Source organism: Mucilaginibacter sp. (genome assembly GCF_025362475.1).
GTDB lineage: Bacteria > Bacteroidota > Bacteroidia > Sphingobacteriales > Sphingobacteriaceae > Mucilaginibacter.
The window spans coordinates 57,672-100,297 of the sequence record NZ_JANYGH010000037.1; the positions used below are offsets into that span (position 1 = coordinate 57,672).

38 protein-coding genes (1 of these 38 only partly in view) are annotated in these 42,626 nt (G+C 42.4%); 24 read left to right on the forward strand and 14 right to left on the reverse strand.

The window, feature by feature from the left end:
• The 8 genes from Q0R88_RS13080 to glf form a co-directional block, all read left to right on the forward strand.
• A protein-coding gene (locus Q0R88_RS13080) for a TonB-dependent receptor plug domain-containing protein (protein ID WP_295716726.1) crosses the window boundary here: on the forward strand, window positions 1-1,650 show its 3' portion. The gene continues 816 nt to the left of window position 1, outside the view; only the last 1,650 of its 2,466 coding nucleotides appear in the window; its start codon lies beyond the left edge, outside the window; the stop codon is at window positions 1,648-1,650.
• A gap of 23 nt (window positions 1,651-1,673) precedes the next feature.
• Complete coding sequence (locus Q0R88_RS13085; protein WP_295716728.1) at window positions 1,674-2,963, forward strand: carboxypeptidase-like regulatory domain-containing protein; 1,290 nt, start codon at window positions 1,674-1,676, stop codon at window positions 2,961-2,963.
• Between the two features lie 122 nt (window positions 2,964-3,085).
• Complete coding sequence (locus Q0R88_RS13090) at window positions 3,086-3,349, forward strand: hypothetical protein (RefSeq protein WP_295716729.1); 264 nt, start codon at window positions 3,086-3,088, stop codon at window positions 3,347-3,349.
• An 83-nt stretch (window positions 3,350-3,432) separates the two neighbouring features.
• Window positions 3,433-5,292 carry a glycosyltransferase family A protein gene (locus Q0R88_RS13095; protein WP_295716731.1) on the forward strand — a complete coding sequence of 620 codons (1,860 nt, stop codon included), beginning with the start codon at window positions 3,433-3,435 and terminating at the stop codon, window positions 5,290-5,292.
• A gap of 4 nt (window positions 5,293-5,296) precedes the next feature.
• Window positions 5,297-6,712 carry a DUF6734 family protein gene (locus tag Q0R88_RS13100; protein WP_295716733.1) on the forward strand — a complete coding sequence of 472 codons (1,416 nt, stop codon included), beginning with the start codon at window positions 5,297-5,299 and terminating at the stop codon, window positions 6,710-6,712.
• Between the two features lie 5 nt (window positions 6,713-6,717).
• The gene (locus tag Q0R88_RS13105) at window positions 6,718-8,895 is read left to right on the forward strand and encodes a peptidase domain-containing ABC transporter (protein ID WP_295716735.1); all 2,178 of its coding nucleotides are present in this window, start codon (window positions 6,718-6,720) and stop codon (window positions 8,893-8,895) included.
• Between the two features lie 18 nt (window positions 8,896-8,913).
• Complete coding sequence (locus Q0R88_RS13110) at window positions 8,914-10,203, forward strand: HlyD family efflux transporter periplasmic adaptor subunit (protein WP_295716737.1); 1,290 nt, start codon at window positions 8,914-8,916, stop codon at window positions 10,201-10,203.
• 28 nt (window positions 10,204-10,231) lie between these two features.
• A complete protein-coding gene (gene glf / locus Q0R88_RS13115) occupies window positions 10,232-11,368 on the forward strand; it encodes a UDP-galactopyranose mutase (protein ID WP_295716739.1) in 1,137 nt (378 codons plus the stop codon).
• Window positions 11,369-11,664: 296 nt separating this feature from the next.
• Here glf and Q0R88_RS13120 read toward each other — a convergent pair whose 3' ends face one another.
• A complete protein-coding gene (locus Q0R88_RS13120) occupies window positions 11,665-13,002 on the reverse strand; it encodes an IS5 family transposase (protein ID WP_295716741.1) in 1,338 nt (445 codons plus the stop codon).
• A 277-nt stretch (window positions 13,003-13,279) separates the two neighbouring features.
• Between Q0R88_RS13120 and Q0R88_RS13125 the strand changes: the two genes are divergently transcribed.
• Window positions 13,280-13,792 (forward strand): transposase, encoded by a 513-nt coding sequence (locus Q0R88_RS13125; RefSeq protein WP_295716743.1) that lies wholly within the window; start codon window positions 13,280-13,282, stop codon window positions 13,790-13,792.
• A 118-nt stretch (window positions 13,793-13,910) separates the two neighbouring features.
• Entirely contained in the window at window positions 13,911-14,288 is a 378-nt protein-coding gene (locus tag Q0R88_RS13130) for an IS110 family transposase (RefSeq protein ID WP_295716786.1), read from the forward strand.
• 272 nt (window positions 14,289-14,560) lie between these two features.
• Here Q0R88_RS13130 and Q0R88_RS13135 read toward each other — a convergent pair whose 3' ends face one another.
• The 9 genes from Q0R88_RS13135 to Q0R88_RS13175 all read right to left on the reverse strand — a co-directional run bounded on the left by Q0R88_RS13135 (window position 14,561) and on the right by Q0R88_RS13175 (window position 23,059).
• Entirely contained in the window at window positions 14,561-15,163 is a 603-nt protein-coding gene (locus tag Q0R88_RS13135) for a hypothetical protein (protein WP_295716745.1), read from the reverse strand.
• 38 nt (window positions 15,164-15,201) lie between these two features.
• Window positions 15,202-16,182, reverse strand: coding sequence for a relaxase/mobilization nuclease domain-containing protein (locus Q0R88_RS13140; RefSeq protein WP_295716748.1), 981 nt, complete (start codon window positions 16,180-16,182; stop codon window positions 15,202-15,204).
• A complete protein-coding gene (gene mobC / locus Q0R88_RS13145) occupies window positions 16,172-16,549 on the reverse strand; it encodes a plasmid mobilization relaxosome protein MobC (protein ID WP_295716750.1) in 378 nt (125 codons plus the stop codon). The genes Q0R88_RS13140 and mobC overlap by 11 nt, the downstream gene beginning before the upstream one ends.
• A gap of 205 nt (window positions 16,550-16,754) precedes the next feature.
• A complete protein-coding gene (locus Q0R88_RS13150; protein ID WP_295716751.1) occupies window positions 16,755-17,672 on the reverse strand; it encodes a toprim domain-containing protein in 918 nt (305 codons plus the stop codon).
• 253 nt (window positions 17,673-17,925) lie between these two features.
• The gene (locus tag Q0R88_RS13155; RefSeq protein ID WP_295716752.1) at window positions 17,926-19,152 is read right to left on the reverse strand and encodes a primase-helicase family protein; all 1,227 of its coding nucleotides are present in this window, start codon (window positions 19,150-19,152) and stop codon (window positions 17,926-17,928) included.
• Window positions 19,153-19,160: 8 nt separating this feature from the next.
• Window positions 19,161-19,448, reverse strand: coding sequence for a helix-turn-helix domain-containing protein (locus tag Q0R88_RS13160; RefSeq protein ID WP_295716753.1), 288 nt, complete (start codon window positions 19,446-19,448; stop codon window positions 19,161-19,163).
• Window positions 19,449-19,519: 71 nt separating this feature from the next.
• Window positions 19,520-20,674 carry a hypothetical protein gene (locus Q0R88_RS13165; protein WP_295716754.1) on the reverse strand — a complete coding sequence of 385 codons (1,155 nt, stop codon included), beginning with the start codon at window positions 20,672-20,674 and terminating at the stop codon, window positions 19,520-19,522.
• Window positions 20,675-20,739: 65 nt separating this feature from the next.
• The gene (locus Q0R88_RS13170) at window positions 20,740-21,765 is read right to left on the reverse strand and encodes a PDDEXK nuclease domain-containing protein (RefSeq protein ID WP_295716756.1); all 1,026 of its coding nucleotides are present in this window, start codon (window positions 21,763-21,765) and stop codon (window positions 20,740-20,742) included.
• A gap of 55 nt (window positions 21,766-21,820) precedes the next feature.
• Window positions 21,821-23,059 (reverse strand): site-specific integrase, encoded by a 1,239-nt coding sequence (locus Q0R88_RS13175; protein WP_295716758.1) that lies wholly within the window; start codon window positions 23,057-23,059, stop codon window positions 21,821-21,823.
• A 506-nt stretch (window positions 23,060-23,565) separates the two neighbouring features.
• Here Q0R88_RS13175 and Q0R88_RS13180 point away from each other — a divergent pair.
• The 7 genes from Q0R88_RS13180 to Q0R88_RS13210 all read left to right on the forward strand — a co-directional run bounded on the left by Q0R88_RS13180 (window position 23,566) and on the right by Q0R88_RS13210 (window position 31,827).
• Window positions 23,566-23,934 (forward strand): hypothetical protein, encoded by a 369-nt coding sequence (locus Q0R88_RS13180; RefSeq protein ID WP_295716759.1) that lies wholly within the window; start codon window positions 23,566-23,568, stop codon window positions 23,932-23,934.
• 42 nt (window positions 23,935-23,976) lie between these two features.
• Window positions 23,977-24,810 (forward strand): sulfite exporter TauE/SafE family protein, encoded by an 834-nt coding sequence (locus tag Q0R88_RS13185; protein ID WP_295716761.1) that lies wholly within the window; start codon window positions 23,977-23,979, stop codon window positions 24,808-24,810.
• Between the two features lie 21 nt (window positions 24,811-24,831).
• Window positions 24,832-25,233, forward strand: coding sequence for a DUF1634 domain-containing protein (locus tag Q0R88_RS13190; protein WP_295716763.1), 402 nt, complete (start codon window positions 24,832-24,834; stop codon window positions 25,231-25,233).
• A 525-nt stretch (window positions 25,234-25,758) separates the two neighbouring features.
• Window positions 25,759-27,180, forward strand: a complete 1,422-nt coding sequence (locus tag Q0R88_RS13195; RefSeq protein WP_295716765.1) for a TolC family protein — start codon at window positions 25,759-25,761, stop codon at window positions 27,178-27,180.
• A 10-nt stretch (window positions 27,181-27,190) separates the two neighbouring features.
• Complete coding sequence (locus Q0R88_RS13200; protein ID WP_295716766.1) at window positions 27,191-30,370, forward strand: efflux RND transporter permease subunit; 3,180 nt, start codon at window positions 27,191-27,193, stop codon at window positions 30,368-30,370.
• Between the two features lie 13 nt (window positions 30,371-30,383).
• Entirely contained in the window at window positions 30,384-31,472 is a 1,089-nt protein-coding gene (locus Q0R88_RS13205) for an efflux RND transporter periplasmic adaptor subunit (RefSeq protein WP_295716768.1), read from the forward strand.
• A gap of 49 nt (window positions 31,473-31,521) precedes the next feature.
• Window positions 31,522-31,827: a hypothetical protein gene (locus Q0R88_RS13210; protein WP_295716770.1), complete on the forward strand. Its 306-nt coding sequence runs from the start codon at window positions 31,522-31,524 to the stop codon at window positions 31,825-31,827.
• Between the two features lie 85 nt (window positions 31,828-31,912).
• Here Q0R88_RS13210 and Q0R88_RS13215 read toward each other — a convergent pair whose 3' ends face one another.
• Both Q0R88_RS13215 and Q0R88_RS13220 read right to left on the reverse strand, forming a co-directional pair.
• Window positions 31,913-32,563, reverse strand: a complete 651-nt coding sequence (locus Q0R88_RS13215; RefSeq protein WP_295716772.1) for an HD domain-containing protein — start codon at window positions 32,561-32,563, stop codon at window positions 31,913-31,915.
• 68 nt (window positions 32,564-32,631) lie between these two features.
• The gene (locus tag Q0R88_RS13220) at window positions 32,632-33,489 is read right to left on the reverse strand and encodes an AraC family transcriptional regulator (protein WP_295716773.1); all 858 of its coding nucleotides are present in this window, start codon (window positions 33,487-33,489) and stop codon (window positions 32,632-32,634) included.
• 202 nt (window positions 33,490-33,691) lie between these two features.
• Between Q0R88_RS13220 and Q0R88_RS13225 the strand changes: the two genes are divergently transcribed.
• From Q0R88_RS13225 to Q0R88_RS13250, 6 genes are all read left to right on the forward strand, one after another.
• On the forward strand, window positions 33,692-34,387 hold the full coding sequence (locus tag Q0R88_RS13225) for a LytTR family DNA-binding domain-containing protein (protein WP_295716774.1): 696 nt from the start codon (window positions 33,692-33,694) through the stop codon (window positions 34,385-34,387).
• A 208-nt stretch (window positions 34,388-34,595) separates the two neighbouring features.
• On the forward strand, window positions 34,596-36,689 hold the full coding sequence (locus tag Q0R88_RS13230; protein WP_295716775.1) for an ATP-binding protein: 2,094 nt from the start codon (window positions 34,596-34,598) through the stop codon (window positions 36,687-36,689).
• Window positions 36,690-37,025: 336 nt separating this feature from the next.
• Window positions 37,026-37,790: an alpha/beta hydrolase gene (locus tag Q0R88_RS13235; RefSeq protein ID WP_295716778.1), complete on the forward strand. Its 765-nt coding sequence runs from the start codon at window positions 37,026-37,028 to the stop codon at window positions 37,788-37,790.
• Between the two features lie 51 nt (window positions 37,791-37,841).
• The gene (locus Q0R88_RS13240) at window positions 37,842-38,258 is read left to right on the forward strand and encodes an organic hydroperoxide resistance protein (RefSeq protein WP_295716780.1); all 417 of its coding nucleotides are present in this window, start codon (window positions 37,842-37,844) and stop codon (window positions 38,256-38,258) included.
• 22 nt (window positions 38,259-38,280) lie between these two features.
• Window positions 38,281-38,775, forward strand: a complete 495-nt coding sequence (locus tag Q0R88_RS13245) for a hypothetical protein (protein ID WP_295716782.1) — start codon at window positions 38,281-38,283, stop codon at window positions 38,773-38,775.
• Between the two features lie 386 nt (window positions 38,776-39,161).
• Window positions 39,162-41,102, forward strand: a complete 1,941-nt coding sequence (locus tag Q0R88_RS13250) for a M1 family metallopeptidase (protein ID WP_295716783.1) — start codon at window positions 39,162-39,164, stop codon at window positions 41,100-41,102.
• 72 nt (window positions 41,103-41,174) lie between these two features.
• Here the strand turns inward: Q0R88_RS13250 and Q0R88_RS13255 are convergent, their stop codons facing one another.
• Complete coding sequence (locus Q0R88_RS13255; RefSeq protein ID WP_295716787.1) at window positions 41,175-41,393, reverse strand: DHCW motif cupin fold protein; 219 nt, start codon at window positions 41,391-41,393, stop codon at window positions 41,175-41,177.
• Entirely contained in the window at window positions 41,291-41,518 is a 228-nt protein-coding gene (locus Q0R88_RS13260) for a hypothetical protein (protein WP_295716789.1), read from the reverse strand. The genes Q0R88_RS13255 and Q0R88_RS13260 overlap by 103 nt, the downstream gene beginning before the upstream one ends.
• Before the next feature lie 173 nt (window positions 41,519-41,691).
• Here Q0R88_RS13260 and Q0R88_RS13265 point away from each other — a divergent pair.
• Window positions 41,692-42,626 (forward strand): two-component regulator propeller domain-containing protein (locus Q0R88_RS13265; RefSeq protein ID WP_295716785.1); only part of this gene is annotated, 935 nt, incomplete at its 3' end.

Sequence of the window (42,626 nt, forward strand, 5' to 3'; positions counted from 1 at the left end):
GCGAGCTACCGCGGAAAAACTGCCGGGCATTCCGCTTTACTAATTGCACAGGCTAATCATCAGGTGATCAATATCACTAATGTAAGTTTCGTAAACAATACGGCTTCGATAGCGCTTAAGCGGCGCGATTTTCCGACGGGAATAACTCAACTTACGTTGTTTGACGCGGCAGGAGAACCCACGGCTGAACGTTTGATATTTGTTAACCGGCAGGATCAGCTCAGGCTGCAGCTTACAGGGCTTAAAGCTGCAACAGCCGGCACAAGCCAGAAAGTGACACTCCGGGTGACCGATGCATTAGCTAATCCCGTCAATGGGGAATTTTCCGTGGCCGTATTAGATCAAAGCGTGGTTGGCGATAGTTTAAAGATACCGTCTATCATGGCTGATCTTTTGTTAACATCGGATTTGAAAGGAACTGTTGAAAATCCCGATGATTATTTCAATAACAAGGCTCCCGAAATGGCCATGATGCTCGACAACCTGATGATCACCCAGGGCTGGAGGCGGTTTAAATGGAAAGATCTTTTAACGGGAAAAGATCCGCTGCTGCTTTACCCTGCCGAGAAGGAACAATCGTTGCGGGGTACACTCCGCTCGAAAAAGAATCAGCCGATACCAAATGGGAAGATATTGCTTGTCTCTAAAGCAGCCTCTGCCTTCACCTTAACTTCTTTTACCGATAGCCAGGGGCGTTTTATTTTTAATCTCCCCGGGGAATTTGAACAGCAGCAATTTAACCTGATCGCTTCTGACGCTTCGGGGAACAGTGATGTGAAAATTACCATAGATAGCCAGGGGCCGGTTTTGCCACAAGCAACGGCAGGGCCGGCTTTTCTCCCGGCCAACGCAGAGAACCACTTAAAGAGCTACCTAAAGGTTAAAGACGAGTTTTTTAATGCCGGAAGCCCGCAACCCAGGCAATTAAAGGAAGTACTGATCAAATCAAAGCAGGTTACTTTAACCGAAAAGGCACTTGCGGCATCTGCCAATTTAAATGGCGCAGGCAATGCGGATCAGGTATTAACTTACAAAGACCTGAATAATTGCAGCGATCTGGAAATGTGCCTGCAGGGTAAACTAACCGGAGTATATTTCAAAACGGTAAAAGATCCCAATAGCAATGCCTATAAAAAGGTGCCATATTCTGCTGGTGGCATGGATAAGCCGATGCTGGTTGTATTAGACGGGGTTCCCGTTCCCGCTGGAATGTCTACATTGAATAATATACCTGCTGTAAACGTGCAGTCGATAGAGGTATTACGGACAGGTTCAAAGTTAGTCGTCTACGGCATGGAAGCAAGCGGAGGGGCGTTAATCATCACTACCAAAAAAGGAGGTATCGACTATAATGCGATCAATGAGCCCCGCACAAACAGCAAAGAGCCGGTATCTGGTTTTATGACCCTTAGCTACAACGGTTACCATAAAAGCCGGGAATTTTATAATCCGCCGGCCAGCGCACAAGGCGGGCGGAATAGCAGATCGCCGGAGACGGTATTTTGGAAGGCCCACCTCAGGAGTAATGACGACGGACAGGCCACTTTTGAATTTGTGGGCGGAAGTAACCTGAAAAAGGCAGTTATTATCATAGAGGGTCTCTCGGCCGACGGAAAAATAGGCTATTTATACCAGCAACAAACCTTTTAATACGATATATACCTGATTATCAAATGAAAACCACCATCATAGCATTTGTTTTTCTGACCTGCTGCTTCCGGGTTTCCGGCCAGCAGAGGTTATCCGGCCGAGTATCCGATCCTGATGGCGCGCCGCTTTCGGGGGCAACCGTGTTTGTTTCTGAATCAAAGATTGGAACGACTACAGATGTCAAAGGGAATTTCGCCCTTTCCGCTCCTGTAAACGGTAGTGTGAAACTGGTAGTGTCTTATATCGGCTATGAAACACAGGTAAAAACCATAGCGCCTGGTATGGGGGCAGAAATGAATTTTACAATGAACCCAGTCAGCAATCAACTTAAAGACGTGATTGTTACCTCGCGTTCAAATGATAACTGGAAACACTGGGGTGCCGCTTTCATTTCCGCTTTTATAGGGAATTCTGCATTCTCAGCCCATTGCACAATTGTTAATCCCCAGGAAATCGGGTTTGAGTATGACCCGCCAAGCCAGGTATTGCATGCTTATGCGTCAGTACCTGTATTAGTCAGGAATGAAGACCTGGGCTACCTTTTAACAATCACCCTTGTTGACTTTACGCTGTACTCATCAAATAACGATGTGGATTACCTGGCCTATTACCTTTTTGAAGAAATGAAAGGAAATGCCGGTCAGCAGGCACAATGGGAAGATAACCGGCGAAAAGCCTATGCTTTATCGCTGATGCATTTCACCAGAGCGCTGTACGCCGGAAAACTCAGGGAAGAAGGGTTTGAGGTACGTCAGTTCATGATTAACGATGGGAAGGAAAAAGAACGGGTTAAAAAGCTATACAGACAGCTTGCATTACACACTGATTCACTGAAAAACTCACGCGGTAATGCGGAGGATGTCGATAAACTTATTGAAAGCCGCTTTGGCAAGGATTCACTACGGTATTATAAAAAGATACTCGCCCAAAAAGATAACGAGGTGAAAATGAGTGAACCACTCAGGGCCGGTGATATCTCTGTAAAAAAAGAAAAGAACCTGTCTTTAAATTTTAAGACCCAGCTGCAGGTTGTTTATAAAAAAAATAAAGAACCTGAAGAATATTATAACTACAGGAATCATATCGCGCTCAACACCGAAAGCATTAGTGTGACAAGTACCGGCATCAGTACCAGCCAACTGGTGATGCCCCCTAAAATCAATCCCTATACTGAGCTCTGGCTGACCAAAGGCATTCCTGCAGATATAAAGGAAAACGGAGCGATAGAGAACAACGATTTGTACCTGCACGGTTTCTGGGGCTGGTGGGAGAAGATTGCAACCAAGTTACCTTACGAATATTATCCCGATTAAATAACCTATAAAGTTTATAAAAACATTACAGATAAGTAAGAAAGGTGCGCAACTTTCAATACCGAACTGTAACGCAAATGCTCTTTTGCTTAATTAAGAGTTAATCAACTACAATTCATTAAATGAAATCTTTGAAGTTAAAATCTTTAGGCGTAGGCATCAATGACATGCTTTCGAGGGAACAAATGAAAAAGGTATTGGGCGGATGTGGTACAGGTTGCGGAAACGGTTGCAATACGCAATATAATTCCGTTACCTGCCGAGATGCATCGGGACACGTATTAGGCTCCATTGCGGAGGATTCTCATTGCGGGTCAGGCTGGTTCGGAAGATGCAGTATTTATCCGGGTTCAAGCCAAAGCACGTCAACCTGTAACTGCTCTTAAGCTGTTGCTTATTTCAATTACCCCGGCCGTAACTGTGCCGGGGTAGTTTTATTCCGGGGTTCATATATTCCAATAAACAGCTTATGATTGAAAATGCTCAAACGGCTTGCCTGATCACTGTGATCATGCCTACTTTTAACCAGGTTTCTTTTATATCAAGAGCCATTTCCAGCTTGATAAACCAAACGTTTGAGGCATGGGAGCTGATTATTATCAACGATGGCTCTACCGACCAGACTCTACATGTGATCGGCCTGTTCCTGGAAGATCCCCGGATTTCCTGTATCAGCAATACGCGGAATTTAGGTATGGGACGGTGTTTAAATATAGGACTTCAGCACGCTAAAACACAAAACATCGCTTACCTGCCGTCGGATGATATCTATTTTAAAGATCATTTAAGTTTACTTTACAAGGTTCTCCATAACGGTACCACGTTCCGTTTTGCTTATTCGGGTATGCGAAAAAGGAACAGCGAAGTCATGATGACGGATGTTTCAGAAACTGTGTTTACGCCTGTTAACTATTTTCAACTGGTGCAGGTACTCCATGTTAAAACTGATCATCAGTGGGTGGAGCGAAGTGAACTTGTGACTGATGACCTCAATAAAATGTTTTGGAATCAGATTTATGCACCTGAAAATTCAGTTTGTACCGGCAGTATAACCTGCGAGTGGGTGATACATGCGGCGCAAACGCATAAACTGATCATGGAAACCTTAGGCGGGGGTATTTACGCTTATAAAAAACATTTTGATGTGCGTGAGCCCATCCGGTTCAAGTCAAGTACGGGCAATTACATCGATGAAGAATATCTGTACCGGGACTTCCGTAGCCTGCCGCCGGTTAACTCAAAACCGGGTCTGAAAATTTTACTTGTCGGGGAGCTCGCTTACAACCCGGAAAGGATCGTCGCTTTAGAAAGCGCAGGCCACCAGTTGTTCGGATTATGGATCAACAGTCCTGAATCGTATAACGCTGTTGGGCCGCTACCTTTTGGCAACATTACCGATATTCCCCTTAATGACTGGCAAAGCACCGTTTTAGCAATTAAGCCGGATATCATTTATGCCCTGCTAAATACACAAGCCGTACCGCTTGCCCACCATGTGCTGAAGGCCGGGCTTGACATTCCGTTTGTATGGCATTTCAAAGAAGGCCCGTTTTTTGCAATGCAGGCTGATGTCTGGGATGAACTGGTTTATTTATACCGGTATGCAGATGGCCTGATTTTTATCAATGAGGAATCCAGGAACTGGGTATGTGAGTTTCAGGAACTGACACAACCTGTCCTTATAATGGATGGAGACCTCCCCCCAAGGAAATGGTTTAATGTTGAAAAGAACGGGGCGCTATCCGATATCGATGGGGAAGTTCATACCGTTATTCCGGGCAGGCCCATGGGAATTAATTATCCCGAGCTTCAGTTATTAAAAGCGCAAAGAATTCATTTACACTTTTACGGCGAATACTATCATGCAACCTGGAAGGACTGGGTTGAAATGGCACTTAAAGTGGCACCAGGCTATATTCATCTGCATGCACACTGCTATCCGGAAAACTGGGTTAAGGAGTTGTCGCAATATGACGCTGGCTGGCTACACACATTCACCAGCGATAATTACGGAGAACTGAGCCGGGCGTCGTGGAATGACCTGAATTATCCTGCCAGAATGAATACACTGGCGGCAGCCGGATTGCCGATGATCCAGAAATGCAACAGCGAGCACCTCGTGGCAACTCAAAGTCTCACCCGCAAACTTAATACAGGCATTTTTTATAAAGATTTCGAGGGCCTTTCAGAGACATTGCATCATCATGATCGGTTGAGTACCCTCAAAGGCAATACATGGGACCACCGTGCCCAATTTAGTTTTGATGAACATGTTGAAACGCTGGTCACCTTTTTTTATCAGGTGATCACGCTGCACCACAAGAAATAAGATCATGAGAATTATTCAAACTTTTTGGTCGGCCGGGAAGAACTTACTTGATGATCCGTTTGGCTGGTATTCCGCGCAACACCATCTCATGGGCTGGGCGTTAAGCTGTTTGTTATTAGAAAAACATTTTGGCGGTGTAGAACTATACACCGATGAGGCAGGATATGAAATCTTAATTAAACAATTAAGATTACCATACCGTCACGTTCACCTTATTTTTAATCAGGATGAATTTCCTGCAGATCTCTGGGCGCTCGCGAAAATAAAAACATATGCTTGCCAGGAAACACCGTTTATACATGTTGACGGCGACGTGTTTATTTTTGAATCATTTGATTCATCCCTGCTTTCTGCTGGGTTGATAGCTCAGAACAACGAAAAAGCAACGCGTTATTATCATTACAATTATACACGAATAATGCGATGTCTCGATTACATTCCAGATGCCTTACGTTTTGACATTGACCAGTTCCCAGTGTGCGCCTGCAACACTGGCATTATCGGCGGAAATGACCTGGACTTTTTTAAGCATTACACGGGCCGGGTATTTGAGTTTGTCAATAAAAATCAAACGGAAAAAATTCCGCCGGAGATTTTACCCAATTATAATATCATTTTTGAGCAGATGCTTTTCGCCAGATTAAGTATCCTCGCTGGCAAAGAGGTAAACTGTTTTTTTAAAGATACTTTTGATGATTTCGGGTATCATTACGAATCCATCGCTGATTTTACCGCTGTTCCGCATGCTGCTCAATACCTGCACCTTTTAGGGCCATTTAAAGGGCAATTTATCGCTTGCGACCTTATGAGTCGAACTTTGCTCCGCGATTATCCTGCACATTTTTCTCTGGTTACCAACTTGTTTAATGGCGTCGCGCAAGATAATGAGCCGGCAGATACAAACAACCTTCCGCCGAAAGAACGGCTTAGATTTAACAGGAAACTTGCTGCAGCAAAAAGACACTTCAATACACTTTCTGTAAGTGAATTATCCGCACGGAACAACCGCTCTATGGGCTTTTTGACTTTTCTCAACTATCCGGTCGGTATACAGTCTCGGCAAGTACTTGTTATTGACCAATACATCAGAATTATAGCTACCAATCAGAATTGGGGGGCTGGTGGCAGCGGTGAAAGTGAAAATGTCCAACCCATCATAGCCATAGCCTATATACCTGAATTTTTTCTTATACCGTATAGTAAAGTGTTGTTGGATGCCATGGATTATAATATTCTGCAGTCATTAAGCCAGCCGGTTACCTTCACGGGGGTGCTTCAAAAACTGGAAGCTTGCTTTGATCCAATTGATATTGAGCTTAATTATGAAGGTTTTCGCAGCTTGATCTTGAGCAGAATAAAAGAACTGATTATCCGCAAATGCGTGTGCACACTGAACACTGATCTATTAGAGCTTAATTAAGGGCAATGAATTTTACTTTCTATCAACAACCCGATCAAATGGACTGCGGCCCGGCCTGCTTACGGATGATCTCAAAATACTATGGACGAATATACTCTTTGCAAAAATTGAGAGATCTTTGCCAGATCAACCGCGATGGTGTGTCTTTGCTGGGAATCAGTGAAGCTGCAGAAAATTTAGGATTCAGGGCGCTCGGTGCCCGCCTGAATGTTGATCAGGTAAGGGGCGTTACTTTGCCCTGTATCTTGCACTGGCAACAAAATCATTTTGTTGTTTTATATAAAATAAAGAAAGGGCGCTATTATATCGCCGACCCGGCCAGGGGGCTGTTGGTATATTCTGCTCCTGAATTTACGCGGCATTGGTTAAGTGGCGGGGAGCGTCAAAACGGAATTTCACTGATCATAAGCCCAAGTCCCTCGTTTTACGACCATGATGGAGAAAAAACAGATCAAGGAAGCAGGTCGTTCATGTTGCGCTACCTGCGGGGTTATCGCCAGCTTATTATGCAACTTATTTTTGGGCTGGGGATGGGTGCGGTACTACAGCTGATTGCACCATTCTTAACCCAGGCCCTTGTTGATACAGGTATAAATACGCGCAACCTCGGATTTGTGTACGTGATCCTGATTGCGCAGCTGATGTTGTTTTTGGGAGCGACCAGTGTTGATTTTATTCGTTCATGGATTTTATTACATATCAGCACCAGGATCAATGTATCAATCCTTACCGATTTCCTGATTAAGCTAATGCGGCTGCCCATGCGTTATTTTGACACAAAAACCACTGGCGATATTATGCAGCGCATGACTGATCAGGGCCGGATACAGAGTTTTTTAACGGGCTCGGCGTTGAGCATGATCTTTTCGTTATTCAATTTTGTGGTTTTTGCCTTGGTGTTGGCCTATTACAGCCTGAGTGTGTTTTCGGTATTTATGACAGGAAGTACCATATATACCATCTGGATATTTGTTTTTCTTAAAAGCAGGAGACAACTCGACTTTAAAAAGTTTGAGTTATCCTCAAAAAACCAAAGTAACATCGTTCAACTCATCGGCGGTATGCAGGAGATTAAATTGAACAACTGCGAACAGCAAAAGCGCTGGGACTGGGAACACATTCAGGCCAGCCTGTTCAGATTCAGTGTAAAAAGCCTGGCACTGGGTCAATACCAGCAGGCCGGCGCATCATTTATAAATCAGGGTAAAAATATCATTATAACTTTTTTAAGCGCTAAGGCGGTAATTGATGGAAGCATTACACTGGGTGGTATGCTGGCTATTCAATATATCGTTGGGCAGCTTAACAGCCCCGTTGAACAGTTTCTGGGATTTATACAGGGATTTCAGGATGCGAGAATCAGCCTTGAACGCTTAAATGAAATTCAGGGGATGGATGATGAAGACCCGCTGGACCGGCATTGCCTGCATGAATTACCTGAAGACCGGAGTTTGAGAATACGTGGGCTGTCTTTCCGTTACCCCGGCGCCGGGAATGAGCCTGTTTTGGAAAATATTGATTTAGATATCGCGCAGGGAAAAACGACCGCAATAGTTGGGATGAGCGGTAGCGGCAAAACAACAATCTTGAAATTACTGCTGCGGTTTTATCCATGGGAAAAAGGGGGTATTGATGTCGGTGACAAAAAACTCAACCAAATAAACATTAAATTATGGCGAAAGAGTTGCGGAACAGTAATGCAGGATGGTTTTATTTTCTCCGACACGATTGCCGGCAATATTGTGGTGGGAGATGAAAATCCAGATAAAAAACGTTTACAATACGCAGTCCACGTAGCCAATATCCAGGAGTTTATCAATAGCCTGCCCAGTGGACTGGACACCATGATTGGGGACCAGGGAAATGGAATAAGCCAGGGCCAGCGCCAGCGAATACTTATTGCACGGGCGGTTTACAAGGATCCCGATTATATTTTTTTTGATGAAGCTACCAATGCACTCGATGCCAACAATGAAAGGGTGATTATGAGCAATCTCCATGAGTTTTTCCGCGGGCGGACTGTGGTCGTTATAGCGCACAGGCTAAGCACAGTGAGCAATGCAGACCATATTGTGATGTTGCACCAGGGTTGTGTTATTGAGCAGGGAGATCACCACGGGTTGACCGCAAAAAAAGGAGCCTATTACAACTTAGTAAAAAATCAATTGGAACTGGGTATTTAAATAATAATTTTTCAATTTATGCCACTTCATGCCCCGCCGGCAATCGCCGGTCATACCGAAGAAATTCATGATATCGTTACCTCGCCGCCATCCTGGCTGTTAAAGTGGGGGATTACCTTATTCTTCATGATATTTTGCTGTATTATTCTGATGGCCTCGCTGATCCGTTTTCCTGATCTGGTCAGGGCGCAGCTCACCGTTTATTCGCTGGATGGTCCTAAACCTGTGGTTGCTAAAATTTCGGGCCGGCTGACAAAAATCCTGGTATCTGATAACACCGTTGTTGAGCAGGGACAACCAATTGCTTACCTGGAAAGTACGGCCGCACACGCAGATGTGGTTACTTTACTTGGCAAGCTGGAGGAGCTTCAGCAACACTTACAACCGGGGTCACTTGATGCGATGAAATGGATCAATTCACCTGCGTCCCTTCAGCTTGGAGAACTGCAGTCTGCCTATGCGAATTTTTACCAGTCCTATTTGCTTTACCGTGCGTCGGCAACAGAAGGGCTTAATCTCAAAAAAAAGAAGTTTCTTACGGTAGATCTACAGGCTATTGAAGCCCAGCGAAAAGAACTTATAATTCAAAAATCATTACAGGACAAAGATTACCAATTATCTGGCGATGAGTTTAAGATGCATGAAAAGCTCTACCTGCAAAAGGTCGAAACAGCTGCGGAACTCGGCAGGGAAAAAAGTAAGGTTATTTCCAAAGCTTATCCGGTAACACAAACTGAAATCGCTTTGCTGGTCAACTCACGGGCTTACCAGGACAGAAAAAAAGACCTGCTTGAGCTGGAAAATACAGTTCACGACCAGGAGCTCAATTTCATTCAGTCGCTCAACAGTATCATTAGTGCCGCGCTGGAGTGGAAAGCTAAATACGTGCTTTACGCTCCACAACCCGGAAAAATCGTTTCTTCCGGGGTTGTCCAGGAAAATCAGTTTGTGAACAGTGGGCAGGTACTGTTCTACGTCAAATCCGGGAAAAGCCCTTTTTTTGGAGAAATAACTATTCCCCAGTACAACATGGGCAAAATCAAAGTCGGGCAAGATGTTCTGGTCAAATTAAAAAGTTATCCTTTTGAAGAATATGGGGCTTTGAATGGCCAAATCACTATGATTGCCGATATACCCACCAAAGACAGTGTTTTTGTGGCAAGGGTGAAATTTATGGATAGCATGAACCCGGAAGAAAACCACTTAATCATGCTGAAAAATGGGATGGCCGCAAACGCGGAAATTATTACCAATGAGGCTTCATTAACTCACCGGTTATTCAGATCGCTGACGAGGATGGTTCGTTAATATTAAACAAGTAAATAAATGATGATCAATGACAGTTAGGAAAAAGTTTGATTATTTGATAGTCGGTTCGGGGTTATTCGGGGCCGTATTTGCTTACGAAGCTAGGAAAGCTGGCAAACACTGTCTTGTTATTGACAAGCGAAAACAGGCAGGAGGAAATGTATATTGTAAAAAAGTGGAAGGGATAAATGTCCACGCATACGGCGCGCATATTTTCCACACCAACAACAAGCCTGTCTGGGATTATGTGAATCAGTTTGCTGAGTTTAATAATTACATCAACGCGCCGCTGGCAAATTGTAATGGCGAATTGTATAACCTTCCATTTAATATGAATACTTTTTACCAGCTTTGGAAGACGCATACCCCAGAGCAGGCTCTGAAAAAAATTGCCGAACAGGTGGCCGGTTTGAATATTAAAAATCCGGCCAACTTTGAGGAGCAGGCATTGTTGTCATTGGGGCCGGAGATATACGAAAAACTTATTAAACACTACACGGAAAAACAATGGGGCAGAAAGGCGACCGATTTGCCGCTGTTTATTATCAAGAGACTTCCGCTGAGGTTTACGTTCAATAATAACTATTTTGACGACAAATACCAAGGCGTACCTGTAGGTGGTTATAATTGTATTATTGAGGGATTGCTAAAGGAAACCGAAGTTAGATTAAACGTCGATTTTATGACAAACAGAGGCGAATTATCTTCGATGGCTGAAAAAGTTGTTTTCACTGGTAAAATTGATGCTTTTTTTGAATACCGTTTCGGCGAGCTCGAATACCGGGGATTGCGTTTCGAAGAAGAAGTATTGAATACGAACAACTATCAGGGCAATGCAGTTATCAATTATTGTGACGCCTCTGTTCCTTTTACCCGAATTATCGAACACAAACATTTTGAGTTTGGCCAGCAAAGCAAAACGGTTATTACCAGAGAATACCCCATTAGTATAGCAAAAGATGGTGAACCTTTTTATCCTGTGAACGACGAAGTAAATTCTACCCGCTACAAATTGTATAAGACTGCTGCATTAGCGACAACCAATGTGATTTTCGGAGGAAGGTTAGCTGAATATAAATATTATGATATGCACCAGGTAATTGCCTCGGCTATTGCTAAAGCTAACCAAGAATTATTCAGGGAGCCGGAATTTCATATTCTCTGAACTTTTTCTATTTATGCTACCGGCAAGCTCTATTTTTATTCAAAATATTATTTGGATTAGTCTTATGTGTTTTTTTGCACATACCTACCACATTACCGCTTAAACAACCTTTAGTTTAGCGGGTATGAAATCATTAATAAAAAAAGAATTATTGTTATTGTGGGGTGTGGGAATGTGGTAAACTCGTCAGAGTTTTCCATATTTCCACACCCTTTTCTTTTTGCTTCTTTTTCTTTTATTACAATGATTTTTGTTAATAAGTTAACATTGGCAGAGGCACATTAATTAGTCGTCCCTCAAAAAGTCGTTTTTAAATTTTGAGGCAAAATGATTCTGAGAACAAACGAATATAAGATTTCGATGAGTTTCGGACTGCCATTTTCCCCTGTACGCCAGAGGTTCATGACTCGTTTAAAGTTCATGGCCGCAGCAGCCATGATCACATTCATCAGGTCACCTAATATCCCTTTGAGGAAATTACGGCATAAACGGTAATCTGCTTTTAAATGCCCGATGACGGGTTCAATCGCCGCTCTTTTACTATGCTTTTTGCGCTTGCTTCTGCTAATGTTTTTATCAGGCTTTGGCACATGTATCTGCGAGGTCTTGTATTGTTGTAGGCCTTTGTAGCCCCTGTCCACAAATACCTGAGCGGCCTGTTTTCCCGTAAGCCGTTCGTATTGTTCGAGCGCCTCGGGAATGGTTTTGGAGTCGTGCAGCGTTTCCGTAAAGTTAATAGCCCCCATAATGATGGCGGTACTTTGATCCACCAGGATAGATGCTTTACTCCCGAATTCAAACTTTTTGTGTTCTTTTCCCTTTGCATAACATTTGACATCAAGTTCATGAAGACTGTAGACTTTGTCCTTATCATCCCGCTTTTGGGAAAGTACCCGCTGATACAGTTTTAGGTTCGGCAGATAAATACCCAAGCGATCCAATGGCAGCTTGCGCGCCAGTTCCCTTACCAACCTGCCGGCAATGATCTTTATTTTTTTATTTGCTTTGCGGGCATCCCTAGCCCCGGTCTTTGTGTTTTTGAAACGCTGCTGATAGCCCAACTTTTTAACTACACGGCGGTAGGACTGCCGGAGATCGATCCCTTCTTCGTCGGCAAGCTTCCAGCATTTCTTTATGATCTTCTTGTACAGTTTGTCATCTGTAGGATAAGTGATGTTCTTCTCTTGTACCGTCGTATCCACGCTCACCACTGTGCCCGCCCCGTTATCTGGCGGTTCATTCACCCGGATGCTTTCTTTCAGGATCAGCTCAACGCCTGCTTCTCCGATCCGCTGCCGGAAAGCGACCAGTTCTGTTGGAACACACGGAATTGCAGGCCTGAAATGGTGTTCCCCACTGAAATATTGGTAGTAAATGTTTTCCGACCATTGTTCTATGAGGTTTTCATCGCTTAGGTTGCGTACATATTTGAGTATTAGCAGGGCTACCATCAGCCGGATAGGTTTGGATGGCTTACCCATTGTTTCACTGTAGTAGATCTTAAATGCGTTCTCAAAAACTGACCAGTCTATTTTATGTGACAACTGGTACAACGGGTGCTTTTGGTTAAGTTGGTCTGCCAGGCCCGTAAACAGGCCAAGCTGCGGGATATACTTTTTAGATGGCGTTAGCATCCTCTAATTTGCAAGATTTTTATCCCCTTTTCAAATACCTTGCAAACTAATATCCCTCATTTTTATTCAAATCCTTCTTTAAACTATCTTAATGCCCCCTTTTTGCCTTTTTGAGGGACAACTATTTAAACAACAAGGTTTGAAAGCCTAACTCCGGATTAAATCCTCTGCCGGTTGTTTAAACAAGCATCAAATAGAAATTAGAGTTGTCAGGCTCATTAATAAGGTATTGATTGTGTTTAAACAGGTTGACTATCAATTTATCAAAATATTAGTTATGGAATTCACTTATTTCATTGGTGCAGACGTATCAAAAAACGAATTGGACTTTTCAGTGATGCAAGGTAAAAGGTTCTTGTTCCACAAAGAAGTATCTAACAGCCCTACAGCGATAAAGGCCTTTATTAAGGAACTAACTAAGTTGCCTGATTTTGATCCCAAACAGGCCGTTTTCTGTATGGAGCATACCGGCATTTACACGAATTTTTTGTTGACAATACTGCATGAAAAAAAGATTGCAATTTGCCTAGAGGCCGCTACTCAAATAAAAAATTCGTTGGGTAATCTAAGAGGTAAAAGCGATAAGGTAGACTCTTTAAGAATTGCCGAATATGCATACAAAAACAGAAGCGAGCTTCGTTTATGGCAACCAAAACGAGAAATTTTGCAACAGTTAGCTTATCATTCAGCCATTCGATCACGATTGATCCAGGTTCAGAAAACTATAAAAACTCCATTAAAAGAAACCGGATTATTTTTAAGCAAGGCACAACAAAAAGCGCATAATTAAGCTATGCAATAAAACAGTAACAGGTCTTCAGTCAGATTTAAAAACTGTAGAAAAAGAGATTGATGAAATAATCAAAAATGACCCTGAATTAAAGCGCTTATTTACTTTGGTTACATCCGTGATTGGAGTTGGTAAAATTACAGCAACAATGATACTGATAACCACCAATGAATTCAAAGCTATAAGAGATCCTAAAAAGTTTGCATGTTACGCCGGAGTAGTACCCTTTGTTAATGAATCGGGTCTATTTAAAGGAAAAGGGCGAGTATCGCATATCGCGAATAAAAAACTCAAGATGCTTCTACACCTTGGAGCTTTAAATGCAATCAATAGCAATCAACAAATGAAAGCATATTATGAAAGAAAAGTTAACCAAGAACAAAAGAATAAAATGAGCACAATAAACGCTGTTCGAAATAAGCTGATCCTGGCTGTCTTTGCATGTGTAAATCAGAATCGGATGTATGAAAAAAATTATTCTAGAATAGTTGCATAGCTCATAGAAATCCGAAGCTAAAACAGGAAATTGTCAAGGGCCGCGGCGATAGGCGCGGTTCATTATACCCTTGACTATTTCCCTGTGTCGCTAACTTTGTGCCTGCGGTGTTGTGGTTTTTTTTAGGTTCGGCTGGAAGACAGGCGTGTATAAGGAACGAATACTTGCCTGTGCGCGTAGGCAAGGCTGGCTGCGCAATGGAACCCGGCGCGTAGCGCGTGGTGCAATGCAGCAACCTGCCGTCCCTGCCCGGCCGGTCTATCACAAACACATCACTTATTTGCCTTTACCTTTTCCAGCTTACGCTTAGCCCTCTCTTGCTCTTTTTCGGCCTGCGCGGCTACCGCTTCTGCAGCAATGATCGCCTGCTGTTTGGCCATTGCTTTTTCAGCCTTTTCAATAAAGCCCTTGGGATCATCCACCAACTTTGTGTTGATAGTCTTAGCTACGTCAGGATAAAGCGCCCTAACCAGCCAGAAATTATAGGCTTCACGATTCAGGCGATCATTTTGATGATAGAAATATAACGCCGTGCCGACTGATCCGGCAGTTATGATAAAACAAACCACTAGGCCAATGATCAAATTCTTTGACCAGGCACCTAAGTGGTGACTGTTTTTCACGGGAATGACTTTCGGCACTGTCGCTACAACATCTTTTAATTCATCGATCTGCTGTTGAATCTTTTGATCGTTGTATCGTTTGTTAGCCGTTTCAATCCGTGACGCGATCGTTTCCAGTGTGCCCCGGTATTGTTCCAGAAAGCTTTTTAGGAACTCGGCCATACTGGTTTCCATCACGCTGATCCTACTGGCAAAACCCTGGATCAATTCTTCCATAATATTTACTTTCTCTTCTAATTCTTCGCTTTGCATAACAAATCGTTTTAAGGTTAATCCTAAATTTTATTTAATTACCTGCTTATGCCCTGTGATTGGGAATGTTCCGCTTCATGCTTCTTCCGTTTTATACGTGCAATATCTGCGTCACCCATTGGGTCAGGTGGCCCGGCTACAAATTGTGGTTCCAGCAATACTTCTAATATGCCTTTACCTGCGCTGGGATTTTTGCTGTATTCCGCCTGAACGCTCTTCCGGATTGATTCACGCAACTGGTTAGCTACAAATGGTTGGTTTGCTTCCCTTGCCGCATGATACTGCTGCACCTGCTTGTTCCGGTTTAAAGTCGCGTCTATTCTGGCAAAGCTCAAACTCCGATCAACATTGGAACCTTTCATTTTGATATTGTCTTTTTCAAAGGATATGCCCTGTACTTCATTGGTGCCGCTGCGGAATTTATAAGCAATGGTAATTCCCTTGCTCGAAAGCTGAGCTTCCAACTGTTTCCAAGTGGTGGCTGTTTTTATACTTGCTTTTATAGCATCATACAATTCGTACCGTATCTTCTCCTTACCTTTTAACGCCTCGCGATTAACCAGATCTTTACCGTCGCCCAAATGATAGCCATACTTCAGGGTGATCTCCTTACAGGCCTTGACATTCTTCGCGAAGTTGTTTTTGTCGCTAATCGTTTTGCCGTTATTATCCACCCGGTTGTAGATCAAGTGGAGGTGCGGATGGGCGCGGTCGCTGTGACGAACGATCACATATTGTGTATCACGGATACCCACTTTTTCCATATACTCTTTCGCCCGCTCCACCATAATTTCATCGCTTAATTTGAGCAAGTCTTCTTTGCTCCAGCTGAGTACCAGGTGTCCCACTGCTTTGCCCAGTTCGGGCCGCATTTTACGCCCGAGGTTAAAGTCCTGAATGATAGCGTTAGCATTCTGCATACGCACGCCTTCGGCGGACAATATCTTAGCCCCTGGTTTATTCACCACATAGCGAACACATCCGCCAAAGCTTCTCCCGGTGATCGGCTTACCCATCATGGTTGCTAAGTTTTGTAATTAATTCTTCTACCTGTTTTAGTATTGTCTGGCATTTCATAGCAAGTGTAAACAAGCCTGCCACATGTGCCAGGTGGGTAAGCTGGTTGAGGTTGTTCGCTACCCCAGCCAGCATCCTGAACCAGCCTGTTTGTTCTGGGGTAAAGCGCGGAAAAACCTTGGCGCTTTTAGCAGATCTGCGGAACCACTCACTGGGTTTTAGTCCGGCATTTTTTGCTCTACCCTCGATCAAAATCCTTTCTGTTGGGGTTAGGCGTACCATTAAAAAGTCACTCCGTTTTATCGTCTTTTTTGGCCTGCCGGGTGTCCGCAATTTTGTTCTTGTTTTATTTTCAGTACTTGCTGTCATGTGTTCATATCGTTTTTTGATGCTTTAAAAATCGACCAACGGGAGCGAGTTCCGAATCACCCCGGCGGGGTGGAATCGGGTTTTTGTGTAGCAAAAACATTAACTCGCTCCTTACTATTCGTAAAATGGACCGGTGGTATATACAGTTATCTAACTATATGCCGGATAGCGAAAATCGATATCCGTGAGCCCGTGGAGAATTGGCTTAGCGCCCAATTCCCCGGCTCCTTTCTTCCGGCACCTTGTGCCGGATCTGCGGTTGCAAAGGTGTCTGCCCCTGAGTAGTCAGATAGTCATTAATATCGTTAAAGCCTTTGTAAAAACCGGATGCATCGGTGACGCTTATACCAGATGTCTGAAACTTTTCCACGGCTGCAATACCGGCTTTGTCATGATTTAACATCAGGAAAACATCCTGGTAGTTTTCCAAAATAGGCACCGCCTTTTCGGCTAGGGCAACGGAATTCAGGATGATAAAATCTGACTGAGATTGACCGCCTTTTAGTTGCAGAAGCGAAAGGAAATCTATAAAACCTTCCAGCACAATCGCGGCTTTATGTCCGCCGTCAATGATGGTAATATCCTTGGGAGACGATGCGCCTTTGAACCAGTTATTCCTTAGCTCGTAGCCTCCTGAACGATTGGCGAAACCAATGGCGAAATAAGGCTTGCCACCGACGGTAAAATAGATCTCTTTGCAATAGGCAGTGGCAATGGCCGGATCAACTCCGCGCGTTTTCAGGTAGGCAATCAAAGCCGGATGTTCAAGCGCTTTCACGCCGGTTATGACCACCGGGTTCTCCGGCTGGAGATTTACGTTTTGTGGTTTTTGCTGGTGAAAAGAAAAATCATGATTGCCAACGTTTAAACGTTCCAGGAATTCCTCTACGGAACAATGATGTATCCGTATGCCCAGGTCAATTAAATTGCCACCAGTACCTTCGCCAAAATCCATCCAGGCATTTAGCCTGGTATTTACTTTGAATGAAGCAGTCTGTTCTTCCCGCAGTGGTGATAAGTACCAGTAATTATGAGCTTTGATCCTTTGCGGCTGAATGCCGCATTGCTCCAGGTAATCTACAATAGAAAGTTCTTTTGCTGTTTTACAGTTATATCGTGTCATGTTGTAAAATCTAAAGGTTTGTATTTGAATGATGCAGGTGCCAAACCATACGGTAGGGCTACCCTTGCTTTTATGATGAATGATGAGCAATACACGTAACTATTTATAAATAAATTATTTATATCCTCATCAGTGCCTCATCATGGTTGTCAGCTTTGATGAGTTTGCTCATCGTGCTCATCATTGCTCATCGTACCTCATCAAACCATGATGAATATGCAATGCGCTGAAAAGCAGTTTGATAAATACGATTTTAGCCCGACTCATCAAACTTTTGCCGAAGCCATTCTTCCGTAACGGTATAATATCTCCCCGTTTTAGCTACCGATACCAATTCGTTGAGAGTATTATAACAGTAGGTTGAATAGCTTAAACTGTTCGGCACCGGGACAAGGCCCCATTCCTGCTGCATCAGCTGCGACACATCCTGCCTTGTCAGACGAGGCATGCTCTTTTTAAGCAAGTCCAGGATATCCTTATTGGCGAAGCACATTTTTTGCATTGGGTCGTGTTCCTGGATTTCTTTAAACAGTAATAACAGTTCCGTTTCCAGCCGGTTGCGGTTATTGCTCATCACGCGCAATAAAGCATCTGTACGGATTTGCTGCTCGGAAAACCACATCCGGGTATTGCCAACCGGAACTGATAAAGGCCGCTCTAACAAATGGAACAGGAAAGCAGGAATCTCCCCGGTCATTTGTTCCAATAGCCGAACATTTTCCTTCTCGAACACAGGTACTTTTCTTACCCAATACCGGGTTTCCGTCGGTTCAATAACAATAAAATTGTATTCGTTATTGGAACAAAGGATGAACTTACCAAAGAATTCGGTTTCGCGCTTATCCTTACTTTTGGCTTCTACCTTGGAAACTTTGGCAGTACTCAGGTTCTTGATCTTTTCGGAATCTTCCTTTTTGTCCAGTAACACTTCCTCAACCGCGATGATCAACGTATTCATCCAGTCGGAATTAAACTGTGAACGAAAATCATGGTTCCCGTTGAAGGTCATGTTATTGCCGAAGATGACTTTCAGCAGGTCCAGGAACGTTGTCTTTCCGGTCTTACGCTCTTTGGATACCAGGCAAAGGATCGGCAGCTTAATCACCGGCCTCGTATAAAGCAGGGCTATGTAATCCAGTCCTAATTCGTACTGCTCGCCAAATATGTGCTGCATAAAGCCCAGTATGTTATTACAGTTACCCGGTTCTGGTTTAAATTCTAAAGGATGATACCTGTTAAAATAGTTGCCGATTGTTTCGCGGTAATCGGTATGACTGGGGACACAGCAATACGCGTCGTACTTGCGAATCTTTTTGATCGCATCCGCACTCAGATCCATTTTGAGGGTTTCAGATGACCAAAGCAGCCAGCCGTCCGTATAGCCCCCTGTAACCATGGGTTGCCGCGTCCGTTTATAATACGAGGTCTGTACACGGATGTAACTGCCCGGTTGGTTTAAAGGAAAGAATTGATCTGCCATAGCCTTGCTTATTGTGCAACGGCCTGCTGGCCGCTGCCAATCCATGCCAATAGTTTTTTACGGGAGAAAAGCAGCTTGCCTTCCACTTTACAGAAAGGAATCTTTTTTCTTTTCACCAGCCCGTAAAGTGAAGTGACCTCGTACTTGATCAAGACGGCAGCTTCCTTGGTGTCCAGTAAAGTATCGTCCTCGTTGTCCGGGCGGGGCGGCTTTAAGTGTACCGCATTTCTGACAGATGACTCAATCAGCTCCTGGAGCTCTTGCGTCGATAGGGTAGTAACAAATGTTGCGTTCATAAATTAAAAAATTTGATGAACACAAAAGACTATGAAAATAACCCAACGTTAGTGAACGAAGTTGAACGTAGTTAGGATTTGAGTATATAAGTAGGTACTTTCTTTAAGACTTTGTAGGCTTTTTTAGCATAGCTCCCGCCACTTTTATGCACGAGGTTGATGGCAGTATCTTTCTTTTTGGTCATGTTGCGCTGGATATCACCAACCGAGTCGTAGGTTTCAAATGGAGAGAAGTTAGTTTTTAGCAATTCGCAGTATTTTAGCTGTGGTACTTTTAAATAGGTTGTATTCAATTTATAGGTAGCATGCATTAACAGGCATAACAAATTTTGGTAGCCCGGTGCCATTTGACAATAATGCAGGCTATCAATCGCCGGCCAAAATTGTTCCTGCTCATCCAGTTTAAAAAGCCTTCCCAGCAATTCTTTGATCTCAATTTCGCTGCTGAAAACCTTTGGTACCTGCATCAGTTGACAAAGTTGAACGTCTAATAAGGTGCACCATAGCTGAAATATATCATTGGCTGGGTATTGTAAAGAAATATGATTGTTAAAATCAACAGCTTGGGTCTTCGGCAGTGCAGGTTTGGGCGGATATTCTATCGGTACTTCAGTTACCGGCTCCGGATTTGCTTCCGGCTTAGGCATTTTAATAACAGGATAAACGTTTACTACGGTCGGCAGCGGTGCTGTTTCCTTTAAGTCTTTTAGATTACTGTAGTCCTGAAATCCTTTTACCAGTGAGGCCTGAATGTATCCTAAGGCATAAATAACCTCGGGAATGGCAAAGCCTTCAAAATATAGGTTCGTGTGGCAGTAAGTAATAAAATCCCGGAGTAATTGCTTTTTTTGCTCCAGCATTAGCAATAAAAAGGTTTGGCCAATCTCGTTGTAGAACTGCGCGGTACCAGCGGAGTAGCCGTCATAAAAGTGTTCTGCTAATTCATTGGTATATGTTTCATCAATTGGCGTTATATTATTTATCAGTATTTTATTGTCGGCCCACACTATATTTTTGAAAACTTTAAGCAGATTGGGCTCGCTTACATAAAATGACCGCCCATCATTAAGTTCTATACGCTCGAACGAAAAACTCCGGTTAAAATTAAATTCAAAATCATCAGGTTCGAATAATCCGTCTGTTGATTCCAGGAAAGGGTATTTGCTGTGGTTATCAGTATCGATACCAGTAACGGGATTGAATGATTTTAGGTTTAAGAAATACATAGGTAGCTTAAAATTCGTTAACGGCAAAACCCTGTAAATAGTTTTAAGCAGTTTTTGTAGCGTCTTTAGTTGTTATTAATCTTATTATCTTGATTCGAAAAATTTAATTTCAGTTTTTCCCGCTCAATTTCGGCAATTAGTTCCGCTTCAGTGGGTAGATAAGGCATGTATTTGGTCGCAAATAATCTTGGATTATCGTTAATAACGGAATACTTAACCACAGTCTCGCTTTTCTCTGTGCAAAGTATGATCCCAATCGTAGGATTGTCGCCTTCCGGTTTTTTGAGGTCGTCAAATAATCTTCTGTACATATCCATCTGACCAATATGCTGATGCGAAAGTTTTCCAGCTTTCAGGTCGATTAACACGAAACATTTTAGCAGATAATTGTAAAATACTAAATCGATATAAAAATGATCGGTTTCTGTACTGATTCGATATTGTCTTCCTATAAAAGAAAAACCTTTACCAAGTTCCAATAAAAACTGTTGGAGATTTTCAATTAAGGCAGTTTCAATTGCGGATTCTTTAACATCAATTGGCTGTTGGATATTCAGAAACTCAAAAATATACGGATCTTTTATAAAATCCTCGGGCTGTTGTTGCTCATTCGCTAAGTTTAATTTAAGTTCATTAGATATTTTACCTGAAGATAGTATTCGATGATAATAAAAAGTCTCAATATTGCGTTCAAGCGTTCTGACACTCCAATTTTGTTCAGCAGCTTCTGTTAAATAATAATTTCGTGCTTCTATATTTTCAACCCGCATAATTAATCGGTTATGGCTCCAGGTCAATTTTCTACACAGTGTGTAGAATTTGTCATGCTCCGAATAAGTCAGATAAAACTGTCTGAAGTTATACAAATTTGAGTAAGAGAATCCTTTGCCAAATGTGCCTGTCAGGCTTTTGGAAAGTTCTTTTAATATATTTTCGCCATAAGCGGCGCGATTTTCACCATGTTGTTCTTGATCAACAATTCGCTTTCCGATCATCCAATAGGCTTCCACCATTGCTGTGTTAACTGTGGTGTAAGCTTTCTGTCTTGCTTGTAATAGTATAGTTTTAATTTCTTCTATATAATCGGTCATTGCTCAAAGTTATTGAAATATTTAAAGTAGCCGCAAGGTCGTTTAAGCTAATGGGTTATAGGGCAGCATTTATTAGAGCGTCCAATACCGGATCTCCGATATCGTCTAAATAAATGTCTGTTGTTTTCAAGCTATCGTGACCTAAGGATTGGCTAATTACCTCCTTAGATATGCCATTAGTTCTCAATATAGTAGCATAAGAGTGACGAGCTACGTAGGTAGTGACTGTTTTCTCTATTCCAACAGACTTGGCAAGCTCCTTAATGTCTCCATTGACTCTTTTTAGTATTTTTTTCTTCCTATCTCTTATCGACGCCGGTGTAGCATGTCGCTTGTAAAGTATAGGGAATATATAGCCTGCATCACTATTGCCATCCATGTTTTGGTAATGGCTAATAATATCGAGTGCTAATCCATGAAGTTTAAAGCGGAATTCTTCACCAGTTTTTGCGCGGGTATAATTTAACTCACCGTCTACAATATTTTCCCACTTCAAACTGGCTAAATCTGTGAAATTTAATCCCCTGCAATAAAAACTAAACATGAAATAATTACGAGAGTTCAGTATTGCATCATCTTTGGGATCAATTTTTATTTCAAGTATTTTATCAATTTGTGCTTTACTTATAGCCCGTTTTTTTGTTCGGGGAGCATTATATTTTGAAAAGGCAAAGTCTTTAAAAGGGTAATGTTTTTCAGGACAAAGTTTGTCTTTAATTGCTGTCTTCCACAATGTTCGAAAAGTGCGGAAATATACACTCCTTGTAGTAATCGCACAACTTCGTTCAATTAAATGAACTTCAAATTTTCGCAAAAAGTCTAATTGAATATTAATGAAAGCATAGTCTTTTTCATTAGTGAACCGCTTAATACAATTCAGAGTTGATTGATAAGTCTCCGCATAACCTAACCGGTCTTGACTTTTTAAACGTTTAATCTCGTCCTCAAAGAATGAAAAAAGTGACTTAGTTTTAATTTCTCTGTCCGTACTAGTAAGCTTTAAAACGATTTGCTTTATATCATCAAAATTAACGACACTTTCTTCCTCCCCAGCATTAAGTAAATACAGATCAGTTTTAGAATTAATATTTTTAAGTAGGGGATTAATTGTTTTGTTATCTGGATGGGTTTTTCTAACAGATTGGCCCTGTTCATCCCAATGGTCAACTGAACTTGTCTTTTTAGTAGTAACAAATTGACTTTGACGATTGATGGTTATTCTTAACATAATAGGATGTTCGCCATTGCTTAAGATTTTGCTTGTTCGGAGTATTAATTTAGTGGAAACAGACATAATTTTCTACTTGCATATTTAGGTACAACATAGGTACAACAATTATTATCTATTTTTACTGAGAATAACTTAATAAAAATTAACTAATATATTGATAAACATAAAGTTAGATATAAATTTTCAAACTGCAAAATACTAAATAATGTCCGAAATCAGGCATGGCATGCAAGAGGTCATCGGTTCGACTCCGATATTCTCCACATTGATAACAAGGCTTTACGAATTTCGTGAGGCCTTTTTTTATTCCAGGTAGCCCGTAATGTGCTTTGAAAATCCCATTTAGCGGCGGCGTCACTCAAAAACCAAAGGTATCTTGCTTATAAATACGACGATCCCCGGTTGTCAATAATATTCCTATTTCGCGTTGTAAACATTTGCCAAAGCTGGTCCTGCCAGGGTTCAACGATAGTTTTTGCCTGTTCACCGAATATCCTGCGAAGCTATATCAGGTGCCGCATAATTTTATGCCAACAAACACAATTGCTAAACAATAAATGTAAAATATCATGAAAACATTAGAATTAGCGCCCGCACCAGAAATTGCTAAAAAACGGAAATCGGTTCAGTTTAGAACTACGGAACAAACGTCAATTGCTGCTCCTTTAACAAAAGAAAATGATGTTGCACCAGTCAAAACAAAAAGTGAATGGTTTTTAAAGGATAGCAGAGAAAACCTGACAAACACCGAGGCTATTATCCGGGGTGCATTTATTATAACCATGCCAATGTTATCTGCTATTGACTGGGATTATGGAACTCATACCATGTTCTTTATCGCGCCGGTTATATTTTACCTTGAAGTAACTGCCTTTACCATGTACTGCCCCATTAAAGCACTATTCAGCAATTACATTCATCCATCGCATTTCGAATAAATCTAACAACTTGTTTGCATCTCTTTTAAACAATAATAAATCATGACCATATTAACATTCACATTAATTTTATTGGCAGGTGCCTACCTGGCCGGGCTGGTTGGTTCGCTGACCGGACTTGGCGGCGGGGTAGTTATTATTCCCTTGTTAACCCTCGTGTTTCATGTGGATATCCGCTACGCTATAGGTGCAGCTTTACTGGCCTCCATTGCTACTTCTTCGGGAGCAGCCAGCGCCTACGTAAAGGAGGGGATCACTAACATTCGTTTAGGTATGTTTTTAGAGATTGCCACCACGATTGGGGCTGTAATTGGTGCATTCATTGCCGTGTATATGCCTACAAATGCCATTGCCGTTATTTTCGGTATTGTGCTGATCTTCTCGGCAGCGATGTCCTTAAGAAAAAAGAACCAGCTGGCATTGCCGGTGGGCAGTAAGTTTTCTCACCTGCTTAAGCTTAACGGGAGCTATCCCACCAAAGATGGTGATGTAACTTATGAGCTGAACAATGTGGGCGGCGGATTTTCGATTATGGCTGCGGCTGGCGTTTTATCCGGCCTGCTGGGGATAGGCTCTGGCGCATTAAAGGTATTGGCAATGGATACGGTTATGCACGTCCCTTTCAAGGTGAGCACCACCACCAGTAATTTTATGATTGGGGTTACAGCTGCTGCAAGTGCGGTTATTTACCTGCAGCGGGGTTATATGGACCCAGGTATTGCTTTCCCGGTGATGCTGGGGGTATTAGGCGGGGCGTTTACCGGCTCCAAGCTGCTTAGTCGCATGGATCCCAAGGTGTTAAGATTGATCTTTTGTGTTGCCATCACCTTCGTTGCCCTGGAAATGATTTATAACGGTTATCAACATAGATTTTAAAAACGTATTAAAATATTTAACATGAAAAAGGTATTATCAAAAAGCTATTGGGCCGATCAGGACGTTGAAAAGATGATAGGTGAATTATTAAGATACGGTGTCATCATTTCGAGTATTATTGTATTTATCGGTGGTCTTGGCTACCTGTATCATCATAGTGAATCCGGCCTGCCGCAATACCATGTATTTGGTGGAGAAAGCGTTAAATACACCACTTTTGGAGGGATTTTCAAAAGCGTATTGAGCTTAAATACCAAAGGCATCATTCAGTTAGGAGTGATTGCTTTAATAGCGACCCCCATTTTGCGCATCGCCTTCTCACTTGTCGCATTTTTTGTCGAAAAAGATAAGCTGTATATCGTAATTACCTTTATTGTTTTGAGTGTGATGCTGCTGAGCCTGTTTGGCGGTTTAAAAGCCTAAACAGCGCAATTTATTTAAATGAATAGTAAATAAAATTAAAGTGAAAAAGAAACTGCATAACGTATTAAAGCTGTTGCTTGTCTTCCTGATTTTTACAGGATTACAGGGGAGGGTTATTATACGCTATGCACAGTGTCTGAATAAAAACCTCAAAAGCGAAATCAGCTCTACTAAAGGAATCCAAGTTAGGGCTGCCATTATTCATTGTAAGTTACAATGTTATACGCAGAAATTCCAGCCAATTGCCGTTCCCCCGGCGGTAGCTCTTCTTTCTTTTGTCCTGATCTTTATTGTTATTATCAGGGTTTATGTTCCATTCCGGGAACATCTTGTATTGGTTAATCCTGTCCCTTTACTTCCGCTCCGGGCCCCACCGGTGTCTCTGTTTTAGTTTAAGCAATCGCTGGTATTGACCGCGTCTGCTATCGTGTTTTCTATCTCCTGCCGGGTTTTTCCGGATAACACATAAGACTTATAGGTGAGCCATTGATGGCTCATAACACAGACATTTTAATATTTTTTATTATGAAAGCGAATAAAAAGCTGCTCCTGCTCAGCCTTTTGGCGGCCTTTTGCCTCAATTTGGTAGCCCGGTCGGCCAGGGCACAGGACACCAGCGGTATCTTAACCATGAAAGATGCGCTTAATATTGCCATAAATCAGCAACAATTATTAAAGGCTAAAGATAATTATGCCAAAGCATCTGCCGAAGGCATAACCGCTGCAAAGCGTGACGGTTTACCCGATTTTATTTTATCTGCACAGCAGGCTTACGGAACGGTTAACGGCTTAAGCGGTTTACCCTCTGGCCTCAACGGATTAATTTCCACCACATCGGGACCTGTTTCCGCAACCCAGAACTGGAATTCTGCTTTTGCTTCCCTTTATTCTTCAGAAGTTAACTGGAACATTTTTTCCTTTGGTCTTCAAAAGGCACATGTTGCAGAAGCCCGCGGAATTTATGACCGCGACGCTGCCGATCTGGAACAGGAAAAGTTTCAACAGCAGGTTAAAGCCGCGGGAGCCTACCTTAACCTGCTTGCGGCACAGCGGCTGCATTATTCAATGGATGTTAATCTTTCACGTGTTCAACAGCTAAGGAATGTTATCCTGCTTAGAACTGTAAATGGTTTAAACGCTGGCGTTGACAGCTCAATAGCCAATGCCGAGCTTGCCAAAGCAAAAATAGCCGTAACCGATGCCGTTAGCTATGAACAAAAACAAGCCGCTAACCTGGCCATGCAATTGGGGATAAGCCGACAGGATTTTACTTTAGATAGTGTATATATCAATCAGCTGCCCGCCCGCTTACCACAACGTCCGCTTGATGACATCGCCAATCATCCCGAACTGCTTTTTTTAGCGGCAAGAGTAAAAAGCAGCGACCTTGCAGCCTCTTATCTTTCTAAAACAAGTTTGCCAAAAGTATCTTTATTTGGCGCTTTACAGGGCAGGGGATCTGGCTTCGGCACGGGTTATAATCCTGCCGAACCTGGGAGTTACAGTCAAAATTATTTTAACGGCGTTGAGCCTATAAGAGGGAATTACCTTATAGGGGTAGGTGTTACCTGGAACCTGAGCAATTTGGGCAGAGTATCTTCAAGAGTAAAAAGTCAGCACTTTCAATCAAACGGGCTGCTTAACGAATATCACTACCAGGAAAACAACCTCACCAATCAATTGGAAGAAGGGAATAAGCAATTGATCAATGCCTTACAAAAATATCATGAAGCTCCTATTCAGCTTAAGGCAGCCAGCGATGCTTATGAACAGAAAAAAACACTCTACAGCAACGGACTGGCAACTATAGTAGATGTTACCCAAACACTTTACGATTTAAACAGGGCAGAAACCGATAAAGATATTGCAAGCAACGCCGTTTGGCAGTCGCTGCTCTACATCTCAGGCTCATCGGGCGATTTAAATCTATTCACCAACCAATTTTAAAGCGACAGTTATGAACATGATTCAACTTTCATTAAGAAAACCTATAACGGTTATTGTCTTAATCATTGGTGTGGTATTGGCTGGCATTGTTGCCGCTACAGAAATCAACATTGATATTTTTCCTAATATCAATTTACCAACAATTTATGTTTCTCAGCCCTATGGCGGTATGTCGCCCCAGCAAATGGAGGGGTTTGTATCAACCAATTACCAAAACTTGTTTTTATACGTTAGCGGAATAAAATCTATTGAAACCAATAACATCGAGGGACTAAGCCTTTTGAAGCTAAGTTTTTATGATGGTACCAATATGGCGCAGGCCGCAGCAGAAGTAACCTCATTAACCAACCGGGCCTTTGCAGAAATGCCACCGGGAACGCCGCCACCAATCATTATCCGTTTTGATGCGTCCACTTTGCCTGTTGGGCAGCTAACCATCAGTAGCTCTAAACGCAGCAATAACGAATTGCAGGATTTAGCAAGCTTATATGTAAGGCCAAATTTCTCAAAAATTCCCGGCTTAACTTCACCGCCTCCCATTGGCGGTAACGCCAGAACGGTGGTTATTAAGGTAGATCCTGATCTGATGCGCAGCCACAACGTAACTGCCGACCAGATAACTGCCGCAGTAAAGGATAATAACCATATCTCTCCGGCCGGGACTGTTAATATTGGCCGTACTGCTTATCTAACGCCTTCCAACACAGTACTTAAAAATATTAAAGACTTTGAAAATATTCCCCTGCTTTACCAAAATGGCGCCACAATTTATTTAAAAGACGTAGCCAAAGTAGTGGATGGCGCGGACATTACCAGCGGATTCGCTTACATTAACGGTAAGCGGGCTATTTATATCCCGGTAATCAAAGCTTCCAGCGCTTCTACCTGGACGGTTGTACAGGATTTGAAGAAGGCTATCCCAAATATGCAAAGCCTTTTACCGGCAGATGTGAATTTAAAATTTGAGTTTGATGAATCTGTCTATGTGATCAACGCGGTAAAAAGTCTTGTCAGCGAGGGAGTAACCGGGGCTATCCTGGCCGGTTTAATGGTGCTTATCTTTTTGGGCGACCGCAGAAGCGCCTTTATCGTGATCGTCAATATCCCGCTTTCGGTTATTATCGGCACACTTGCGCTGAAATTATTTGGGCAGACGCTTAATATAATGACACTGAGCGGCCTGGCCCTGGCGATAGGGATTTTGGTGGATGAGTCTACCGTTACTATCGAAAATATACACCGGCACATGGAAATGGGCAAAAACAAGGCCCGCGCCATTGCCGATGCCTGTGAAGAGATAGCTTTGCCAAAGCTGCTGATCTTGTTAAGCATCCTGGCGGTATTTGTGCCGGCTTTGTTCATGACCGGTGTACCACAGGGAATGTTTCTGCCGCTATCAATGGCCGTCGGTTTTTCTATGATTGCCGCGTTCCTGCTATCGCAAACGCTTGTTCCGGTGTTATCCAACTGGATATTAAAAACACCCGATCATAAAATAGAGTTACCTGCCAGGGAGCAAAAGCCAACCAAATTTGACCGCTTCAGATCAGCTTGTGTACGCATTGTGCAGTGGATGATGAAGCGAAACAAGTTAAGCGTTGCGCTATATGTAGTTATTTCTGTTTTTATTATTGGCTTAAGCGTATCAATAATTGGTAAAGATATTTTGCCTAAGCTGGATAGCGGCCAGTTCCAGATCCGCATACGTGCACCGCAGGGTGCCCGGCTGGAAGAAACTGAAAAAACAATGCTGGAAGCCCAGCAGGTATTATATCAAACAGTAGGTCGCAACAATGTAGCCATTATATCCGCTTTTGCAGGGCAGCACCCGTCATCTTTCCCTACGCTGCCGGTCATTCTTTTCATGAGCGCCTCCAACGAAATTGTGATGCAGGTTAACCTAAGCGATAATTACAAGGTTAACATAAAAGATGTAAAGGAAAACCTGCGCAATGCACTCCACAAGGCAATGCCCCAAGTAACATTGTCATTTGAACCAATTGACCTGACGAGTAAAATCATGAGCCAGGGTTCATCTACACCCGTAGAAATTGCCGTAATGGGCAAGGACATTGCCCAGGGCCAGCAATTTGCCGATTCGCTGATTGCCCAATTGAAACAGGTTCCTTTTTTAAGGGATGTTCAGCTCAAGCAACAACTAAACAGTCCTTCCATCCAAATCAATATTGATCGCGATAAAGTTAAGCAAATGGGGCTCGCGATGACAGACGTTAGCAATTGTATCACAGAGGCCACTTCATCAAGCCGGTTTACTGATAAAAATTTATGGCTGGATCAAAAAAATGCTAACTCTTACGAAGTGCAGGTAGAAATACCCCAGGCTGATATAGGCAGCATGGATCAGCTGGCCGCGATTCCCATATTTAAGGGCAGGGCCAGGCCCGTGCTTGGCGATGTATGCACCCTGAACCTGGCTCCAATTGTCGGCGAATATGATCGCAAGGGCGCTACAAGGTTCTTATCAATTGTGGCCAATATTTATAATAAAGATCTTGGTTCCGCTTCTGCAGCAATAAACAAAATACTAAAGAACGCTGGTGCACCGCCACGCGGAATATCGGTAGAGGTAAGGGGATTGACTATTCTTCTTGATCAAACACTCAGTAGCCTGCAATCAGGCTTGCTCATCACCATCATTATTCTAATGCTGATGTTATCGGCCAATTACCAATCCTTCCCATTGGGTTTCACTGTAATAACTACCATCCCCGGCGTTTTGGTGGGTGCTTTGCTCATGTTACTGGCTACGGGTTCAAGCCTTAACCTGCAATCCTATATGGGCATTATCATGTCTGTAGGGGTGTCAGTTTCAAATGCCATTTTATTGATCACCAATGCCGAGCAAATCAGGAAATCGGGCAAGGATGCGATGGGATCTGCCATCGAGGCCATGGAGTTGCGCCTGAGGCCAATTCTGATGACTACCATCGCCATGATTGCCGGAATGATTCCAATGGCTTCGGGCCTGGGCGAGGCCGGAGGGCAAACCGCACCGCTTGGCCGGGCTGTTATAGGAGGCCTTATCGCTTCCACCTTTGTATCGTTATTCATTTTGCCGGTAATCTTCTATTTAATCAGGCGTAACGCTCCGGTTCACCCGGTGTCATTGGATCCTGATGATCAGGAAAGCATTTACTATGATCCTAAAAAAGAATTGTCAAATAATTAAACAAACAAAACTCATGAAACCATATAATGTTATCATATGTGCATTGGCCGCCAGTATGTTGGCCGCCTGCCAAAGCAAACAAGCTCCTGTTACACCTCCAGCAAATAAGGTACCCGTTTTCAGTTTGCAAAAGGGAACACTTCATACCACCATGAGCATACCTGGAGTGCTCCAGCCTTATCAAACCGTAGATCTTTATGCCAAGGTAAATGGCTTTATAAAAACCATGACTGTAGATGTTGGCAGCGAGGTACACCAGGGTCAGTTACTGATGGTGCTTGATGCCCCGGAAATGACCGCCGCCCTGAAACAAACGCAAGAGGATCTGCACACAAAAGAAGCAATTTACCGTGGAAGCAAGGCCAATTATGACCGTTTGCTAAAAACCAGCAGAGCTCCGGGAACTATATCACCAAACGACCTGGATATGGCCCATGCTAAAATGAGTGCCGATAGTTCATCACTGCTTGCGGCAAAATCGGCATACCAACTGTCGGGAGATTTGAGAGGCTACCTTGAAGTAAGAGCACCCTTTGATGGGGTGATCAGTTCACGAAATGTTTATCCCGGTGCCTATGTTTCCCCATCAGATAAAAGCTCCAACAAGCCTATGCTTACTTTACAGCAGCAAACAAAACTGCGGCTGGTTGTTGATGTGCCCGAGGCTGCTACCAGCTATTTCTCTGATAAGGATACCGTTCATTTCACTGTTAAAACTTTACCGGGTAAGCAATTTGCAGCCGTTGTAAACCGTATGGCAGGAAGCATGAGCGACGAACTGAGGTCTGAGCAAATGCAGATGGATATTATCAATAAAGATAAACTGCTGTTACCCGGCATGTTTGCCCAGGTAAGCCTGCAGCTAAGCAATGCACAAAAAACCTTCATTGTTCCGCAAAGTGCAGTGGCCGAAAATTCCCAGCGTGTATTTGTAATTAAGGTGGTTAACCACAAGGCCCAATGGGTGAATGTGCAAAAGGGAAGAGAAACTACAGATAGCCTGGAAGTTTACGGTAATTTAAAAATTGGGGATATACTTATTCATGATGCCACAGACGAAATAAGGGGCGGACAGGTAGTTAACGCAGATAACAACAGGTAAGGATAATAAAGCAAATCGCGGTTAAACAACAATATTATAATGCCATGTCATGAATGAACGCCAAAACAGCAAGTCGCCCCATATTTTAAACGCATCATCCAATCTTTTAGGTTTGTGTTTTGTGGTATTGACCTCTTTAAAATACCTGAAAGCTGCACAAAGAACCGTTATTGACGAGATAGTGATGGTTGCCATCATTTCGTTTATGCTCAGTTGCGTACTTTCATTTCTTTCCATCAGGGGCAATATCAGGGAGGGAGGCAAATGGGAGAAAATCGCAGATGTTTTGTTTTTGGTTGGCATCCTGGTTGTTTTTGTCACAACCATATTGATCCTGTTTAATTTGATTGAGTAAGTTACTGATCTGTTATTAAAACGGCGCCCGGCACAGATGGAAAAACTCTTTCCATCTGTACCGGGCAATGCCGTTCATAGCATAATTATTCGCTCCAGGGAGAGTGCAGGATACAATCACAGAAATTTTTACGATGAAAATTAGGGATCATGTAAGCGCAAACGTCTGCTTTAATGTTTCCGAAGGTAGTATCCGTTTTGTGTTCAAAACCACCAAAAAAGGTGGGGATGATCCTGTTTTTAAAGTCATCACGTGGGAAAATACTTATAATTTCTTCGCGGTTTTCTTTGCTCAGGTTTTCATAACCTTCTCCCATAACATCCAAACCTACTCCCGAATACATAAGCGCTACTTCGGGCTCTTTGTATTCGGCAATGCCAATAGTGGTATGCAGCGCTATAGTATCCCACACCAGTTGAAGTGCTTCTTTAGGTACGTTATGGCTTTTCAGGAAATCCCGGGCTGCGTTAGCGCCATCTACTTCAAAACGTTTATCAGGGCTGCTGTAGTGAGGCGTTAATCCCAGGTCATGAAATACCGAACTGATATAAAGCAACTCCGCATCATATTTTAAGTTGCGGCGCTTTCCGTTAAGGGATGAAAAAAGAAATACCCGCATGGAATGATTATAGATGAATGATGTGCCATGCTCCCGCAGTAACTCAGTGGCTTGTGTGGCCAGGGCACTATCAGGGATATTAATGCCGGCTATCGATGTAAATTTATTGACAGACATAATTTGTTGAATTTGTTTCAACAAATGTATTCCCTGGGATGCACCTGTGGAATGTCAGAACCGGTTAATCACATGCCAATATTTATGTGGCTTTTCCGGTAATCAGCGGGCGATGCTGAAACGTATTTTTTGAAGAAATGGCTGAATTGCTCGGGCGTGGAAAAATTAAGCTGAAAGGCGATTTCTTTGATGGGGCTTGATGAAAATTGGAGAGATCGTTTTGCTTCCGCCAGTATCTGCCCATTTATCAGATCCTTGGCTCCGCTGCCACTGCAACGCCTGGAAAGTTCAGATAATTTTCTTGCCGGAATTCCAAGCTGGCTGGCATATTCACTTACCTCATGCGTTTTCTGGTATTGCGTGCTGATGAGCTCAATAAACTTACGGTAGAGCATTTTTTCCTGGTTATCATAGCCCTTGATGAGTGAAGCGTTGATGTTGGCAATTTTAATCATGATGATCTTGAGATAGGCCGCCAGTGCATCCGTTTTATTGATATAATTGGTTTTTAAGTATTCATGGCGCAAGGTTTTAAACAAAGCGCAGATTTCTTTTTTATCTGGCCGGTTAAGGGGCAATACCTGGTTTACTGCAGTATTATTAAACAGAACAGATTTACAGTTGTTGGCGCTGGCAGGAGATCTTTCCCAGAAATAATCGCCAAAGCAAATTTCGTATCCTGTTATTTTACAATCCGGTTTAAAATAAATAACCTGGCCTTTTGATAATAAAAACAATTCATTGCCCAAAACAGGGTAAGTCATTTCATCAATCTGCAACTCGCCTTCACCATCCTCAACCAGGATTATACGGTTATAAATCAATCGGGATGGGGGTAATTGTGCATCAATTTTGCCCTGTAAATAATTAATTGCAAAAGCATCCGGCAGTTCTACCTCTACAATTGCATTTGTTAAGTTTAGCATAATACCGGTACAATTAAACATTTAAATCAATGCGTAAATTTAAAAGTTAATTATCCGGATACATCCAGTTAGCAAACAATTTACATTTTGCACACGCTTGCAAATAGCCAACGAGCCTGTTTTTTATGGATTAAATTACCAGGCTTCAATCCCTGTAACATTAAAAAATTGAATTATCTTAGCTATAAAATAGCTCCTGCCCATGACTTGTTTAATCATCGATGATAACCCGATAGCGCGCGCCACACTTAGCCAGCTGGCAAGCCAGATTGCTGATCTGGATGTAATTGCTGAGTATAGTAATGCTATAGAAGCCTATAATCATTTACAGGAAGATGATGTTGACTTTTTATTCCTGGATATTGAAATGCCCGAAATGACCGGCATCGAGTTAACAAGAAATCTTAAAAACAAAGATTTGCTGATCATTTTTACAACCTCAAAAAAAGACTACGCGGTAGAGGCTTTTGAATTGAATGTAGCTGATTATCTTATTAAACCGGTTACCCCGGGCAGGTTTTTGCAAGCCGTGGATAAAGCCAGGGAAATACTGGAAAGTAAAAAAGAAGAGGTTAGGGTATCAGTAGATGAATTTATTTTTGTGCGGGATTCTACCACAATTCGCAGGTTAAAGCTGGAAGATATCTTATATGCAGAGGCCATGGGCGACTATGTGAAATTTTATACCCCGCAAAAAATGTACGCCATCCATGGTACCATGAAATCGGCCGAAGAGAAATTGCCTCCTTCCAAATTTGTCAGGGTACATCGGTCGTATATCGTTGCCATAGGCAAAATTGATACATTGCAGGATGGCGGATTGGTAATAGACGGTAAATTTCTGCCGATTGCCGATGCCTACCGCAAGGCATTAACCAACCGGATGAACATATTTTAACAACGATGAATTTGGCCAGTTTAACGATGCAATAACCTTGTTAAACGAATGTTATGGTTAAAATTGATTTCATGCATTGATATTTGTCCATCAATAACGTTCAGCATCTTTTGTAATGGCTAACAAAAATTTTATATATCTTATTCTCGGCTCTTTTTTAATAGGTACAGTTTTATTAATTGTACTCCATTTTAATTTTCTCCAGAGCATGAGATCCATGCGGGATGGCAACCGACATTTGCTTAAGGAGCTGCGGTTAAGTAACCACCTGCGCGAAGTTGACCGCGATATTTTAGGTGTGGAGAGCAGGATAAGAGCAGCCATCGCCACCGGCGATACCTCGCACCTACAGGGAATAGATGCCAAAATTAATGCCGTAAAAGTATTTCTCGATTCCCTCAAGTCAAATGATCGTGACGCCGCGGCACAAAAACGTTTTAACAGGCTTAACACGCTAGCGCAGGAAAAGATAAAAATAAAAGACCGGTTGCTGAGCCGGTATTTTAAAACGGGGAATATGCAGGATACCAGTTTTATTGCTAACCCTCGAGCCAGGCGCATATCTGACGAGATTACCACCATTGTAGGTAAAGTTTATGATGACCGGCAAACACTCATGGTAAACCTGAGCAATAAAATTGCCAGCGAATCGCGCAAGGCCCGTATTTATGGTAACCTGCTGATGGCTTTTATGTTAATTAGCGGTGGCTTGTTAACCTGGTTTATTATAGCACAATTTCGTTTGCAGGCCCGGCTAATTTTTAAACTGGATAAATCCGAAAAAACGGCGCTGGAAGCACTTCAGATAAAGGAAAACTTCCTGGCTAATATGAGTCATGAGATCCGTACACCTTTAAATTCGATACTTGGTTTTACCAATTTATTAAAAAGACGTAACCTGGATGCAGACTCCGGCGAATTTGTAGGGTCAATTCAAAGTGCAGGTGAAAATTTGCTCACCATCATCAATGATATTCTCGATTTATCGAAAATTGAAGCTGGAATGATGCGTATTGTTAATGCTCCCTTTAGCGTCAGCGGCCTTTTACAATCTTTAGAAACGCTATTCCAGGAAAAAATAAAACAAAAGGGACTGGTTTTTAATAGCGAAATTGACAGCAAGGTTCCTGATACGCTTGTTGGCGATGCCACAAGGTTGACCCAGATCCTGGTCAACCTGATTGGGAACGCGCTTAAATTTAGTGACAAAGGAAAAATCAAGGTGTATGTTTACTGTAAAGAGGTTGATGGCAAAAATTTGAAGTTAGGCTTCCAGGTTTCTGATAACGGAATTGGTATTGACAAAGAAAAATTAGTCACCATCTTTGAACGTTTCAACCAGGCCGAAGATTCCATTACAAGGAATTATGGGGGTACAGGGTTAGGGCTTTCCATTGTAAAAACGCTGGTGCTATTACAACACGGAAATATCAGTGTAAGCAGTATCCCAGGCAACGGAACTACGTTTGATTTTTATATTCCTTACACTATTGCCGATGAACAGCTAACCGAGATCAATCACCATGCAGACAATTTAATAGCAAAAACCAATCAGCCATTAAAAATACTGGTGGTTGATGATAACGCCATGAATCAAAGCCTGATGAAGCATTTGTTAACCGAATGGAAAACATCTTTTGATATTGTTGGCAACGGTATTGAAGCAATCAACCGCTTAAAAGTGGATACTTATGATCTGGTACTGATGGATATACAGATGCCTCAAATGGACGGCTATACGGCAACGCGCCACATTCGCTCCGATTTGAAGCTAACTGTTCCTATCATTGCGATGACGGCACATGCTATGGCCGGCGAGCGTGAAAAATGCATTAGCAATGGCATGAACGAGTATATCCCAAAACCCATTCATGAAGAGGATCTTTTTAAACTTATCGCGAAGCTTTTACCTTCCAAAATTTCAAATGAGGATCATAGTACGCAAACAGGTCCGGCGGAATATAAGTTTATTGATCTTACTTATATGCGATCAATAAGCAAAGGTAATTTAGCGTATGAAAAAATAGTTACCTCGCAATTTATTGAAACTATCCCGGGTGACCTGTCTGGCTTAAAGGATGCGTTGAATCAACTTGATTATTCGCGTATTAGCCATATTGCACATAACATGAAGACCAGCGTTGCTATCATGGGGCTTTTGCCCCGCTTAGAAAGTACGCTTGATAGTTTAGAAGCAGCGAGTGCCGAAACCCCCTATATTGTTTCGCTTATTAATGAATTAACTGAGGTTTGTAAACCAGCACTAAGTGAGGCTGCTGATCATCTTTTATCAGTCAGTTAAAAGTAGTAAAGGCACGGAAAATTAGTCGGCTTTTTAACTCAGCCGGGCTAATAAAATCTACGATTTTTCACCATAAAGCAGCCCAATCTCAGGCTGCTTTTTTATTTTGTTTCGCCCCCTGTAATTAGTTATCTGCCAGATTTTGCTGATTCAATTAGCCGCATGATCGTAGCAAAAAGCTTTCAAATACTTCATCAAGCGTTTTAACGACTGGATTTGCCTGTTCATCGAATAGAACATGGGTACGGCTTTAAACGAAGCTAATTTTATATCATAAAAAAACAACCGGCATGCAATAGCATGTGGTTTAGGCACAAACTCAAAACGCTATAGATCATGAAAACATTAATCAAACTTAAATGGGCTGTCATAGCCATCTGTACTTTCGCAACATTAAGTGTACAGGCTCAGACTACAACTATAAAAAACATTGTACTGGTGCATGGTGCATTTGTACATGGATCTGGGTGGAAACCTGTTTACGATATCCTGGTGAAAAAAGGCTATCATGTGAGTGTTGTTCAGCAGCCTTTAACTTCTTTTGAAGGAGATGTGGCGGCAGTAAAACGGGTATTGGATATGCAAAATGGTCCGGCTATTTTAGTAGGCCACAGTTATGGCGGTGCCATCATTACCGAAGCAGGCAATGATACACATGTTGCCGGCCTGGTGTATATAGCTGCACATGCGCCGGATAAAGGAGAAAGCGAAGGCGGAAACGGCAAACTCTTTCCTTCTGCCTATAAATCACTACAGAAAGGCACAGACGGGTTTGATTATATAGATCCTTCCAAATTTCATGCAGACTTCGCAGCTGATCTTCCTGCAGCTATTGCAAATTTTGAAGGTAATGCACAAATGCCGACTGCAGATATAGTATTCCACGCCATTATTCAAAATCCCGCCTGGAAAACTAAACCGAGCTGGTATATGGTAGCACAATCAGACCGTATCATTAATCCCGACCTGGAACGCATGTATGCAAAACGGGCAAACAGCCACAAGGTAGAAATAGCAGGCGCCAGCCATTCTGTTTATGAATCGCACCCTAAAGAAGTTGCAAAACTGATTATAGCCGCAGCTACAAACGCTAAGAATTAATTCCTGATTCGAAAATCGGAAATATTTAAAAGCCAGAATAAAACTACTGAAATGAAATCAATCTATTCAATCAAAGCCACATCCACGGGAGGGAGAAACGGGCATGTACACTCAGATTATAATTTAATTGATGCGGATGTGCGTTTACCCAAAGCGCTCGGCGGCAGCGACGATGAACATTTAACGCCCGAATTATTTTTTGCGGCCGGCTATGCTGCCTGTTTTGATAATGCCGTAATGCATATTCTCAGGCTGGAAAAAGTAAGGTCGGCCACACCGGTCGTAACGGCCAAAGTTGACCTGTTGCAGCTTGAATCTGGCTTCCTTGGGTTGGCTGTTGAATTGTATGTGGAGATACCCGGTATGGAACATCAGTTAGTTGAGGGAATTGTAAATAAGGCGCACCAGATCTGCCCGTATTCAAATGCTACGCGCGGCAATATTGAAGTAAAGCTAATCGTAAAATAAAAACATACTTAATAATCAGAACATGAAACGTTTATCAATAATAGTTATCCTGTTTATTTTGCCCGCTGCCTTTTTGGCAAGCTGTGAACAACCGGCCGGTGGTAATAAGGCATTGCAGGCCCGGGTAGATAGTCTTCAAAGCAAGCTGGATTCTGCCTATGTACCGGGTACCGGTGAAATTATGAATGGCATTGTGCAGCCGCACCATTATAAGCTGTGGCTTGCGGGGCAGCAACAAAACTGGAAACTGGCAGAATATGAAAGGCACCAATTATCGGGCGGTTTTAAAAGAATCCGGAAATACCACAAGAATACGCCGGAAGCTGCTGCGCTGGCGATGATCTACCCAGAAATGGATGCCCTGGAAAAAGCGATAAAGCAAAAAGATGCGGCGGCTTTTAAAAATCATTTTGCCTTGCTTACCAATACCTGTAATACGTGTCACCAGGCAACCAAATATGAATTCAATGTGATCACAGTTCCATCTGCCCCGAATTTTGATAATCAGCGTTTTTAACAATACCCCAAATTGAATAATACCCCCAATTGAATAATGTAATATGGAGGGGCCCGGATTTTCATGCCGGGCCTCCTTTTTGCATTTTTATACTTTCCCTCAATTTAAAAGCATCACGCAAACGTTTGATAGCTGTCATTTTTTAATCATTTATATTAATGATGTAAAGAAGAGCGCTGTTGACAACGTAAGATTGACCTCGTCATCATTACAATTAAGGCTTTCCTTACCTTTAAACTTTCCGCTTTAGCCTGGTTTAATGAAAATTAATCAAACGTTTGTGCTATCCCCAACCGGGTAATATTAAAGCCGAATATCTAATTTCAGAAACCGGTACTTATCAGGCTCCGCATAAACCTGGAAGTGCATAATGGAATTAGATGAACATGATGAAGAAAAATAAAAAATTATGGCTGCTGGGAGTTTTATTGCTCCCCATTACTGCCTTTGGGCAAAGCAAATCGCTTTACGATCCTCTGCAGGTTTTTGATCACGGATTTTTTACCCACAACGGTAACGATATCCGTAACGCCAATGGCGCTCCCGGACCTAAATATTGGCAAAACCGTGCAGATTATGTTATTCACGCGGCGTTGGTAGAAAAAGATACAACCATATCGGGCGATGTAAACATCACCTATACCAATAACAGCACAGATACACTGAATTATTTATGGCTGCAGCTTGATCAGAATTTGTTCAGATCAGACTCCAGGGGAGTAGCAACCACATCGGTTAAGGGCGATAGATTTGATTCAAATGGTTTTAAGGGAGGGTACCAGATAACCACCACCACAGTTACCTATATGGGTAAAAGTTATACTATAAAGCCATCTATTACTGATACCCGCATGCAATTGCGTTTGCCTTTTGTAGTAAAACCCCATGGCGATAAAATAGGCATAAAGATAAATTATTCCTTTGCCATACCAGAACATGGCGCCGATAGAATGGGCAGGCAGCCTACTAAAAATGGCATTATTTATCAATTGGCGCAATGGTTCCCCCGGATGTGTGTTTACGATGATGTGATGGGATGGAACACTCTGCCTTATATGGGCACCGGCGAGTTTTATTGCGAGTACGGCAACGTTGATTATTTTATTACCACACCGGCCGATATGATTGTTGCCGCATCCGGAGACTTGCAAAACCCGCAACAGGTTTTAACCGCCGTTCAAATTAAACGTTTGGCCGATGCAGCAAAGAGCGATAGCACCATAAGTATCATCAAACAACAGGAACTGCTTACACAGGGCATAAGACCAAAGCAAACCGGCACACTAACCTGGCATTACAAAATGCAAAACACCCGCGATGTAGCCTGGTCTGTATCAAGGGCGTTTATATGGGATGCCGCAAGGGTTAATTATCCATCCGGCAAAAAGGGCTTAGCCATGGCTGTTTATCCTGCCGAAAGTGTAGGCGCTAATAAATACAACCGGGCAGCCCAGTATTTAAAACATAGCATGGAGTTTTACTCGCAAACTTATTTTGAATATCCATGGCATTCGGCAGTAGTGGTTGCCGGTGTGGCATTGGGCATGGAGTATCCCGGCATTGTGTTTTGCAGCTATAGCATCAAAGATGATGACCTGTTTAGGGATGTTACCCACGAGATGGGCCACAATTGGTTCCCGATGATAGTAGGTAGCAACGAAAGGCGCTTTGCCTGGATGGATGAAGGCTTTGATACTTTTATCAATGGTTATGCCTGGTCGCACTTTAATAATGGCGAATATGCCGATAAAAGCAACCCGGCATTAGGCATTACTCCGCAAATGTTGAAGGGAAAAGATCCCTTAATGGTAGCTCCCGAAATAAATAATGAAGGAGGAATGTACTATTACAAAACCGCGTTTGCCTTAAATTTATTACGCAATGTGGTTTTGGGCGCCGATAGATTTGACTATGCCTTTAATACCTACATTAAAAGATGGGCCTATAAACACCCTCAGCCAGATGACTTTTTCAGAACGATGAATGACGCGGCCGGCGAAGATCTTGGATGGTTTTGGAAAGAATGGTTTTACACCACCTGGAACCTTGACCAGGCCGTTACCGATATTAAGTACGATAAAAATGGAGCGGCATCAGGAGCAATCATCACTATTGAAAACCTTAGGGAAATGGCCATGCCTGTTACTGTAAAGATCATTGAGCAAAACGGGCAAACGCAAGTAATTAAACTGCCTGTTGAAGTTTGGCAACGCGGCCCTAAATGGAGTTTTAAATGCAATACTACTTCAAAAATAGCCAGGGTTATTGTAGATCCTGATAACCTGCTGCCTGATGTGGACAGGAGTAATAACGTTTTACGCGATTAAGCTTTTTAAACCATCAACAAAATGCTGAGCCTCCAAAAATATTGGGGGCTTAGTTTTTTTTATAATAAGTGCTTAGGTCAACTCCAGAAAATCACCGTCAATAATCAATAGCTTTACACCCTTGCTTGATAAAGACCGGTGCGAGCTCAACTCGTCGGATACTACATAGGTCATTCCTTTTGTAAGTATTATTTTTTCGCCGTTTTCCTGTTCTGTGGTAAACTCTCCCTCCAGGCAGTGTACAATATGCCCTTTCCGGCACCAATGGCGGCAAGGTATATGTCTGAATATTCCACTATCCTGATCCTTAAACCGGGAAATTGCATTGTTTGCCAAAAAGCCATGCCCGTTTCTCCGTCATGCGCTATTTTATCAATTGTTGTCCAATCAATTGTTGTAAATGGTATATTGCTCATTCCGTGGTGTTATATTTAGAACTTCAGTAAAATTATGATTTTGTTTTGTGAATGCCAGCTTGTTAGCCCTTCATAAAATATTAACCTTTAATAAAAAGAAACGTATAAAACGTAACTCATGCTGCTGAGCACTGCAATTGCTTTTAACTATTGTTGATCTATATCTTCAAAAAATGAATGGCTTAAAATATTTACTAATAATTTTTTTTACTGCCATATCTGCATCGTTATTTTCACAAAACAGGCAGCTTCATTTTGAGCACCTGGAATCTGCAAACGGTCTTTCTGAAATTAACCCTAACTGCATTTTTCAGGATAGCCGGGGCTTTATCTGGATAGGCACAGGCGATGGTCTTAATCGTTACGATGGCTATAAATTTAAGATCTACCGTAATGATCCAACCGACCCAACAACTATTACCAATAATTATATTGCTGATATTGCCGAGGATGAAAACGGTAATCTTTGGATAGCAACATCCGAGGGCTTAAACAAATTAGATCGTAAAACAGATCGTTTTAAACGTTATGCGCACAATGGTAAGAACAACAAAAGCATATCTGAAGACAACGTAAGCAGGATAATTTATGCAGGCAATAATAAATTGTGGCTCGGCACCTCAACGCAGGGCCTAAATTTATTTGATATCAAAACCGGAGAATCAATACATTTCAAAAATAAAAAAGGCAACCCCAACAGCTTAAGCAGCAACCGGGTAACCACTCTGTATAAAGATCGCCAAAATAACTTATGGATTGGCACTTTTGACCAGGGCCTTAATCTTTACCGGCCTAAAAGCAACGATTTTATAAGTTATAAACATAGCGATAGGGATGTAACTTCCATATCGGCAAACCGGGTAACCAGTATTTTGCGCGACCGGGATAATCACCTTTGGATAGGCACTTTTGAGCATGGCCTAAATTTATTTAATGATACCACCAGTACCTTTCGCCATTTTGTTAATGACCCTGCAAATGATAACTCGCTGGCAAATAATAGTATTCAAAGTATTGCCGAAGGTATTAGTCAAAGCATTTGGATAGGAACCGAAAACGGAGGTATTAGCATTTTTAATTACAACAAGCAGCATTTTGCAACTTACAG

Coding starts and splice junctions, on each gene's coding strand:
- Q0R88_RS13085 (WP_295716728.1), top strand. CDS start 1,674: ATGAAAACCACCATCATAGCATTTGTTTTTCTGACCTGCTGCTTCCGG.
- Q0R88_RS13090 (WP_295716729.1), top strand. CDS start 3,086: ATGAAATCTTTGAAGTTAAAATCTTTAGGCGTAGGCATCAATGACATG.
- Q0R88_RS13095 (WP_295716731.1), top strand. CDS start 3,433: ATGATTGAAAATGCTCAAACGGCTTGCCTGATCACTGTGATCATGCCT.
- Q0R88_RS13100 (WP_295716733.1), top strand. CDS start 5,297: ATGAGAATTATTCAAACTTTTTGGTCGGCCGGGAAGAACTTACTTGAT.
- Q0R88_RS13105 (WP_295716735.1), top strand. CDS start 6,718: ATGAATTTTACTTTCTATCAACAACCCGATCAAATGGACTGCGGCCCG.
- Q0R88_RS13110 (WP_295716737.1), top strand. CDS start 8,914: ATGCCACTTCATGCCCCGCCGGCAATCGCCGGTCATACCGAAGAAATT.
- glf (WP_295716739.1), top strand. CDS start 10,232: ATGACAGTTAGGAAAAAGTTTGATTATTTGATAGTCGGTTCGGGGTTA.
- Q0R88_RS13120 (WP_295716741.1), bottom strand. CDS start 13,002: ATGCTAACGCCATCTAAAAAGTATATCCCGCAGCTTGGCCTGTTTACG.
- Q0R88_RS13125 (WP_295716743.1), top strand. CDS start 13,280: ATGGAATTCACTTATTTCATTGGTGCAGACGTATCAAAAAACGAATTG.
- Q0R88_RS13135 (WP_295716745.1), bottom strand. CDS start 15,163: ATGCAAAGCGAAGAATTAGAAGAGAAAGTAAATATTATGGAAGAATTG.
- Q0R88_RS13140 (WP_295716748.1), bottom strand. CDS start 16,182: ATGATGGGTAAGCCGATCACCGGGAGAAGCTTTGGCGGATGTGTTCGC.
- mobC (WP_295716750.1), bottom strand. CDS start 16,549: ATGACAGCAAGTACTGAAAATAAAACAAGAACAAAATTGCGGACACCC.
- Q0R88_RS13150 (WP_295716751.1), bottom strand. CDS start 17,672: ATGACACGATATAACTGTAAAACAGCAAAAGAACTTTCTATTGTAGAT.
- Q0R88_RS13155 (WP_295716752.1), bottom strand. CDS start 19,152: ATGGCAGATCAATTCTTTCCTTTAAACCAACCGGGCAGTTACATCCGT.
- Q0R88_RS13160 (WP_295716753.1), bottom strand. CDS start 19,448: ATGAACGCAACATTTGTTACTACCCTATCGACGCAAGAGCTCCAGGAG.
- Q0R88_RS13165 (WP_295716754.1), bottom strand. CDS start 20,674: ATGTATTTCTTAAACCTAAAATCATTCAATCCCGTTACTGGTATCGAT.
- Q0R88_RS13170 (WP_295716756.1), bottom strand. CDS start 21,765: ATGACCGATTATATAGAAGAAATTAAAACTATACTATTACAAGCAAGA.
- Q0R88_RS13175 (WP_295716758.1), bottom strand. CDS start 23,059: ATGTCTGTTTCCACTAAATTAATACTCCGAACAAGCAAAATCTTAAGC.
- Q0R88_RS13180 (WP_295716759.1), top strand. CDS start 23,566: ATGAAAACATTAGAATTAGCGCCCGCACCAGAAATTGCTAAAAAACGG.
- Q0R88_RS13185 (WP_295716761.1), top strand. CDS start 23,977: ATGACCATATTAACATTCACATTAATTTTATTGGCAGGTGCCTACCTG.
- Q0R88_RS13190 (WP_295716763.1), top strand. CDS start 24,832: ATGAAAAAGGTATTATCAAAAAGCTATTGGGCCGATCAGGACGTTGAA.
- Q0R88_RS13195 (WP_295716765.1), top strand. CDS start 25,759: ATGAAAGCGAATAAAAAGCTGCTCCTGCTCAGCCTTTTGGCGGCCTTT.
- Q0R88_RS13200 (WP_295716766.1), top strand. CDS start 27,191: ATGAACATGATTCAACTTTCATTAAGAAAACCTATAACGGTTATTGTC.
- Q0R88_RS13205 (WP_295716768.1), top strand. CDS start 30,384: ATGAAACCATATAATGTTATCATATGTGCATTGGCCGCCAGTATGTTG.
- Q0R88_RS13210 (WP_295716770.1), top strand. CDS start 31,522: ATGAATGAACGCCAAAACAGCAAGTCGCCCCATATTTTAAACGCATCA.
- Q0R88_RS13215 (WP_295716772.1), bottom strand. CDS start 32,563: ATGTCTGTCAATAAATTTACATCGATAGCCGGCATTAATATCCCTGAT.
- Q0R88_RS13220 (WP_295716773.1), bottom strand. CDS start 33,489: ATGCTAAACTTAACAAATGCAATTGTAGAGGTAGAACTGCCGGATGCT.
- Q0R88_RS13225 (WP_295716774.1), top strand. CDS start 33,692: ATGACTTGTTTAATCATCGATGATAACCCGATAGCGCGCGCCACACTT.
- Q0R88_RS13230 (WP_295716775.1), top strand. CDS start 34,596: ATGAGATCCATGCGGGATGGCAACCGACATTTGCTTAAGGAGCTGCGG.
- Q0R88_RS13235 (WP_295716778.1), top strand. CDS start 37,026: ATGAAAACATTAATCAAACTTAAATGGGCTGTCATAGCCATCTGTACT.
- Q0R88_RS13240 (WP_295716780.1), top strand. CDS start 37,842: ATGAAATCAATCTATTCAATCAAAGCCACATCCACGGGAGGGAGAAAC.
- Q0R88_RS13245 (WP_295716782.1), top strand. CDS start 38,281: ATGAAACGTTTATCAATAATAGTTATCCTGTTTATTTTGCCCGCTGCC.
- Q0R88_RS13250 (WP_295716783.1), top strand. CDS start 39,162: ATGATGAAGAAAAATAAAAAATTATGGCTGCTGGGAGTTTTATTGCTC.
- Q0R88_RS13260 (WP_295716789.1), bottom strand. CDS start 41,518: ATGAGCAATATACCATTTACAACAATTGATTGGACAACAATTGATAAA.